This window comes from Sphingobacteriales bacterium (genome assembly GCA_016719635.1).
Taxonomy (GTDB): Bacteria; Bacteroidota; Bacteroidia; order Chitinophagales; family JADIYW01; genus JADJSS01.
This window is the reverse complement of record JADJYT010000007.1, coordinates 57,672-115,342: the sequence shown is the minus strand read 5'-3', so window position 1 is coordinate 115,342 and position 57,671 is coordinate 57,672. Positions and strand designations below refer to the sequence as shown.

At 41.2% G+C, this 57,671-nt stretch carries 54 protein-coding genes, 1 tRNA gene and 2 pseudogenes (2 of these 57 cut by a window edge); 33 read left to right on the top strand and 24 right to left on the bottom strand.

Going from position 1 to position 57,671, the window contains the following annotated elements:
* Both IPM95_11640 and IPM95_11635 read right to left on the bottom strand, forming a co-directional pair.
* Positions 1 to 766, bottom strand: partial view of an amidase gene (locus IPM95_11640; protein MBK9329926.1) — the 5' portion only. The gene continues 725 nt to the left of window position 1, outside the view; the window shows 766 of its 1,491 coding nt (coding positions 1–766); the start codon lies at positions 764 to 766; its stop codon lies beyond the left edge, outside the window.
* A gap of 287 nt (positions 767 to 1,053) precedes the next feature.
* Positions 1,054 to 2,709 carry an AMP-binding protein gene (locus IPM95_11635; protein ID MBK9329925.1) on the bottom strand — a complete coding sequence of 552 codons (1,656 nt, stop codon included), beginning with the start codon at positions 2,707 to 2,709 and terminating at the stop codon, positions 1,054 to 1,056.
* Between the two features lie 402 nt (positions 2,710 to 3,111).
* On the opposite strand from IPM95_11635, the gene IPM95_11630 reads away from it, so the two are divergent.
* Positions 3,112 to 3,684 (top strand): hypothetical protein, encoded by a 573-nt coding sequence (locus tag IPM95_11630; GenBank protein MBK9329924.1) that lies wholly within the window; start codon positions 3,112 to 3,114, stop codon positions 3,682 to 3,684.
* A gap of 53 nt (positions 3,685 to 3,737) precedes the next feature.
* Here IPM95_11630 and IPM95_11625 read toward each other — a convergent pair whose 3' ends face one another.
* From IPM95_11625 to IPM95_11605, 5 genes are all read right to left on the bottom strand, one after another.
* Positions 3,738 to 4,268, bottom strand: coding sequence for a hypothetical protein (locus IPM95_11625; protein MBK9329923.1), 531 nt, complete (start codon positions 4,266 to 4,268; stop codon positions 3,738 to 3,740).
* 9 nt (positions 4,269 to 4,277) lie between these two features.
* Positions 4,278 to 5,927 (bottom strand): AMP-binding protein, encoded by a 1,650-nt coding sequence (locus IPM95_11620; protein MBK9329922.1) that lies wholly within the window; start codon positions 5,925 to 5,927, stop codon positions 4,278 to 4,280.
* Between the two features lie 247 nt (positions 5,928 to 6,174).
* Positions 6,175 to 6,636: an Hsp20/alpha crystallin family protein gene (locus IPM95_11615; GenBank protein ID MBK9329921.1), complete on the bottom strand. Its 462-nt coding sequence runs from the start codon at positions 6,634 to 6,636 to the stop codon at positions 6,175 to 6,177.
* Between the two features lie 138 nt (positions 6,637 to 6,774).
* Positions 6,775 to 7,410, bottom strand: a complete 636-nt coding sequence (locus IPM95_11610; protein ID MBK9329920.1) for an SRPBCC family protein — start codon at positions 7,408 to 7,410, stop codon at positions 6,775 to 6,777.
* Between the two features lie 31 nt (positions 7,411 to 7,441).
* The gene (locus tag IPM95_11605; GenBank protein ID MBK9329919.1) at positions 7,442 to 7,768 is read right to left on the bottom strand and encodes a nucleotide pyrophosphohydrolase; all 327 of its coding nucleotides are present in this window, start codon (positions 7,766 to 7,768) and stop codon (positions 7,442 to 7,444) included.
* A gap of 51 nt (positions 7,769 to 7,819) precedes the next feature.
* Here IPM95_11605 and IPM95_11600 point away from each other — a divergent pair, with 51 nt between their 5' ends.
* From IPM95_11600 to IPM95_11550, 11 genes and pseudogenes are all read left to right on the top strand, one after another.
* Complete coding sequence (locus IPM95_11600) at positions 7,820 to 8,578, top strand: SDR family NAD(P)-dependent oxidoreductase (GenBank protein ID MBK9329918.1); 759 nt, start codon at positions 7,820 to 7,822, stop codon at positions 8,576 to 8,578.
* Positions 8,579 to 8,699: 121 nt separating this feature from the next.
* Positions 8,700 to 9,292: pseudogene (locus IPM95_11595) on the top strand (NifU family protein).
* An 83-nt stretch (positions 9,293 to 9,375) separates the two neighbouring features.
* The gene (locus IPM95_11590; protein MBK9329917.1) at positions 9,376 to 11,193 is read left to right on the top strand and encodes a T9SS type A sorting domain-containing protein; all 1,818 of its coding nucleotides are present in this window, start codon (positions 9,376 to 9,378) and stop codon (positions 11,191 to 11,193) included.
* Positions 11,194 to 11,461: 268 nt separating this feature from the next.
* Positions 11,462 to 13,585: a nitrite/sulfite reductase gene (locus IPM95_11585; protein ID MBK9329916.1), complete on the top strand. Its 2,124-nt coding sequence runs from the start codon at positions 11,462 to 11,464 to the stop codon at positions 13,583 to 13,585.
* Positions 13,586 to 13,641: 56 nt separating this feature from the next.
* Positions 13,642 to 14,559, top strand: coding sequence for a DUF3883 domain-containing protein (locus tag IPM95_11580; GenBank protein MBK9329915.1), 918 nt, complete (start codon positions 13,642 to 13,644; stop codon positions 14,557 to 14,559).
* A complete protein-coding gene (locus IPM95_11575; GenBank protein ID MBK9329914.1) occupies positions 14,556 to 14,726 on the top strand; it encodes a hypothetical protein in 171 nt (56 codons plus the stop codon). The genes IPM95_11580 and IPM95_11575 overlap by 4 nt, the downstream gene beginning before the upstream one ends.
* 868 nt (positions 14,727 to 15,594) lie before the next feature.
* Positions 15,595 to 15,993: a DUF3883 domain-containing protein gene (locus IPM95_11570; protein ID MBK9329913.1), complete on the top strand. Its 399-nt coding sequence runs from the start codon at positions 15,595 to 15,597 to the stop codon at positions 15,991 to 15,993.
* Positions 15,994 to 16,013: 20 nt separating this feature from the next.
* On the top strand, positions 16,014 to 16,220 hold the full coding sequence (locus IPM95_11565; GenBank protein ID MBK9329912.1) for a hypothetical protein: 207 nt from the start codon (positions 16,014 to 16,016) through the stop codon (positions 16,218 to 16,220).
* A gap of 65 nt (positions 16,221 to 16,285) precedes the next feature.
* Complete coding sequence (locus IPM95_11560) at positions 16,286 to 17,059, top strand: hypothetical protein (GenBank protein ID MBK9329911.1); 774 nt, start codon at positions 16,286 to 16,288, stop codon at positions 17,057 to 17,059.
* Between the two features lie 2 nt (positions 17,060 to 17,061).
* Positions 17,062 to 17,790 (top strand): uroporphyrinogen-III C-methyltransferase, encoded by a 729-nt coding sequence (gene cobA, locus IPM95_11555; GenBank protein ID MBK9329910.1) that lies wholly within the window; start codon positions 17,062 to 17,064, stop codon positions 17,788 to 17,790.
* Between the two features lie 35 nt (positions 17,791 to 17,825).
* Positions 17,826 to 18,425 carry a bifunctional precorrin-2 dehydrogenase/sirohydrochlorin ferrochelatase gene (locus tag IPM95_11550; protein MBK9329909.1) on the top strand — a complete coding sequence of 200 codons (600 nt, stop codon included), beginning with the start codon at positions 17,826 to 17,828 and terminating at the stop codon, positions 18,423 to 18,425.
* Here IPM95_11550 and IPM95_11545 read toward each other — a convergent pair.
* Complete coding sequence (locus tag IPM95_11545) at positions 18,422 to 19,798, bottom strand: glycosyltransferase family 39 protein (protein ID MBK9329908.1); 1,377 nt, start codon at positions 19,796 to 19,798, stop codon at positions 18,422 to 18,424. The two genes, IPM95_11550 and IPM95_11545, sit on opposite strands and share 4 nt — an antisense overlap.
* A gap of 69 nt (positions 19,799 to 19,867) precedes the next feature.
* Here IPM95_11545 and IPM95_11540 point away from each other — a divergent pair, with 69 nt between their 5' ends.
* Positions 19,868 to 20,554 (top strand): dienelactone hydrolase family protein, encoded by a 687-nt coding sequence (locus IPM95_11540; GenBank protein MBK9329907.1) that lies wholly within the window; start codon positions 19,868 to 19,870, stop codon positions 20,552 to 20,554.
* Between the two features lie 122 nt (positions 20,555 to 20,676).
* Positions 20,677 to 21,444 (top strand): hypothetical protein, encoded by a 768-nt coding sequence (locus tag IPM95_11535; GenBank protein MBK9329906.1) that lies wholly within the window; start codon positions 20,677 to 20,679, stop codon positions 21,442 to 21,444.
* 55 nt (positions 21,445 to 21,499) lie between these two features.
* Here the strand turns inward: IPM95_11535 and IPM95_11530 are convergent, their stop codons facing one another.
* A complete protein-coding gene (locus IPM95_11530) occupies positions 21,500 to 22,522 on the bottom strand; it encodes a glutamine synthetase beta-grasp domain-containing protein (GenBank protein MBK9329905.1) in 1,023 nt (340 codons plus the stop codon).
* A gap of 211 nt (positions 22,523 to 22,733) precedes the next feature.
* On the opposite strand from IPM95_11530, the gene IPM95_11525 reads away from it, so the two are divergent.
* The 10 genes from IPM95_11525 to IPM95_11480 all read left to right on the top strand — a co-directional run bounded on the left by IPM95_11525 (position 22,734) and on the right by IPM95_11480 (position 31,575).
* Positions 22,734 to 23,516, top strand: a complete 783-nt coding sequence (locus tag IPM95_11525) for a UDP-2,3-diacylglucosamine diphosphatase (GenBank protein MBK9329904.1) — start codon at positions 22,734 to 22,736, stop codon at positions 23,514 to 23,516.
* A gap of 391 nt (positions 23,517 to 23,907) precedes the next feature.
* Positions 23,908 to 24,648 (top strand): TerC family protein, encoded by a 741-nt coding sequence (locus IPM95_11520; protein ID MBK9329903.1) that lies wholly within the window; start codon positions 23,908 to 23,910, stop codon positions 24,646 to 24,648.
* Between the two features lie 48 nt (positions 24,649 to 24,696).
* Positions 24,697 to 25,347 (top strand): PDZ domain-containing protein, encoded by a 651-nt coding sequence (locus tag IPM95_11515; protein MBK9329902.1) that lies wholly within the window; start codon positions 24,697 to 24,699, stop codon positions 25,345 to 25,347.
* Positions 25,344 to 26,366, top strand: a complete 1,023-nt coding sequence (locus IPM95_11510) for a hypothetical protein (protein ID MBK9329901.1) — start codon at positions 25,344 to 25,346, stop codon at positions 26,364 to 26,366. The genes IPM95_11515 and IPM95_11510 overlap by 4 nt, the downstream gene beginning before the upstream one ends.
* Complete coding sequence (locus IPM95_11505; GenBank protein ID MBK9329900.1) at positions 26,363 to 27,616, top strand: DUF1015 domain-containing protein; 1,254 nt, start codon at positions 26,363 to 26,365, stop codon at positions 27,614 to 27,616. The genes IPM95_11510 and IPM95_11505 overlap by 4 nt, the downstream gene beginning before the upstream one ends.
* A gap of 188 nt (positions 27,617 to 27,804) precedes the next feature.
* A complete protein-coding gene (locus IPM95_11500) occupies positions 27,805 to 28,944 on the top strand; it encodes a cystathionine gamma-synthase (protein ID MBK9329899.1) in 1,140 nt (379 codons plus the stop codon).
* Positions 28,945 to 29,018: 74 nt separating this feature from the next.
* Complete coding sequence (locus IPM95_11495; GenBank protein MBK9329898.1) at positions 29,019 to 29,696, top strand: PrsW family intramembrane metalloprotease; 678 nt, start codon at positions 29,019 to 29,021, stop codon at positions 29,694 to 29,696.
* Positions 29,697 to 29,709: 13 nt separating this feature from the next.
* Positions 29,710 to 30,465, top strand: a complete 756-nt coding sequence (locus IPM95_11490; protein MBK9329897.1) for a TIGR02757 family protein — start codon at positions 29,710 to 29,712, stop codon at positions 30,463 to 30,465.
* A 52-nt stretch (positions 30,466 to 30,517) separates the two neighbouring features.
* Complete coding sequence (locus tag IPM95_11485; protein MBK9329896.1) at positions 30,518 to 30,847, top strand: hypothetical protein; 330 nt, start codon at positions 30,518 to 30,520, stop codon at positions 30,845 to 30,847.
* Positions 30,841 to 31,575 carry a hypothetical protein gene (locus IPM95_11480; protein ID MBK9329895.1) on the top strand — a complete coding sequence of 245 codons (735 nt, stop codon included), beginning with the start codon at positions 30,841 to 30,843 and terminating at the stop codon, positions 31,573 to 31,575. The genes IPM95_11485 and IPM95_11480 overlap by 7 nt, the downstream gene beginning before the upstream one ends.
* Before the next feature lie 9 nt (positions 31,576 to 31,584).
* Here the strand turns inward: IPM95_11480 and IPM95_11475 are convergent, their stop codons facing one another.
* Positions 31,585 to 32,613 carry a phytanoyl-CoA dioxygenase family protein gene (locus IPM95_11475; protein MBK9329894.1) on the bottom strand — a complete coding sequence of 343 codons (1,029 nt, stop codon included), beginning with the start codon at positions 32,611 to 32,613 and terminating at the stop codon, positions 31,585 to 31,587.
* Positions 32,614 to 32,646: 33 nt separating this feature from the next.
* Between IPM95_11475 and IPM95_11470 the strand changes: the two genes are divergently transcribed.
* The 4 genes from IPM95_11470 (at position 32,647) to IPM95_11455 (ending at position 36,853) form a co-directional block, all read left to right on the top strand.
* Positions 32,647 to 32,838 (top strand): hypothetical protein, encoded by a 192-nt coding sequence (locus IPM95_11470; GenBank protein ID MBK9329893.1) that lies wholly within the window; start codon positions 32,647 to 32,649, stop codon positions 32,836 to 32,838.
* 29 nt (positions 32,839 to 32,867) lie between these two features.
* Complete coding sequence (locus tag IPM95_11465) at positions 32,868 to 34,928, top strand: tetratricopeptide repeat protein (protein ID MBK9329892.1); 2,061 nt, start codon at positions 32,868 to 32,870, stop codon at positions 34,926 to 34,928.
* A gap of 11 nt (positions 34,929 to 34,939) precedes the next feature.
* Positions 34,940 to 35,902 (top strand): glycosyl hydrolase family 43, encoded by a 963-nt coding sequence (locus IPM95_11460; GenBank protein MBK9329891.1) that lies wholly within the window; start codon positions 34,940 to 34,942, stop codon positions 35,900 to 35,902.
* A 117-nt stretch (positions 35,903 to 36,019) separates the two neighbouring features.
* Positions 36,020 to 36,853: a hypothetical protein gene (locus IPM95_11455; GenBank protein ID MBK9329890.1), complete on the top strand. Its 834-nt coding sequence runs from the start codon at positions 36,020 to 36,022 to the stop codon at positions 36,851 to 36,853.
* Positions 36,854 to 37,136: 283 nt separating this feature from the next.
* Here the strand turns inward: IPM95_11455 and IPM95_11450 are convergent, their stop codons facing one another.
* The 9 genes and pseudogenes from IPM95_11450 to IPM95_11410 form a co-directional block, all read right to left on the bottom strand.
* A complete protein-coding gene (locus tag IPM95_11450) occupies positions 37,137 to 37,769 on the bottom strand; it encodes an SOS response-associated peptidase (GenBank protein MBK9329889.1) in 633 nt (210 codons plus the stop codon).
* Between the two features lie 29 nt (positions 37,770 to 37,798).
* Positions 37,799 to 38,506, bottom strand: a complete 708-nt coding sequence (locus IPM95_11445; protein MBK9329888.1) for a hypothetical protein — start codon at positions 38,504 to 38,506, stop codon at positions 37,799 to 37,801.
* A 35-nt stretch (positions 38,507 to 38,541) separates the two neighbouring features.
* Positions 38,542 to 39,801, bottom strand: a complete 1,260-nt coding sequence (locus IPM95_11440) for a Y-family DNA polymerase (GenBank protein MBK9329887.1) — start codon at positions 39,799 to 39,801, stop codon at positions 38,542 to 38,544.
* Between the two features lies 1 nt (position 39,802).
* Positions 39,803 to 40,228: a translesion error-prone DNA polymerase V autoproteolytic subunit gene (gene umuD / locus IPM95_11435; GenBank protein MBK9329886.1), complete on the bottom strand. Its 426-nt coding sequence runs from the start codon at positions 40,226 to 40,228 to the stop codon at positions 39,803 to 39,805.
* Positions 40,229 to 40,289: 61 nt separating this feature from the next.
* Complete coding sequence (locus IPM95_11430; GenBank protein ID MBK9329885.1) at positions 40,290 to 40,685, bottom strand: hypothetical protein; 396 nt, start codon at positions 40,683 to 40,685, stop codon at positions 40,290 to 40,292.
* Positions 40,686 to 40,697: 12 nt separating this feature from the next.
* Complete coding sequence (locus IPM95_11425; GenBank protein ID MBK9329884.1) at positions 40,698 to 41,477, bottom strand: hypothetical protein; 780 nt, start codon at positions 41,475 to 41,477, stop codon at positions 40,698 to 40,700.
* A gap of 536 nt (positions 41,478 to 42,013) precedes the next feature.
* Positions 42,014 to 43,802 (bottom strand): annotated as a pseudogene (locus IPM95_11420) (N-6 DNA methylase).
* 202 nt (positions 43,803 to 44,004) lie between these two features.
* Entirely contained in the window at positions 44,005 to 44,265 is a 261-nt protein-coding gene (locus tag IPM95_11415; protein ID MBK9329883.1) for a hypothetical protein, read from the bottom strand.
* 685 nt (positions 44,266 to 44,950) lie between these two features.
* Positions 44,951 to 45,024, bottom strand: a tRNA-Asn gene (locus IPM95_11410).
* Positions 45,025 to 45,095: 71 nt separating this feature from the next.
* Here IPM95_11410 and IPM95_11405 point away from each other — a divergent pair.
* Complete coding sequence (locus IPM95_11405; protein MBK9329882.1) at positions 45,096 to 46,019, top strand: sugar kinase; 924 nt, start codon at positions 45,096 to 45,098, stop codon at positions 46,017 to 46,019.
* Between the two features lie 13 nt (positions 46,020 to 46,032).
* On the top strand, positions 46,033 to 47,382 hold the full coding sequence (locus IPM95_11400) for a vanadium-dependent haloperoxidase (GenBank protein MBK9329881.1): 1,350 nt from the start codon (positions 46,033 to 46,035) through the stop codon (positions 47,380 to 47,382).
* 9 nt (positions 47,383 to 47,391) lie between these two features.
* Here the strand turns inward: IPM95_11400 and IPM95_11395 are convergent, their stop codons facing one another.
* The 4 genes from IPM95_11395 to IPM95_11380 form a co-directional block, all read right to left on the bottom strand.
* Positions 47,392 to 48,438 carry a saccharopine dehydrogenase NADP-binding domain-containing protein gene (locus IPM95_11395; GenBank protein ID MBK9329880.1) on the bottom strand — a complete coding sequence of 349 codons (1,047 nt, stop codon included), beginning with the start codon at positions 48,436 to 48,438 and terminating at the stop codon, positions 47,392 to 47,394.
* Positions 48,439 to 48,449: 11 nt separating this feature from the next.
* Positions 48,450 to 50,012 (bottom strand): peptidase C1, encoded by a 1,563-nt coding sequence (locus IPM95_11390; protein MBK9329879.1) that lies wholly within the window; start codon positions 50,010 to 50,012, stop codon positions 48,450 to 48,452.
* A gap of 93 nt (positions 50,013 to 50,105) precedes the next feature.
* The gene (locus IPM95_11385; protein ID MBK9329878.1) at positions 50,106 to 51,203 is read right to left on the bottom strand and encodes a collagen-like protein; all 1,098 of its coding nucleotides are present in this window, start codon (positions 51,201 to 51,203) and stop codon (positions 50,106 to 50,108) included.
* Between the two features lie 4 nt (positions 51,204 to 51,207).
* Entirely contained in the window at positions 51,208 to 51,696 is a 489-nt protein-coding gene (locus IPM95_11380; GenBank protein MBK9329877.1) for a T9SS type A sorting domain-containing protein, read from the bottom strand.
* Between the two features lie 311 nt (positions 51,697 to 52,007).
* Between IPM95_11380 and IPM95_11375 the strand changes: the two genes are divergently transcribed.
* Positions 52,008 to 52,256 (top strand): hypothetical protein, encoded by a 249-nt coding sequence (locus IPM95_11375; GenBank protein ID MBK9329876.1) that lies wholly within the window; start codon positions 52,008 to 52,010, stop codon positions 52,254 to 52,256.
* A 51-nt stretch (positions 52,257 to 52,307) separates the two neighbouring features.
* Here the strand turns inward: IPM95_11375 and IPM95_11370 are convergent, their stop codons facing one another.
* Positions 52,308 to 53,672 carry a tetratricopeptide repeat protein gene (locus tag IPM95_11370; GenBank protein ID MBK9329875.1) on the bottom strand — a complete coding sequence of 455 codons (1,365 nt, stop codon included), beginning with the start codon at positions 53,670 to 53,672 and terminating at the stop codon, positions 52,308 to 52,310.
* Positions 53,673 to 53,739: 67 nt separating this feature from the next.
* On the opposite strand from IPM95_11370, the gene IPM95_11365 reads away from it, so the two are divergent.
* Together IPM95_11365 and IPM95_11360 are read left to right on the top strand one after the other, a co-directional pair.
* Positions 53,740 to 55,902 carry a caspase family protein gene (locus IPM95_11365; protein MBK9329874.1) on the top strand — a complete coding sequence of 721 codons (2,163 nt, stop codon included), beginning with the start codon at positions 53,740 to 53,742 and terminating at the stop codon, positions 55,900 to 55,902.
* Positions 55,903 to 55,917: 15 nt separating this feature from the next.
* On the top strand, positions 55,918 to 57,671 hold the 5' portion of the coding sequence (locus tag IPM95_11360) for a caspase family protein (protein ID MBK9329873.1). 322 nt of this gene lie beyond the right edge of the window; the window shows 1,754 of its 2,076 coding nt (coding positions 1–1,754); its start codon is at positions 55,918 to 55,920; its stop codon lies off the right edge, out of view.

Below are 57,671 nucleotides of genomic sequence, written 5' to 3'. Positions count from 1 at the left end.
CCGGCTGTTTGATTTCTTCCGCATACGGTCGGTCGGGTGCCTGCAATATAAACGGATCACCCGGTGAATTACCCATTACCAGATCCAGATAATGCGCCGTATCCCGCACGCTGCGAGACACACATAATTCGTGGTTTGCCGCACCGCTCCACTGCTCCCCAAAGATGGGACCGAATGACACCCGTCCGCGGGTAGGTTTTAACCCCAATAATCCGTTGCAGCTGGCCGGAATCCGTATCGAACCGCCGCCGTCATTGGCGGTAGCCATCGGCACAATTCCGGCAGCAACGGCTGCCGCACTGCCGCCGCTGGAGCCACCCGGTGTATAATCCAGGTTCCAGGGATTGTGCGTATTGCCAAACAGGTCGTTTTCTACAAACGGATTCAATCCAAACTCCGACGTGTTTGTTTTTCCAAAAATCAGGAACCTGCCATCCATCACTTTCTGCACCACATCGCTGGTTTGGGTAGAGACATACTCTTTCTGCAAACGGGACGCATTGGTATAACGCGTTCCTTTGAGCTGCATGCCCAAATCTTTTACCAGAAAAGGCACGCCGGCAAAAGGCGTTCGGTAATCCGTATTTTCCGCAGCCTTCCTGCCGAAGTCGTACAATTCTGTCACCACCGCATTTATTTTGGGGTTGACTTCTTCCGTTCGTTTGATGGCGATATCCAAAAGCTCCTGTGGTTTCACCTGTTTGTTGCGGACCAAATCAGCCAGTCCGACTGCGTCTTGTTTTCGGTATTCTTCAAAAGTCATGATAGTATTTTAATCTACAAAATACGTAATTTTTTTCCTTTGCAGGTGTGATATTCCTTGCTTTCGAAAGGCTAGCTTATTGCGCTCTTCCCGATAGCTATCGGATTCTGAATTGTTCGTCGCTAAACAAGAAAAAGACACACACCCCTTGATCCCCTCTCAAGTGGGGAGATTCGGACCATGCTGTAAAAAGAGTGATTACCAATACACTAAGTAACGAATTCAGAAAATCCGAGGAACGGAAAACAGTGCACTTGCGTTTTCCCCTCCAGGGAGGGGTCAGGGGTGGGTTACACCCAGATAATTTTCTTCTCTTTCTGCGCCTGCCACTTCAAGAAGTCGTCTGCATATCGTTTTTCCAGTTCATTCCGTTTCACTTTCATGGTCGGGGTGATGAGATCATTCTCCACCGTCCAAGGCTCTTTCATGATGACATACCTGGCGATTCGTTCATGATTGTCCAGGGTGGCATTCACCTCTTCCAGGGTCTGCAGCAAATCTGTTTCAATCTCTTCTTTGCTAAGTTGTATGTCCTCTTCCAAGACGACCAGCGCCATCGGTTGTTTCAGGTTGGCTCCCACCACACAAATCTGCGCAATGTGCTGGTTCTTGACAAGCTCCAGTTCAATCGGTGCCGGTGCGACGTATTTTCCTTTGTCTGTTTTAAATAATTCCTTGATACGTCCTGTAATCTTCAGATAACCTTCTGCATCTATCTCACCCATATCCCCCGTCCGGAGATAGCCGTCCGGCGTAATCGTCTCTGCTGTCTTTTCGGGTTCCTTGTAATAGCCCACCATGGTGCAGTCATTCTTCACCAAAATCTCGCCTTCTGCTGAAATCCGGCATTCCGAATTGGGCATCGAGATGCCGACGGTACCGACCTTGCGGACGCCGGGGCGGTTGCCATGGGAATAGGCACAATTCTCGCTCATTCCATAAGCTTCATAGATATCAATGCCTAATTTTTCATACCAGTTAATCAGCGCAACCGGAATAGGGGCGGCACCACTGATGATAAATTTAGCGGAAGCCAGTCCTGCGTTTTCCTGTATCTTCTTTTTAATCAGATCCGAAAGGAAAGGAATCTGCAGCAGGGTGTCTAATCGCTTTTGCGGCAGGCGGTGCAGGATTTTACTCTGCATGCGCGTCCAGATTAAGGGCACTGCTAAAAAAACCGTCGGTTGTGTATCACGGAGATTTTCCGGCATTTTCTCTATCGACTCCGCGATGGAAATCGGAGCACCCGCATACAGGCCGCCCATCTCCACCAGCATTCTTTCCGCAATATGCGACAAGGGCAGAAAGGACAGGAAGCGTTCCTGTTCCGTCAGCAATCCCAGCCGTTTGATTTCTTCCAGCAAATAGGTCGGCGCGGAAGAAATGGCCATAAAATTATGCATCACCCCTTTGGGCAAGCCTGTGGTTCCGGAAGTATAGATGATGGTCACCAAATCAGTCAGCTTGGGTATATAGTTCTTGGTAACCGGATCTTTATCCTGTATGATTTCATCCCAGTTTTCACAGTCGTCCATTTCCCAAAAAGGGAAATGAATCTTGAGCACAGATTCCGGAACACTATCTTTCTGATTTTTCCACTTCGGCGCTTTTCCGACGAATAGGATTTTACTTTCACTGTGTTCGAGGCAATACTTTACCAGATCGCCGGAGATGCTTGGATATAAGGGCACAGAGACATGTCCGCTCATCATAATAGCCAGATCCGCCATAATCCAATGGGCGCAGTTTTCAGAAAGAATGGCAATCTTGCTTTGCGGGGGCAGTTTCAGCGACCGGATATAAGCCGTCATCCTGCGCACTTCATTTCCGACACGTTTCCAGCTGTAATGAAACCACTGGCTGTTGTGCGCCTGGCGCAGAAATGTATGATGGGCTTTTGATTCTTCGTACTGATAGAATTTCTCTACCGGTGTAATTAATCGCATAGGCATTATCTTGAAAATGAAGTTAGCAGAATTAATTAAAATAGAAAAACGTATGCGCTGATTTTATAAATCACGAAGAAATGCAGCCTGTCAATGATTGTACCAAATGGCCGGAAATATTGATTTCTTTTCATTTGTTAATCCGTAACACTTTCACGCTTATGAGTTGATACTGACACCGTTAACGGCCGCGTTTGACCTGCATCAAACAATTACACCTCAAAACTTAAACTTTCAGTAATAATTGAAAGTATTGAATAATACTATCCAAACATTTTAGTAAGCATTCTTCCAGTTATTCATAACCGCAGGCTAACATGGTTGTTAGATTAAACTTTCAATTTTGTTTGAAAGTTTTGAATCAAAGAAAACATTTTTATAAACCAATTTAAATAAACAAACATGAAAAAATTATTTTTAGCGACATTTGCCTTCCTTACACTGGCTTCATTTGCCAATGAAGGTGAAACGATTATCAGCAATACGCCTGCGGAAAACACTATCACAGAAGAATCTGATCAGGAAGATGTACCCGTTGGTTATGAAAGACGATTCTCTACCATCACAGAGGCAGGGACGTCCTTTGTGTACAACAAGCCGTATTTTAATGTCTACCAGGCCATTGGTATACGCGTGAATCCATATCTTTTTATAGGCCAGGGTGTGGGATTACAGGTATCTGATAATAAAATGCTGCAAATACAGGCAACGGCTGATGTACGGGCGTATGTATTGGACAAGAGAATTACCCCTTTGTTTATGCTGCAGGCGGGTTTAAACAAAGTAAGCAAGGCACCCGAAACAACAGAACAGAAAAGGCCGGGCGACACACAGTTCCTGATGAATATCGGTAGCGGCGTACTGTTTAAGGCCAGAGAGAATGCTTCTTTCACGCTGAACGGCGGCTACTCCCTCTTTACGGATTTCAAAAACAACATGCACGGCGGGTTTATCAAGATCGGGTATGTGTTCTAATCAACCCTGATATAAATTAAAGAATACAGGCGGTACCGGCTGGTACCGTTTTTTTATTTCTCCAGATAAAATAACAGCTTGGGACGAATGGAAAAGTGAAAACTGCGAACGGTCGATAAGATAAAGGCCTTGGAAAGTCTTTCTGAAAAATAGTGATTGACATCAAGTGTCATGCCTTCTCCGCTGCCAAAAAGCAGCAGGACATAATGCTGATCATCCTTGTCGTATTTCCAGATGTTGAAAAATGCGGGACGAACGGTGTTGGTGATTCCTTCATCATACACATAGACATCCAGTGGCGCTCCGAATTTTCCGGTGATTATTTCTGTAGCTTTTGAAAAACAGGCACTTTCATCACCGTAATAGCAGGAATATTCTTCCAGCCCTTTGTCGGTGGCGAATGTATAAGAATAAGCGCTTATTTTTACTTCACTAAAAATGGCATTGTCGGACAATTCCTGCACCTTGCAATTGCTTATTTCCGGATGCGGTTCAGAAACATTGACACCCCACAAATCAAACTTTTCGGCTTTGGTCAGGATGGCCAGAAGGAGTGAAAGGCAGAACAGGAAATATTTTTTCATGCACTATTTTTAGGATTCCCAAACAACCGTATTGGCATCTTTATACCATTTCTCGTAATGTGGTGTCTTATGTCTTTCCAGCACATTACGTTTTACTTTCAATGTAGGCGTCAAGAGATTGTTATCTACCGTCCACTCTTCATTCATCACAACAATCTTTTTGAGTTTTTCATGTTTATCCAGGAGCTGGTTCACTTCCTGCATGGTATCCTCCAGGCTCTTTATCAGGGTATCATTATCCTCTTTTTTGCCGTCCAGTGACAATACGACCAGCGCCATTGTTTGGGGCAGATTCGCACCCACCACACAAACCTGTTCTATAAATGTATTCTTGGATAGCTCCAGTTCTATCGGTGCCGGCGCCACATATTTCCCTTTATCCGTTTTGAAAATATCCTTGATACGCCCCGTTATTTTCAGAAAGCCCTGTTCATCAATTTCACCCTGATCACCGGTACACAGGAAACCGTCTTCGGTAATCGTCTCTTTCGTTTTCTCGTCTTCCTTATAATACCCCAACATGGTTGCATCACTTTTTACCTGTATTTCCCCTTCCTCCGATAAACGGACTAAACAATTCGGCAGAGGCGTACCAACATAACCCGGTCTTCTGTTATCTTTTCTGGTTAAATGAGAATAGGCGCAATTTTCTGTCATGGCATACGCCTCACAGATAATGAAATCCAGCTTCTCAAACCAATTCATGGTTACGACGGGCATCGGAGCCGCACCGGTCAGTAAATATTTGGCATGTTCCAGGCCAAGCCCTTCTTTAATTTTCTTCTTGATAATGCCATTCAGTATCGGAATTTTCAACAGTATATTTAACCTGGACTGAGGCATTTTTGACAATATTCCCATTTGGAATTTTGTCCAGATTCGCGGTACGGCAAGAAATACCGTAGGTTTCGTGTCTTTTAAATTGGCAGGAAAAGAATCCAGTGATTCGGCGAATGAAATGGTCGCACCACAATACAATCCCCCCATTTCCACCAAAGCACGTTCTGCAATATGAGACAATGGAAGGTAGGAGAAAAAGCGCTCCTCTCCGTTCAGGTCCTTCAAAACAGTGAGCGCCCAACTGGCTGCATAGGAAATAGCATGCACACTGTGTACCACCCCTTTGGGTAACCCTGTGGTACCGGAAGTGTAAATGATGGTCATAATGTCGGATGGTGCCTGCAGGAAGTTCTCTTTAAACGGTTCCGTATTTGCCATGATATCATCCCAGTTTTCATATCCTTCTTCTGTCCAGAGCGGATAGGAAATTCCTTTCACGTTATCCGGTAATCCGGATCGTTGTTTGCTCCAGTCATCCAGTTTCCCGATAAATGCGACTTTGGCTTCACAGTGCTCCAAACAGTATCGTATCAAATCGCCCGGGATGGTCGGGTATAATGGCACGGATACATGGCCGGCCATCATGATAGCCAGGTCGCTCATGATCCAGTGTGCGCAGTTCTTGGATATGATGGCAATCTTGCTTTGAGGAGGCAGATTCAGGCTGCGCAAATAAGCCGCCATCCTGCGTATTTCATCATCCGCTTTTTTCCAGCTGTAATGAATCCATTCACCGTTATACGGCTGACGTAAAAAAGTTTTTTCCGGTTTCTGCTCAGTCCACTGATACAGCATTTCTAAAGGCGACTTGATAACCATGGTATAAAAAATGTGTTAAGGTAAATAACGGATAAATATAAAGAATTTATCCAAAATAAATGGACAAAGTTCTGACTTAAACGGGTAATTTTTTCAGAATGCCGTTTGTGAGAAACGGAACAGTGTTATTCTGGATAATTTCCTAATGACTTGAGATGGTCTACAGTCGGAAGTCGGAACCATAATAATAAACACCTTGAATGGTGCTAGCCATTCAAGGTGTGCATTAATTGATTGAACTACGTCTTTACGAAATAGATATTGTCTTGGCTTTTTTCTCTACCGCTTCCACCGTCTTTTTAGGAACGTGGACATTTAAGATCCCATCCTCGTATTTCGCTTCAATCTTTTCCGTGTCAACGGTATCTTCATCCACCGTGAAACTTCTTTTGAAAGCGCTGAAACTGAATTCTCTTCGGGTATATCTGCCCTCTTTGTCTTTCTCTTCCGTTTCTTTCCTTACTTCTGAAGAGATGGTTAATAAATCATTTTCCAGTTCCACGTTGATGTCTTCTTTCTTCAATCCCGGTGCGGCTACTTCAATTTTGTACTCTTTTTCCGTTTCCAGGATGTTTACTGCCGGAACACTTTTTGCCATTGTACTGAACGATTTGGACGGTACAAAGTCAAACAGGTCTTTAGCAAAAAAATCATCGAACAATGCTGGAAAACTGTTGTGAACGCCTGAATTTCTTTTAATAAGTGTCATGGTATCCTCCTTTTTTTAAGTTTATTAATTTTTTACCTCATTAATTCAAATAAAATACCAAACCAATTTGTGTTCCTTTTTTAAACAAAAAACGGACATAAAGTCCGTTTTTATACTATTTATATGACATAATTTCCGTTATTTATTTATAACAACGCAATCTTGTGCAATTTTTGCAGAAACAGAGTCAATAACTTTTGTGGAAACAGAATCAATGGTTTTGCCGGTACTGCCAGCATCCGGATTTGCTTTAAGATACGCATTCATTTTTTCATCCGTTGCCTTAAATGCTTTTAACATCATTGGTTTCATCAGCAACCGAGCCATTAGTTTTTCAACTATTCCTACCGTTTTAGTATTCAGGGCACTCGTTAATTCAGTTCCTTCATCTGTCGACCGGATAATGTATTCAGAAAACCCATCATTCTGACCTACAAATTTCAGCCGGGACTGAACATACTCGTTCAATACCGTTCGCTCAATGGTAAAGGAGCCGTTTCCCACCTCTTTTTTATCGCTTTTCCAGGAATAACTGGCACCCACACCGGAAGGAATATCATTGTATGTAATGACCATCTTATCATCCAACCCCCTCCAGTATGACCAGTTCTCCCAGTTTTTCAGCGTCACTAACTGCTCATACACCACCTCCGGCGAAGCATCGATTGTATGTTTATAAGAGACTCTGAAATTTTCATCCATAAAGAACGTGCTGCCAACGGCTACCAGCAAAAGTGCGACAACCGACATAAAAATCCCTCTTACTATTTTCATACTGACTGATTTTATAATCCAAGATACTTATTTATTTTAATTTTTCATTATTCCGATGACGGTCAGCATCTCTTTTAGTTTTCTTATCCATGTTTTTTTCCAATGCTTTTGTCAAATCCACCCCCGTTTGATTAGCAATACAAATCAATACAAACAAAACATCTGCAAGTTCATCCGCCAAATCTTTATCCATGTCGGAAGATTTAAAGGATTGCTCTCCATATTGCCGCGCGATTATTCTAGCCACTTCACCAACTTCCTCCGTCAGAACAGCCATATTGGTCAGTTCACTGAAATAGCGTATTCCTGTTGTGTTTATCCATTTATCAACGGTCTGTTGTGCTTCCTGTATGGTCATGTTTTGTTCTTTGAACTAAAAATAAGAAGTTAATGCTTACTTTTGCAAACAATGAACAAGATTATCCTTATTACAGGTGCGACTTCCGGTTTTGGGGAAGCGTCTGCACATAAATTTGCTCAAAACGGGTGGGACGTAATCATTACCGGACGACGTAAAGAACGATTGGCAACCTTAGAAACGGCACTAAGGTCTTCTTATAGAACAGACGTACTGAGTTTATGTTTTGATGTCAGAAACTTAAACGAAGTACAGCAATCCATTTCATCCCTAACGGGTAAATGGATAAACCTAGATGTGCTTTTGAACAATGCCGGACTGGCAGCCGGCCGCGGCCCCATCCAGGAAGGTGTCTATGAAGACTGGGAGCAAATGATTGATACGAACATTAAAGGGTTGTTGTACATGACACGTGAGGTTGTCCCACTGATGATTGCCCGCTCCAGAGGGCATATTATCAATGTGTCATCACTTGCAGGATGGGAAGCCTATGGCGGCGGCAATGTCTATTGCGGCACCAAACATGCCGTGCGTGCCATCACCCGTAGCGCACGCATCGACCTCGTTCAGCACAATATAAAAGTATCGGTTATCAGTCCGGGTGCTGCAGAAACAGAGTTTTCGCTGGTGCGATTCAAAGGTGATGAACAAAAGGCAAATTCGGTTTATGAAGGTTATCAGCCATTAAAAGCGGAAGACGTAGCGGAAAGCATTTATTTTATGGCTTCACAGCCTCCACATGTGAATATCGAAGAAATTTTCATTCTGCCCACCGCACAGGCCACCGCCACCATTACACATAAAAGCTAACCGTTATTGCATATTTTACTCGTCATTGCGAGGTACGAAGCAATCTCCTGAACATAAAGAACCAAAAAAGCGTTATTAAAAGAAATCTAAACACTCATAACTAATTACCAAATACAATAAAATGGAACCTGCCACTAAAATACCGGTGATGATTTATACAGAATCTACCCCAAACCCAAATACGCTCAAATTCGTTACGAATAAAGCCCTTCTGTTGAATGACTCTGTAGAATTTCAATCGGCGGAGGAAACCGATGAGGCTCCCCTTGCCAAAGCCTTGTTCGGGTTTGACAACGTGACGAATGTGTTCATTACAAACAATTTTGTAACCATCACCAAGACCGAAGACGCCCTTTGGGCGAAATTATGATTTCCATTAAAGACTTCCTGAAAAAATACATTGACGAAGGCGGTGTTATCTTAACGGAAAACTTCGTGAAACCCACCAAAACGGCGACCAATGAAGTAAGCGATAACGACAGTGATGTGGAAATCCGCATTAAAGGCGCATTGGATAAATACGTAAAACCGGCCGTAGAAATGGATGGCGGTAATATTTCTTTCGTGAAATTTGAAGAAGGCAAACTGACGCTTCAATTGCAAGGTTCGTGCAGTGGTTGCCCTTCTTCCACCGTTACCTTGAAACAAGGCATTGAAAACTTACTGAAACGTTTTGTTCCCGAGGTGCAGGAAGTAGTGGCAGAGAATGAGTAAGTGCTGATTTTGTTTATTTTATAGTGAATAAATAACATTAACTTTAGAGTGCCTATTCACACAAAAACATCAAACCGCTCTACATGTTAATACGTTGCAGGAATAAATTAAAAAGGAATCTGTTTTCCGGATTTTTAACAGTTTGTAGTTTCTATCTTTATAATAATCTCTTTGCCGGCACCATTCCGGATAGTCTGATTACCGACTGGTCCAAAGCAGGCGTACAAGGCGCAATAGAATATCCGTACCGTATTATTTCTATCATGGATGTTGGCGGACAAAATGATTCTTCCGGCAATAACAGTACCGCTTTTCAAAATGCATTAACGGCATTGAACGGAAATCCGGGAATTATTTGTTTCCCGTCCGGCAGGTTTTTGTTTACAAACCCGATAAACATACCTGCAAATATCATATTTAAAGGAAACAGCAGTGACAGCACCACCTTATATTTTAATCTTTCCGGAAACAATAACTGTATTAATGTAAATGGCAGTGTAACCGGCACAAAGACACCGGTCTTAACAGGAATGTCAAAAGGAAACAAGACACTAGGCGTAACCAATTCAGCCGGTTTTATGGTTGGTGATTATATTCAAATTAAACAGGACGGAAACACGCTGACGACATCCCCCTGGGCTTATAATTCATTTTATCAGATGGCAAAGATTGCCGCCATCTCAGGAAATGACATCACGATCGAATCACCGCTTCGTTTAACATTCAGTGCCAGCCTGAATCCGATGATAATAAAAGTAAATCCGGTTCAAAAGACAGGTATAGAGAGTTTAAAATTAAAAAGACTGGATGCGACCACTCAACAGACAAGCAATATCAGTTTTACAAATGCAGCAAATTGCTGGATTAGAGGCGTGGAATCCATTAACTCAAACTATGCACATATTTTATTAGAAAGTTCGATACATTGCTCATTAGAAGGAAATTATCTGCACGATGCTTTCGCATACGGCGGCGGCGGACAGGGATATGGATTTGTTTTGCAGTTTGGAACCAGCGAAAATCTTATTTATAATAATATTGCCAAACATCTGCGTCATGCTGTTTTAATGCAGGCTGCCACAAACGGAAATGTTATAGCCTATAACTATACCTTAGATCCATTTTGGACGGAAGGCATCTTTCCAGCTAATTCCGCAGGAGATATTGTGTTGCATGGAAATTATAATTTTACCAATTTAATTGAAGGCAACATCTGCCAGAATATTATTATTGATAATTCTCACGGCAATAATGGTCCTTATAATACCTTTTTCAGGAACAGGGCCGAACTGTATGGCATTATTATGAATACAGGCGCAGGTGATAAGATGAACTTTGCCGGAAATGAGGTGACCAATACCGGTTTTTTATTGGGAAATTATTCATTAACAGGATCCAATTTCCAGTTTGGCAATAACATAAAAGGTACCATAACGCCTTTCGGAACAAACAGCCTTCCGGAAACGACACTGTTCAAAGCGCCTTTCAGTTCTGCTATAGGAATACCCAACGCATTGAATTCTGGCACCAACATGGCTAAAACAAGATGGTTAAGCGCCGGTCCAAAAACAGTAAATGCTGGTATCTTTTATTGCCGAACTGATACGAATGCCGTAAGTACCGGAATACGAAAAGACCAGGTAATTGCATCTTTAAGTGTTTATCCCAATCCGGCAAACGGAAAATGTACCGTTTTCTTCGAGGTAAAGGACGGCCAGACAACACAACTGCAGCTGAACGACATAACAGGACATGTTATTAGTAGAAAAGAACTGAAAACAGGCAATGTTCATATTGTAGAATGGGAACAAAAAAGCAGCGGAGGAATCTATATTTTGCAGATTATTCAGAATAACGTGCTCATTGCCGCTTCAAAAATAAATTTAACAGCCCCTGATTAACATCTTTATAATTTAACAAGGTTTAAAAAATCATTAACACAACCCATCTTTCCATATTTATTTATACTTTTACTTAAATGAAAGTATCAGTCAGCCTATTTAATTGTTGTTGTGTTTGTCTGCAGTAATCGGATAGGTTGATATTTACATAAAAAATTATAAGCCTGTCCGTATACGACAGGTTTTTTTATACCTCGTCATTGCGAGGCACGAAGCAATCTATTCAACAGATTCCTCGCTGCACTCGGAATGACGGTAAATCGAAAATATGAGCATCATTATTACCAAAAACATTTCACCGGAAGCAGCCAGAGATATCTTTGAGTTGCAGCAGAAAATCAACGCCTTTCAGAACGGAGAAATGCCGGAAGACAAATTCAAGGCATTCCGCCTGACACGAGGCGTTTACGGGCAGCGGCAGCTGGGTGTTCAAATGTTCCGGACCAAATTTCCCTTTGGAAAGATTACCCCAAAGCAACTCGTACGGGTAGCGGAACTATCCGAGCAATATGCCAGCAGCAACCTGCATTTGACTACACGTCAGAATATACAGCTGCACTACGTAAAAGTAACCGATGCACCGGCCATCTGGGCAGGGCTGGAAGATGTAGGCGCCACCGGCCGCGAAGCCTGCGGCAATACCGTACGGAATATCACGGCTTCCTCCAGGGCCGGTATCGATCCGGATGAACCGTTTGATGTCGCTCCCTATGCACAAGCCGCCTTTGAGTTTTTCCTCCGCAATCCGATTTGTCAGGAAATGGGCAGAAAAGTGAAAATCGCTTTTTCCTCTTCCGACAAAGATTCCGCCTATACCTTCCTCCACGATTTCGGGTTTATCCCGCGGATTGCTGACGATGAACGCGGCTTTAAAGTGGTCGTGGGCGGCGGACTGGGCGCACAGGCTATCCTGGCTCAAACCGCTTACGAGTTCTTACACGAAGACCATGTGATTCCGTTTATGGAAGCGGCCTTACGTGTCTTCGACCGCTACGGGGAACGTACCCGCCGCCACAAAGCCCGTATGAAATACCTGATTAAAGACCTGGGCCTGGATAAATTTATGGAGCTGGTGGAAAAGGAACGCACGGCGAATAAAGCAAAAGAATACCGGGTAGATACAGCCGCTGTCGCTGACGGAGCACCTGCACATCAGAATATTGCCCCACCGGTTGAAATTAAGAACCGGAAACGTTATGAGGACTGGTTAAAGACCAATATTTTTGAACAGAAACAACCCGGCTATTTTGCCGTCGCACTCAAAGTAACCAAAGGAGATATCAAACCGGACCAGGCGCGAAAAATAGCCGAGATAGCCGAATGGTATGCCTCTGAAGACATGCGTATCACCATGAATCAGGGATTGCTGCTAAAATTTGTGCGGGAGGGATCTTTGCCTTATCTCTTTTACGAATTAGACAGGATGGGATTTGCGAATCCCGGGTTTGATAGCATCGCCGATGTCACCACCTGTCCGGGCACAGACACCTGCAACCTGGGCGTCACCAACAGCATGACCTTAGGCAAAGTGCTGGAAGATGTGATTCAGGATGAATTCTACCACCTGATCTTTGATTCTGAAATTAAAATAAAAATAAGCGGCTGCATGAACTCCTGCGGCCAGCACATGGCGGCGAATATCGGCTTGCACGGCAGCTCCATCAAGGTGGGCGAACTGGTAGCACCTGCCATGCAGGTCGTACTGGGCGGAGGGGTGGATATCAATGGTGTTGGGTCTGTTGGGGATAAGATCGTAAAGCTTCCGACCAAACGAACTCCTGAAATGCTGCGCATCCTTTTGAATGATTATGAAACCAACAGCAGTGAAGGCGAGTACTTCAATGACTATTATCGCCGCCAGGGCAAAAATTATTTTTACACCCTGCTGAAGCCATTGGCAAATGCCGATTTGTATACCGACGATGATTTCATCGACTATGACGGTGTCGAACATTTCACCCCTGAAATAGGCGTGGGAGAATGCGCCGGTGTGATGTATGATATGGTAGGGCACATCATCCGAGATGCGGAAACCAAACAACTCGACGCGGCAGAGCAGTTGAAAGTAAACAGGTATCCCGAAGCCATTTATTATGCGTACACGGGTTTTGTAATTGCAGCCAAGGCCTTGCTGCTGAGCAAAGATGTGGAGTGCAATACACAAATAAAGATCTTGCAGGATTTTGATAAAACATTTGTCACAGACGGCACTTTCCGGATAGAAAACGGATTTGAAAACATGGTTCTTCAAATCAACCGATATGAGCCGGAAAAAGAATTTGCCGAGAGTTATGTCGCGCAGTTTCATCAGTTTCTGAAAGCGGTGATTGCCTACAGGGAACAGAAGATGAGCGGCGACAAGCTGGTGGTGGAGAGTAATTATAAGGCATAATACCATTAAGGATTGAATTCATTGTATATTTATTGTATTTTCATTTAAGAGAATACATGAAGAAGGCATTCTATTCTATATTATTTACATCCTCCATAATATTAGCTTGTATCCTCTTTTATTTTGTTAATAAATACGACATAACTCACTTAAATAACCTCTACACATTTTTTCTGTTTGTTTTAATTTCGATTATTTATTCAACTGCAATAATCGGATTCTGGCAAAACAATATTGCAAGATCTAAAAACAAAACAATTGAAAGAGATTCAATTACAATATTTGATAAGAAGAGTGTACCCATTAACAATTATCCAACAACTGAAGTATTGATACCAAGTGTCAGCACTCATGAAGATATTAATCTACTTACAAATGAAGAGGAACCTTATACACAGCCACCAGAGACTCGTTTAGAGATCAATTCAGACACAAATAAAAAAAATGAAGAAGCTTTTTCCAATGATACAACAACAACTTTTTCTGAGGATGAAACTAGTCAAACAAACTCACCTGATATTTTAAATATAGAAGATAGTAAGGTTCTAGAGAGTAACAATAAAAAGTTTAATGCAAAAAAAATAGATTGGGAAAGAATCAATCTTTTGCGGGCTGATATTGGAAAGGTCGGAGAAGAGATAGCAGTCCAGTATTTTAAAACAATTTATAAAGAAGTTAACCACGCTTCATTAAATTGGGATGGATTAGGTTATGATCTGGTATTGATAGATAATGAAAATCAGGTCTTTTACGCTGAAGTAAAAACCACTACTAAAGAATTTGGACAAAATATTTTTATGAGCCAGAATGAAGTTGATTTTATGAATAACCATCCTGAAAAATTCATATTATGCATTGTATATCGATTGGATTTATCAAATAATGATGCAGAAATTAAACTATTAAATGGCAAAGAAGAAATAAATAACTTTTTTGATTTTGAAGCCCAAAGTTTTTCAATTTCATTCAAATGAAACCTGTAACAAAAGAACAATTTGAGTTTATCCAGACGAACTATGTAAATCCTGAAAAATATGAATTGGATTTGGAGATTATTAATAATCAGATTTTGTTTGAAAACAAAATAACAATTGGATTTAAAATTCAATTGTTGGATTTCTTTTCCCTTTCTTATATTTAGTCTCAATTTTTGGGACTTTATAAATGCATATCTGTAAACTATAAATTCTGAAAATGATTTTGCTTTGGTTGGATTTCATTTTGTTGGAACAATATTTTACTGGTTGTAATTTTGGATAAAATCAATACAGATAACATTAAAAATTTCAACAAGTTCTTTCTTTATTAGATCAAAAAAAAACAATATAAAGAAATAAATCTTCCTTTGATGGATTTTGAATGAATTAAGATTAAAAGTTGAGACAAAATCAGATAATCAAAATAATTTAATAAATGGATTAGGTGGAGAATGATAAATCCTTTCTTCATGCAAGAACTACAAATCAGGATTAAAAATTTGAAAAGAATTTCATCACGATAAAAGGGATAAATAACTCACTTCAACTTGGCCTTTCCGATGATGAAAAATTAATACTAATTCTAGAAGAACAAAAATCGATGGTGTAAATGGAAGAAATACAAGAAGCTAAGGACTCTTAAAAGATGAAATTATAAATAATGAAGGACAAGAAGCTATAATAAAAGAAAAAGAATTAGAAGAACAAGTAAAAAGGAATGAAAGACTTGCAGAATATGAAAAGAAACAAGAAGAACAAAATAGAATATATGAAGAGAATAGACAACAAAGATTAAAAGAAGCTGAAGAAAGAAGGAAAGAAAGAGAAATAATCTTAAGAATTGAACAAGAAAATAGAAAACAGCAAAAAGAAGAAGAGAAATTTCAGAGGTTTTTTAAAAAACAAATTGAAAAGACAAATAATGTACTCAAACCGAAAATTAAGGTTAATAAACCCAGAATTAAAGTAAATAAGGTAATTACACCTGATAAATTAAAACAAATAGTAGAGCGAAAACTAACAATAGGTACTTTGGGCGAACAATTAATATTTGAAGAATTAAAATTAAGACTAATTAGCACTATCTATCAGCCTTTAATTGAAGAGTTTAAACATGTTTCAATTGAACACGGCGACGGTTTAGGTTATGATATTTTAGCGTATAATGAAAGTGCCGAAAAGATTTATGTAGAAGTAAAAACCACAACAGCAAAATATCCGGCAGCTTCATTTTCAAAAAACGAAATATCATTTGCTAATCAATTTGATGAAAATTATGTATTGTTTTTGGTTCACAATCTTAATACTGATTACAATAGTTTCGAATATATTGAGATACATGGATTTTCAAATGTTAAAGAACAACTTAGTTTTCAACCAACGAATTATAAATTGAGATTAAAACCCGATAATTCTGAGAACAATCAATAAAATATTTAGTATCTTTAAATATGCAAATAAAGCAGAATAGCGAACAAATAATTATTTCTATTCCAAATAATGCAGATGCTTTTGGCAAACAAAAGTTAATAGAATATGCAAAATACTTAGAACTTACAGACAACAAAAAAGTATTTAAAAAAGAAGCAGACAAGTTTGCAGAAGAAACAACTACCGTCTGGTGGAAAAAGAATAAGAAACATTTTGTTAAAACATGAATGTTATTGTAAAGAAAACTTTTTAAGTAACTAAAGAAGTGGCGGAAAGTAGCAGTAGAACGTAAATGAAAGAAGACAATAAAATAAATGAACTCGTAAAAACTGCAGTAAATGATATATTCCAGCTTGCAAGAAATAATGCTAAAGACAATGATTTTATTTTATTTCTAAGTCAGTGTTCTTATCGTAAATTAAGTATCACAGCAAAAAATAAATCATACTTACTTTCAGATCAAATAGATTTTCTATACAATAGGGATAAAATTGATTTGAGACATACTTATCTTCAAAATTTTGAATTAGTAAACACTGAAGAAGAAAATAATATAAAAAAAGTTTTGATTGATATTGAACTTATGATATACACGCACCTTTGGGAATCTGATTTTCATATAAAATTTTTAAAACAATTAACAAATCTTATTCGTAAAAAAGAATTTGATTGGATTAATAAAGTTGGGTACAACAGACAAAAATATTGTAGAGATGAAATTATTGATCGCCTTAAAAAAGAATCAAATAACATAAAAGAGGTTTTTGATATTATTTATAACAGTCAATTTAGAGATGCTTTTGCACATAGTCAATATAGGATTTTAAATGAAGAAATTGAGTTTTTAAACTATGAAGGAAAATCATATCAAAAAGAAACAATATTGATTTCTGATTGGAAATTGATATTTCTAACTACTAACGTTTTTTTTGATATGATTCTTGAAAGATTTGAATACAATCAAGAGCAGACACTAGGCAATGAATTTCAAATTTGTTATCCTGATGGTATCAAACAAACAATAAAATATTGTGAATTAACAGGTAGGTTTAGACCTATAAATTAATAATGCTCAAAAAACTCATACTTGTTGGTGCCGGTCCCGGCGACCCGGAACTGATTTCCCTGAAAGGGGTGAAAGCTTTGCAGCAGGCAAATGTGGTCATGTATGATGCATTGGTCAGTGAAGAATTATTGAAACAGGCACCGAATGCCATCCAAATCTTTTGCGGCAAACGCGCCGGTACGCACTACATGAAACAGGACGAAATCAACCGGCAGATTGTAGAGCAGGCCAACCGGCATGGTATGGTGGTTCGCCTGAAAGGCGGTGATCCGTTTATCTTCGGGCGCGGACAGGAAGAAATAGAATATGCCGAAAAGCATGGCATCCCGGCGGAAATCATTCCCGGCATTTCCAGCGCCACGGCATTGGCCACCTTGCGACAGATTCCACTGACGAAACGGGGCATCACGGAAAGCGTCTGGATAACCACCGGCACCACTTCCTGCGGCGAATTGTCGGAAGATATAGAACTGGCGGCACAATCTACGGCAACAGTGGTCATCTTAATGGGCATCGGCAAACTGGCGGAGATTGTACGTTTGTTCAGCAGATACAAATCCGGGCACTACCCGATTGCCATCATACAAAACGGAACACTTCCCGATGAAAAAGTGGTGTGCGGACACCTGTCCACCATTCAGCAGAAAGTGGAGGAAGAAAATATCACATCGCCGGCGGTCATCATCGTTGGCAACGTCTTGGACTGTTCACAGATAACAACTCACAGATAACAGATTTGTTGTATTTTTACCTGAACAGATATTCGATAACGGTGAACACGCTCTACCCTATATTTTTAAAAACCGAAAACTTCCAAATTATCATAGTGGGAGGAGGAATGGTAGGAACAGAGAAATTATCTTTCATTCTTAAAAACTCACCGAACGCAAATATTACTGTTGTTGCAAAAGAAATCAGTGAAGAGATTCGGATGATGGTCGACGGTCGACGGTCAACCGTTTTGATAGAGAAAGCATTTGAATCCTCCGATTTAGAAAATAAGCGACTCGTCATCGCAGCTACTGCAGATAAATGTCTGAATGAAGCCATTTATCTCGCAGCGAAACAAAAAGGCATTTTGATAAATGTTGCCGACACACCTGAATTATGTGATTTTTATTTGGGCAGCATCGTTACGAAAGGCGCCCTGAAGATTGCCATTTCCACCAATGGAAAATCTCCAACGCTGTCTAAACGAATACGCGAGTTTTTTGAAGATATCCTGCCGGACAATATCAATGATCTGATTCTCCATCTTCATCAATACAGAAATAAGCTCAAAGGCACTTTTGAAGAAAAAGTCCAGAAACTGAATGACCTAACCTCGTCATTTCTGACAGATGAGGACACCCGGAAGAAGGATTAATCTTTCCGGAACCTGGAAAGGATGGATACATACCCGACCCCAGACAATACCATGTAGAAAGGCAGGAACGGCAGGCGGAACCTCGGCGTATAGAAAATGCCGGATAATCCTGCAAAATAACCGATAATCAGCAGGATGAACAGACATACCATCCATTGCCGCTGCAGGAACGTCAGTTCGATAACGCCCAACAGTGCCGTAACATATACCACTCCAAGAAACAACAATACAAACAGTCCAATTACAATTTCTCCGGAAGTCTTGGTGCTGAAATATTTTTTGGCCAACTGAAAAATACCGCCGGAATATTTTTCGGTATCCGTCCATTGCTTCACGGGCAAATGCAGCCGTTTCATAATCACCTCACTGCCCATGTTTAGATGGAGTTTGATGCTGCCGGATAAATGTGCTTTAACGGCTGCGAAGAAATGCTGCTTTAAATATTTTTTCGCCACTTCATTATAGACATCTGATTTCTCAAACGTCAGTCCATGCAGACGTTCTTCCATCGAATGGGGCATGTCCGGTTTCAGTTTCTCCGGTGCGGCGTCTTTGGATAGCCGCACAAATTCGTCACAAACCTGCTCATACGTTTTTTGGGTATGATTGACTTCTGTGAATGCCGCATTATAAAACAGCAGATTATATCCGTTGATGGAACTTAGTTCAAAGTGACCATAAAGCTTATAATTCCGGTACATCCACGGCACAATCGTCAGATATGCCAACAGCACCAACACCACTGTATATTTCAGCCGTTGTACAAGATCCGTTTTTGTCCAGATGAATACAAAAAACCCCAGTACCGCAGGCAGATAAACAGCGATGGGCCTGGTCAGTATCAGTGTGCCCGATAAAATTCCACACGCAACAAACAGGCTGATTTTATTTTCCTGTAACCCTCTAATCAACAACAGCACGCACAACAATAATATGAACACAAACAAGATATCCGTATACAGATATGTCGAGAAAATGATCTGCTGCGGGTCGAAGGCAAACAGGAACAGCGCTGCATATCCAACTGCACTGTTAGAAAACAACCGCTGACAAATCCGGAACAATAAATATCCGCTGGCGGTGTTTAAAACAACCTGAACCAATAAGACAATCCAGGGCTTTGCTCCAAACAGGGCATAAAAGAAAGCGGCAAAAGCAGGATAGACAGGGGTCCTGAAGGTGTCCCCGCAGAAAGAAAAATCAAATGCCATACATTTTGCGAGAATATTATATCCGATGGCATCATAAATAAATACATCCTTTTGCAGCACCCCCTCTCTCCACGGCTGAAAAATCAAGAAAACAACCAACCGAAGAAGGAATGTCAGCAGCAACAAGCCGGCTATTTTTCTATCCTTAAAGAATGCAACCATAAAATATCGGATAAAGATAAACTTTTTGCAAACGGATTTTATTTATTATCTTTCTTTAAAATTATACACTTGCAAACGGTACAACTCCCATTACTAAACAGAACGCTGGACGCCTACTTTTACGAAGCGCAAAGCGATGAGAAGCGCCCGGGCATCCTGTTTCTGCCTGACTTAGCAGGTGTGCAGAAGACGACCCACCGAAGCGCTGAAATCTTATGTGAGGAAGGCGATTACAATGTCCTGATTCCGGATCTTTACAGCGGGGGCACCACGCTCCGCAAGTATTGTGTGCAGTTTCTGATGAATGAAATGGTTCGAAACAATGAACCGACAGGCAATGCTCCGCTGGCAGAATTTCTGGAGATATTAGACCAGTTTAAAGAATTTGAAAGGGTGGACGAAAACAACATCGGTGTTGTAGGACAATGCCTGACAGGTGGATTTGTTTTACACGCCGCTATCCGTCCGGAAGTAAAAGCGCCGGTAGTGTTTCACCATTCGTTTGGATTAAAAGGAAGCGGCATACCAAAGAGCTGCTCTTCACTCATTCATCATAAAATACAGGGACATTTCTCCTATGTTGACCCGATGTGTCCGGTATGGCGCGTAAAAGAACTGGAATCCGAATTGCATGGAAATTTAGAAACGCACTGGTATGCATTGCCGCACGGCATTCCGCATTTATTTTTTAACAACAATCAGGGCAAGCATGCTTTTGAGCGTATGAGCAACTTCTTTCAGGAGCAGCTGCAATAAATCCGTCAGGCAATCAATTGAAGTTGAACAAGAATCTGTTGAGAAAATTTATCCTTACAACTATGCGTTATTTTTTGATATTCATAGTATTAAACCTTGCCATCTCTTGCAAAAAATCAGATGTGCATTCATACATCAATCAGGGAGATATTCCATTGGCAGAATATAATGAGCTGATTGCATTATGTGATACTGTAACCCTGAGTACTTATGAAGATTTTGACAGCCGTCTTAGCCGCATACAGGAAATCTTTTCATCCCATCAGGATAAACGCGGCGCTTTCCCGACCATCTACAAAGCCATCACACATGCAGCGGTTATTTCCATTGCAAATCGTGACTACCATGACAATACATACACATTGTCTTTCTCGATGGAGTTCAGCAAACGCTATCTGTATTACCTAAAACATCATTTACTGAACGAACCGCTGGAGCAGCATTGGGATTTGTATTATACACATGCGATGGGCGGAACAAGTGTTACCCGGCTGGTATTAGAAGGAATCAATGCGCATGTTACCATTGACATGACTCGTTCGCTGGCAGCAACCGGTGTTTATAAAGAATATGTCAGTGACTGGCTGCTTTTTGGCAATAAAACGGTATCCTCGGTGCCCGGGTTTTTAACAGAGTTACAGGACGAATACGATACGGATGCTTCCAGGGTTTTTCAGGTATTCTTTGCAGGAGATTTATTAGACCCGATTTTCGGACAGGGCGCTACGATTACTTTTGGATTTAATGTGCTGCGTATGGATGCATTTAATAACGCCATCCGGATGATTCAATCTGCCAATGACCAACCTATAGAAACGGGACTCCGACAATCGTTCAACGACAGAGAAGCTATCTTTGACCTTTTAGACAAACTGAAATTACTGCCATAAAAGAAGCCTTCCCGACTGGAAAGGCTTCATCACTTATCTATTTCAATGGTTGTTGTTATACATTTGCCGTTTTAACCGTTTTCACAATGCGTGCCGCAACTTTATACGGATCGGCTGCAGAATTTGGACGTCGGTCTTCCAACCAGCCTTTCCACCCTTTGTCTACCGTTGCAATCGGAATACGGATTGATGCACCTCTGTCAGAAACACCAAACGAAAATTTATCGATGGATTGAGTTTCGTGTTTACCGGTTAAGCGCATATGGTTATCAGCACCGTAAACATCAATATGTTCTTTTACGTAAGGCGCAAACGCGTTGCAAATGGTTTCATACGTTTCTTTGCTTCCGCAGGTTCTGAGTACCGTGTTAGAAAAGTTAGCATGCATACCGGAACCGTTCCAGTCTGTTGCGCCTAGTGGTTTGCAGTGCCAGTTGATTGCATAGCCGTATTTCTCCGCCACTCTTTCCATCAGGTAACGCGCAATCCATGTTTGGTCGCCTGCGGCTTTAGCACCTTTGGAAAACACCTGAAACTCCCATTGTCCAATTGCCACTTCGGCGTTGATACCTTCCACATTCAATCCAGCCTCTAAGCATAAATCCAGATGTTCTTCCACGATATAACGGCCAACCGCTTTACCACCGCCAACGGAGCAATAATAGGGTCCCTGAGGGCCAGGTTCGCCGCTTGGTGTATAGTCAGACCAGCCAATAGGCTTGTCTTTTTTCAAATCCCAGATAAAATATTCCTGCTCGAAACCGAACCAGAAATCGTTGTCATCATCTTCGATGGTAGCACGTCCATTGGATTCATGCGGTGTTCCGTCCGGTGATAAAACTTCACACATGACCAGATATCCGAACTTTCTGGCCGGATCCGGACAAATAAAAACCGGTTTTAACAGACAGTCCGAGGAGCCCCCGGGTGCCTGTTCTGTAGAAGAACCATCAAAACACCAGGTTGGGCAATCTTCCAGTTTACCGGTGAAGCCTCTTTCCACTCTTGTTTTGCTTCTAAGACTTTGTGTTGGTTTGTAACCGTCTAACCAAATGTACTCTAATTTAGCGTATGACATCTTATAATTTTTAAAATGTGAATAATTTATTCTCTATATTGTACAAATATGACAAAAAGTGCAAAATTTACATCTTTTATTTTGGTTAAATTAATTTTAAGAATAAGCCTGTTCAAATTCAGATTATTTAACAATCCGCCTCTCCGGTTGTTATCTTATATCAAAGAAGTAAAAATATTGGTATATTTCAGCTATATTCAAAGGAATTATAATGACGGAGGAAAAGCGCAGAATAGAAATTTGCATCATTTCTGATATCCATTTGGGTACAAGGGCTTGCCATGCCGCTGAACTCAACCGCTATCTAAAGAGTATAGACCCAACCATCTTAATCATCAATGGCGACTGGCTGGATATCTGGAATTTCAGTTCTGGCTATTTTCCTCAGGAACATATTGAAAATATTTTTTTAATCCTGGATTTTGCCCGTCAGGGCACACCGGTCTATTACGTTACCGGGAATCACGATGACCACATGCGTAATTTCTCAGGCTATAAGTTTGATACCCTTCAGTTGAGAGACGAGATTATCCTGGAAATTGACGGAAAGAAGCATTGGATATTTCACGGAGATAAATATGACCTGTCAGTGGGTGGCAGTGCGCGCTGGCTGGCAAAACTGGGCGGAAAAACCTATGACACCATCTGGCAGGTCAACCGTTTTATCAATAATATCCGGATACGGTATGGAAAGGATAAGATCTTCATCTCCAAATACATCAAGGATAAGGTAAAGTCATTGGTAAAAAGCAACGTGCAGGATTTTGAAGATGTGGCGATAGAAATAGGTATCGAACAGGGCTATGACTATATCATCTGCGGCCACATACACAAACCACAAATCCGTGAAGTGACGATGGCGGGGGGGGGTGCCGTTTATCTCAACAGCGGCGACTGGGTGGAAAATCTTACGGCATTGGAATATAATGATGGTAAATGGGATTTATTTTATTATCAGCACGACTTACAATATAAAGATATTGACCGAAGATAATTCTTCCTTCCGTTTTCCGCCCCCCTGTTGTCTGTTTCAACTATTATCCACATTTCAACAGTGTACGATTTCTGATTTAGTTGAATCAAATGATTGACAATTTGTTTGGATTGGACTAAATTGAATAGAAAACCAAACCAAACGAATATGAAAGAAGATATACATATCATTAAAGAAGTACGGGCATTCCAGTATTTTCTGATTTTGCTGATGATCTTGTTATTAGGGATTATCTCCAAGTAAATACGGACGCTTATACATGCAGATTTTGCCTCCTTGCCTCAATTAAATTAAGGAAACTGTTGATTTACGGAACTTTTCCAGCAGATTTATTATTATTTTTACCGCGCTTAAAGCAAAAACACTTTCAGTTTCACATTTATCTGCATATATGGACTTCAGTATTTTCTCAGAACCCGCAACTTGGCTCAGTATTTTAACGCTTACCTTCATGGAGGTGGTATTGGGTATTGATAATATCATATTTATCAGCATCACCGCAGGAAAGCTGCCGGCCCATCAGCAGGCACGTGCACGAAGAATCGGATTAATTGGCGCACTGGTGTTCAGGATTCTCCTGTTATTGAGCATTAAATGGATTATCGGACTAAAGGAGCCTTTATTTCATATCCTGGGGTATGGTGTTTCGGGGCGAAACCTGATACTCTTATTCGGCGGACTTTTCTTATTAGCAAAGAGCACTTCGGAGATTCACCATAAGATTGAAAAACCGATAGTAGAGGAACATGCCGGAAAGAGTCTGGCGAAGAGTACATTTAATATGGTGGTGCTGCAAATCATGTTATTGGATATCGTATTTTCATTTGATTCCATCCTGACAGCAGTCGGCCTCACCCAACATGTCATTATCATGATTATCGCCGTCATACTCTCCATGTTTATCATGATGGCATTTGCAGGACAGGTCAGCCATTTCATCAACAAACATCCCACTCTTCAAATACTGGCACTATCCTTCCTGATTCTAATCGGTGTAACGCTGATACTGGAAGGCATGCCGGAAGGACTGGGCGTTCATGTGTCAAAAGGCTACATATATTTTGCCATATTCTTCTCCCTGACGGTTGAATTCCTGAATATCCGGCTCAGAGCAAAAAATAAGCAAGATTAACAGTAACAGTTCATCTAAAATGCTACTTTTATCGTTCTATTAACGGATATGAGAAAACTCTTTTTGTTATTTGTTTTATTGACCGGAAGTTTCATCCGGCATACGAATGCTCAGATGTATCAGCAAAAAATGGGTACCTTCCTAAACCTGCTGGATAATTACTATGTAGAAAAAGCCAACCTGGATTCTTTGGTTGAAATCGGCATCAAGGAAATTTTAAAAAAGCTGGACCCTCATTCCGTATATATGAATGCGGAAGAAATCAAAAAAGCCAATGAGCCCTTGGAAGGAAACTTTGAAGGAGTGGGTATCCAGTTCCAGATCTATCAGGATACGATCATTGTCGTACATGTTATTACCGGTGGCCCTTCCCAAAAAGTAGGGGTGCAGGATGGCGACAAGATTATTTTTGTAGATACGGCTAAAGTAGCCGGTGCAGGTATCAATAACGACGGTGTGTTTAAGAAATTACGCGGCAGAAAAGGCACCAGGGTTACCATCAAGGTAAAACGGGTGGGTGAACCCGAATTATTAGAGTTTGAAATCATCCGTGATAAAATACCTATTTATGCCATCGAAGCTCAGTACATGGCGACTCCTGAAATCGGCTATATCAAACTGGCACGTTTTTCCAATACCGCAACCGAAGAGACCAAAGCAGCCATAGATTCTCTGGTTAGGCTGGGTGCAAAAAACTGATTCTCGACCTTACGGGCAACGGTGGCGGCTATCTGAATCAGGCTCACAGTCTGTCAGACCTATTTATAGGGGAGGGTAACCTCGTAGTTTATTCTGAAGGCCGCTCCCAGCCCCGCATAGATTTAAATGCTACTAAAGCCGGTAACTTTGAAAAAGGGGATTTGGTCATTATGGTAGACCAGACAACCGCCTCTGCCAGCGAAATTGTGTCCGGTGCCATTCAGGATTGGGACAGAGGGTTAATTATAGGAAGAAGAACCTATGGTAAAGGCTTGGTCCAAAAAGGGTATCCGCTTCCGGATATGTCCGTGGTTCGTTTAACCATGGCTCACTATTATACTCCGAGTGGCAGAAACATACAGAAACCTTATGAGAAAGGGCTGGAAAACTATAACGAAGACCTGGAGCAACGGTTTGAGAGCGGAGAATTGTTTGACTCTGCCAAAGTGAAGATAAATGACACCACCCGATATTACACCAACAAAAAGAGAATCGTATATGGAGGCGGAGGAATTACCCCGGATATATTTGTCGGAATAGATACCTCCTGGAGTTCCAAATTCTATGGCAAACTGATTCGCTCCGGCTCTTTCAATCAGTTCGCACTCGACTATGTCAATAACAACCGATCCATGTTTGAAAAGACATACCCTACACAAGAGACTTTCCTTAAGGAATTTACAATCGACTCTGTCCTGTTGGATAAATTATATGCATTCGCAAAAGCCAAGAAGGTAGAACCGGACTCGGCAGAAAATTTCAGCAGAAGCATCCCTACGATAAAAAACCAACTCAAGGGAATGATTGGACAAAACATCTGGAGCGGCGGGATTTTCTATCAAATCGCCAATGAACAAAATCCTGTTTACCTGAGAGCGCTAAGCGCCTTTAAGGATGGTTCTTTCGAAAAATTTGGCATTGAGACGACCGATATCAAAAAGAAAGAGCAACCCGTATTAGAAAAAATGAGAAAGATGAAGGCATTAAGAAAAAACAACAAGAACCTCCGTAAAAAATGATAACCATACGACCGCTTAAGGGCCTTCGCCCGCGAAAAGATATTGCTGATAAGGTTGCGGCCAAGCCCTATGATGTTCTAAACTCGGCGGAAGCTAAAGAAGAGGCCAAAGACAATCCATATTCCTTTCTGCATATCTCCAAACCTGAAATCAATTTCGATCAGCCGATAGATCAGTATGAAGATGCTGTCTATGAAAAGGGAAAAGAAATCTTTGAACGGTTTATCCGTGACGGAATTTTAGTGCGTGATGAGAATCCTTGTTTGTATATCTATGCACAGACGATGGATGGCAGAATACAAACCGGATTGGTGGCAGGCAGTTCGATTGACGATTATTTTAACAACCATATCAAAAGACACGAACTTACCCTGGTGGCAAAAGAGAACGACCGTATCCGCCATATGAAGACCAAGATGGCTCAGCCGGGTATGGTCTTTCTGACATACAAAAGCGTTCAGGAAATTGATGCGATTATCGAACATTACTGCGAACATCATACTGCTGAAAATGATTTCACAGACTCTCAGGATGTGCGCCACCAGTTGTGGAAGATTGACAATGAAAACATTATCAATAAACTGGCCGGCTTATTCCACGAAACGGTAGCAGCCAGTTATATTGCTGACGGACACCACCGTTCAGCGGCATCCGCAAAGGTTGGAAAACAATTACGGGATGAAAACCCGAATCATACCGGCAATGAACCCTATAATTATTTTTTGTCGTGTTTGTTCCCGTCCAATCAATTGCAGATTCAGGATTACAACCGCCTGGTGAAAGATTTAAACGGACTCTCAGAAGAGGAACTGCTGAATCGGATTGGAGAAAAATTTGAAGTTGAAAAAATGGGGGCTGCCTTTTATAAACCGGTGCGACTACATGAGTTTTCGATGTATGTAAACGGCAGCTGGTACAAATTGACCGCCAGGAAGGGCACCTACGACGAAACCGACCCGATTGGTATATTGGATGTAACCATTTTAAGCAATAATATCCTGGATCCTGTTTTAGGCATCAAAGACCAACGCACCGACAAAAGGATTGACTTTGTAGGAGGTATCCGAGGCTTAGGGGAATTACAGAAACGGGTGGACAGCGGCGAGATGAAAATTGCAGTTGCATTCTTTCCGGTTTCCTTAGACCAACTCATCGCCATTGCTGATTCCGGGAACATTATGCCTCCAAAGTCCACCTGGTTTGAACCCAAGCTGAAATCCGGGCTGGTGATTAATTTGCTGAATGAATAATTTTTTTTAACTTTATGCTATGAAGAGTAAGAAAAATATGAACTGTTGCTGCTTTTATCTCATAAGCGGTGAATAGTATTTCAATATTATACGATTTAAAACCGCTTGTATTTATTTGCAGGCGGTTTTTTATTTGGTATTTTTGAAAATAAATAATTACTCCGTACACATTACAAAATATACAAAAAATGAAATTTGCAACCAAAGTCATTCATGCAGGCATAGAGCCGGACGCCACATCAGGTGCCATCATGACGCCTATTTTCCAAACATCCACCTATGTCCAGGATGCACCGGGCGAACATAAGGGGTTTGAATACGCCCGCACACAAAACCCCACCCGAAATGTGCTGCAAAATCAATTGGCCGCACTGGAAAACGGCAATCACGGCATTTGTTTCGCCAGCGGACTGGCTGCAACCGATGCCATCGCGAAGCTGTTCAGCAGCGGCGACCATATCATTTCCTGCAATGACCTTTACGGCGGCACCTATCGTATCTTCACCAAAGTATTCGGGCGGTTCGGCATGGACTTCACGTTTGTGGACATGACGGATATTTCCAATATTGAAAACGCCATTACGGCCAGCACAAAATTGATCTGGATTGAAACACCCACCAATCCGATGCTGAATATCGTGGATATTGCAGCGGTTTGCGCACTCGCTAAAAAACACCATTTACTCGTCTGCGTGGACAATACCTTTGCTTCTCCATATTTGCAAACACCCCTGGATGCAGGTGCAGACATTGTCATCCATTCCGCTACCAAATACTTAGGCGGCCATAGTGACGTTATACATGGCGCAATTGTCGTAAAAGATAAAGCACTGGCAGAGCAATTGTATTTCTTACAAAATGCGTGTGGTGCGGTACCCGGCCCGCAGGATTGCTTCTTAATCCTGCGTGGTATCAAAACCCTTCATATCCGCGTAGAAAGAGCGTGTGAGAATGCAGAAAAAATAGCAGCCTTCTTAAAATCACACCCAAAAGTGGAAAAAGTGAACTATCCGGGATTTACGGGACACAAAGGTCATGAAATCGCGAAAAGACAGATGAAAAGATTCGGGGCAATGGTGTCTTTCTCTTTGAAAGATGACAGTCTCGATGCTGCCAATAAAGTATTATCTTCGACACAATTGTTTTCTTTGGCGGAATCACTGGGGGGCGTGGAAAGCCTGATTGGACATCCGGCAACCATGACACACGGAAGCATCCCACTGGAAGAACGCCAGAAGACGGGCGTGGTGGATTCACTAATCCGTTTGAGTGTAGGAATTGAAGATGCCGACGACTTAATAGAAGATTTGAAGAGGGCATTGGGATAAACAGCCATACAGATTTGCAGGAATATCAACCCCATTTAATCGGAATGCTTACTGCATGACAATAACAATTTAAAATGACCTGGACATTACTCATACTGGCCATCGCACCGGCATTAGCCATTTGCGGTTATATCATTCACAAAGACCGGTTTGAGAAGGAACCTATCTGGCTGATGATAGCAGCATTCTGCTTTGGCGTATTCAGTGTGTTTCCAGCCAGCATCTCCAGCCTGATGGGAGCAAACTTTGTTACGAATAACGGCAACCTCATTAATTCCGCACTGTACGCATTCTGGGTAGTTGCCCTGAGTGAAGAATTTGCGAAATTCTTTTTTCTCCGGTACATTCTTTTTAAGCGCAGGGAATTCAACGAACCACTCGACGGTATTGTGTATGCCGTCATGATAGGGATGGGATTCGCTTCGTTTGAAAACGTACTGTATGTTGCGCAGCACGGACTAGGGGTTGCACTCTTCAGGATGGTAACCGCCATCCCGGCACATGCCGTATTTGCCGTAACGATGGGCTATCATGTCGGGCTGGCCAAATTTGACACTACCCATACCAACGAACTGATGCGCAAAGGACTGATATACCCCATCCTGTTGCACGGAGCCTATGATTTTCTGTTAATTCAGCAAAGCATTCCTTTGTTGTCCGTATTAGCATTTGTCGGACTTTGGTTTTCTGTGCGATATGTATGGACAATTTTACAGGAACACCATGGCGAACAACCTCCGCTCAATACCTAATAAACATGATATGATGACACAAGAGACCGTGGATATTCTGGAGTTTTATTACGAAAAATACAACCGCCCTGATTTTATTGTCCATGACCCGATTTCCATTCCGCATCGGTTCAGCAAAAAACAAGATATAGAAATTGCAGGACTGTTTGCCGCCACGCTCGCATGGGGCAATCGCACCTCCATCATCAACAGCTGTACTAAACTGATGGCACTGATGGATAACCGTCCGCATGAATTTATCCTTCATCATTCTGCAAGGGAGTTAAACCCATTCACCCAATTTGTACACCGCACTTTCAATGCCACCGATGTATTGTATTTTATTGAATTCCTGAAACAGCATTATTCCAGCCAGGAATCTCTGGAAAGTTTATTCTTAGCGGGTGATGCAGCACAAGGACTGATTCAGTTTAACCATCATTTCTTTTCACTGGCGTATCATCCCGAACGGACCAGAAAGCATGTGGCCACACCGGAAAGGAAATCAACGTGCAAACGGTTGAACATGTACCTGAGGTGGATGGTTCGGAAAGACAGCAACGGAGTGGACTTTGGAATTTGGAAAAAGATAAAACCCGAGAATTTATTAATGCCGCTGGATGTTCATGTAGACAATTATGCACGCCGGTTAAACTTAATAGAAAGAAAACAACGCGACTGGTTGACAGTTTGCGAATTAACTGCTAACTTAAAAAAGATTGACGAGAAAGATCCTGTGCGTTTTGATTTTGCATTGTTCGGTATGGGTGTTGAGAAAATAGTTTTGTAATGTCTTTCGATAAATAGTGTCCCTTTTATACCGGTATCTTTAAATGCTCCTCATGGAAAACGAACAAACAATTCAAGAGTACACCCTGCAGTTGCTGGAAGAGAACAGTGTCTCTTTCAATTCATTCAGCGAATTCAGAAGACACATCATCCGACGAATCAACGACTGGATCAACAACGACTTTGAGCATCTCCTCTATCTCTTATACAGAATTGACGTGCATGAAGATAAAGTGCGTAAGCTGATGAAGGCACACCAGGGGGAGAATGCCGCAGAAATAATCGCTGACCTGATCATCGACCGGCAAAGACAAAAGATAGAAACCCGTAAACTTTTCAAAACACAAAAGCCAGCTGACATAAGCGATGATGAATTATGGTAAGATCCTCCTCTATAACTCCTGTTGAATACTCCTGTAAAATATTACCCTTTGGCAACTGGGCATCCATTGCCATTGCCACATATATTTCCTTGGGGATTTTATTCATAGGTATTTTTGCCAAACTGCCCGTTTGGCTGCTCGTTTTGTTTATCGTCGGGCTTATGTATTATATTGTTACCCTCATATCCTGCATCGCTACATTCAGATTATCCGAATCCACCTTGCAGCGAACCCTGGAAAACCCCGGGTTTCTGTTAAAGAAACATGCCTTTATGTCTCACCGCTGGAGTGATGTGAAAGGCTATAAGAATGGAACGGACAGGGGCCGCTACAGGGGAGAGTACGAATACCTGGAGGTTAAATTTAAGAATGGGGATGAGTGGGTGCTGAATGATATGTATGGCGCAAAAAAAGACGAGTTCGGTTCATTTTTAACCTGCTTCTTATCTCAGGTAGAGGACTATAATCAATCACTTCCAACCACCGCTCCTGCAACAACATATGCCAATACTAAACCTGTTGCCGATTTAACGCCTATCGTGCGCAAGAAAACCATCTATGAATCCATTTGGGGGAAATTGTTCACCGTATTGCTCGGCATATTCATACTGGCCGCCATTGGGTTCGGATTACCGTACATGGGAGCAACTTCATTTTTCAAACTGGGTGTAGTGATTATTCCCGGCTTCCTGTATATGGCATACCGCGTCTTTATCCGGAAAGGATAGCCGCCACCATCACACATCAAAAAAATGCGTCTGGCCTTTATAGAAATCCTCCTTCACTTCACCCACCAGCTCCGTATCAAAAATGGCGGGCCGTTCGCTGATTTCATGATAACAAATCACGCCTTCGGCAAAGTAATGTGCCACTACGCTCTTTCGGGTTAAAGCCGGATTCAGCATAGGCTCTCCTGCATGAATCAGGTTGCCGTGCCAAATGAATACATCTCCTTTTTTTGCAGTAAAAATTTTCTTCTGCAGCAGATTGGTATCAATCAACTGCTGCACCTTTGCTTCGTATTTTTTATTGGCGTTTCCGTCCAGCAAAAATCTAGAACTGCTGTTGTCATAGTCATCGTTTGTAAGATAGGGCAGCTGATGCGACTGCTCATAATAGGACAATGGCCCCTGCTCGAACGAGATGTCTTCTAAGGCAAGCCAGACTGCTATCAGGTATCCCTGCGGAAAAGTGCTCATGTGAATGTAATCGGAATGCGGTTCCTGCTCACTGCCTTTTAAAAAATTAATTGTTTGAAATGGAAGCACCTTTTTCCCTAAAAGAAATGACAACAGCTCCAGCAGCCTCTTATCCTTAATCACTTTCCGCAGCGTATAGGATTGCCGGTAAGCATTGAAAATCTTTCTGCCGGTATAATTAAAATCCACCGCTTTCTTATTCAGCAACTCATCTATATCGTCATTGATATCGTCTGCCGTTTCACTGCTTAAAAAATTATTCCAGATGATATAGCCGTTCTCCTGCCAGTTTAACACCTGTCCGGAAATCTCTTCCGGGAAGAACGGAAACAGGGGATGATTTTCAATATCTTTTTTACTTATGATTCCGTCCAGCCACGGAGTTTTTGCCCGCATACCGTTAAAATCGTTATGCGAAATGGATGCATACAATGATTTTTTTATGCCGTAATAAGGATATAAATGTTCATTATGCTTCAATCCTTTCCGGTGCAGCCAGTTATACAAATAATGAAAGAATCGTATATTCCGGATAAAGCCGGTATAGTGCTGAATAAAGTTTTTCATTCTGTTTATAAAGATAAATGTTTAATTTTAAGTATGGTTAAGAAGAAAAAACATTTCATGAAAGAGATTGCATCTGCCACTAAAGGAAAGAAAGCCGTTCAAACGAATACAGAGAATCAAACGGAATCTACTCAAGGTTATGAATTCATGAAAGATGCATTAATGCCTGAACTGGAAGAACTGGTCAAAAAGAACCCTAACCGCCTCATTGGCTGCGGAGGATAATATTTTATAAATTAAGCGCTGATACATCTATGTCAAAAAGTAGTCAAAAAGGGAAACCGCATCCAAAAATCCCGGCAAAAAAAGAATTAACGCGCACACCAAAAACTAAAAATGGCAAATCAGTCACAGGCCCTGATTATACAAATTGGGTGGCAGCGGCTGTTATCTTACTGATTACGGCTATCGTTTTTCTGCCCAGTTTATCACTGAAATTCGTCAATTGGGATGACCCTCAAAACATACTGGAAAACGAAACGCTGAAAATATTCGCCTATCAGTGGGACTGGAAGGCCGTAAAAGCCATTTTCAGCACAGACGTAATAGGTAACTATAATCCGCTGCCCATATTTACGTTTGCCATCGAAAAATATTTCTTTGCACCAGACCCGGTTTTAAATCCATTTATCTTTCACTTCAATAATCTCTGGATGCACCTGATTTGCACCCTGCTGGTGTATATCATTTTCATTCAGCTGGAAATCGGCCTGATTCCATCTGCTATCGCGGCATTGCTCTTTGGTATCCACCCGATGCGCGTGGAGTCAGTTGCATGGATAACAGAACGCAAGGATGTGCTGTACAGTATGTTTTTCTTAGGTGCGCTTTCTTCGTACATTTCATTTCTCAAAACTACCGCAGGCAAAACCAAATGGTATCTGCTTACAATTGCATTATCTATCCTTGCCTTGTTTTCAAAGGTGCAGGCAGTAACCCTGCCGCTAACGATGGTAGCCGTTGATTTTTATATGAACCGACGTTGGTTGTCTATAAAAATATTGGTGATGGAGAAGCTCCCGTGGTGGATCTTATCGCTCCTGTTCGGTTTGATTAATATCTATTTTCTGAAAGGGGAAAAATCATTGAATTTTGAAAACGCCACCATCAATTATACCTTTATTGACCGGCTGGCGGTCGGCGCATATTCTTATGCCGTCTATATTATTAAGTGGCTGATTCCGTTTCAGCTTTCCCCGCTCTATCCATATCCCCCCAAGCTGCCGGTAATGGCGTATGTTTGTCTAGGCATCGTACCGATTCTACTAATCCTGTTTTTGGTCTGGGCTTTTAAGAAAAAACAAACCACCCTATTGTTCGGTTGGGCATTCTTTACCTTCAATGTCATGTTCCTGCTGCAGATTGTTGGCGCCGGACAAGGATTTCTGGCCGACCGTTTTACCTATATCGCGTATATCGGGTTGTTCTTTATTTCCGTGAAAGGATATGATTGGTTCATTTCTCAGAAACCTGCTTTCAAATTTTATACACAGGGCGCAATAGTATTGTATTTTATTGCCTTAGCCTTCCTTTCTTTCAGGCAAATCCCCGTCTGGCAAAACGGCGGTACGCTGTGGGAACATGTCAAGAAAATCTATCCCAACAGTCCACTGGCGTGGAAACAGGCTGCCGTGTATTATCGGGATGAAGAAAAAGACTTCAACAAGGCTGTTCTCAATTTCAACGAAGCCATCCGTTTGCAACCGACAGATGCCTATGTGTACAACGGATTAGCCAAAGTATACCTGGACAAGGTAAATGCGACTCCGGCACAGGACGCCGCTCTGAGTAATCAGCGTAATGAACTGCTGCAATTAGCCCTGCAAAGTTATCTGACCGCCATAAAAAATGATTCCATAGCAGGGCAGTCAGACAAGAAGGTAACCGGTGAAATGATTGTAAACCTGGGTGTTGCCTATGCGATGGCCGGAAATCTGGAAAAGGCGATGTATTATCTCACCCGAGGGCTGGAGGCATATCCCGACAATGCAAACGGCTATCTCAACAGAGGTTTGATTTATTACATGACCGGTCAGTACGAATCCTGCCTGAAAGAACATATTTCTTATTTCAGGCTGAATCCGTACAATGCAGATGTCTATCATGAAGAAGGATTATGTAATATTGCACTTGGCCATTACAAGGAAGCGTTAGCAGCCTTTGACAAAGCCATTTCCTTAAAGAACACCCAGCCGATGTATTATATTGGAAGATCCACAGCTTACCGCAATCTCGGAAACAAAGAAGCGGCCATCCGCGATGCCCGGCAGGCGCAGCAATTGGGGGCACAGGTACCACCTGAATATTTACAATAAACGACGTTCGTATGCTGAAAATAGCTGATTTCAAGCAACTGAATTTCAAACTGTACAGCGATACGCCGCTGATATACCCTCCAAGGCTCACCCCTTTGGTCGCAGACCCTACCGTTCTGACACCCGATGAATCTCCCGATAAGAGATGGCATCTGTTCGCGCACACCATTTATGGTATCTTTCAATACGAATGCGATGATGGTGTACAGTGGATACGGCATAAAAAGAGAATAGTCCGGGCCGCATTGCGTCCTTTCATTTTTAAAGAAAACAACACCTATTATTTATTCTATGAAAAATATACCGGATTAAAACTGCTCTTTTCTTTTTTGCCTAAACAACGCTGGTTCTCCAGAATTGAAATGGTTTCTTCCAAAGATTTGGTACATTGGTCTGCTCCTGTCAACATCATTCGTCCGTCACAAGCTTTTCATGAAGATGTACAATTGGGAAGAGCGGTCGGTAACCCCTGTTTAATAAAAATCAACGATACCTATCGTTTATATTTCTCCTGTTCGCTGGTGCGGGTTCCGGATTGCGGATTCAATGAACCGCTGCATATCACGTATGCCGAAAGCAAAAGCATCGACAAAGAATTTGACAGTGCCAACCAGCCTGTTCTTTCTCCGAACCCGGAAATGCGGTGGAGCAATTTAGGTGCAGGATCGATGAAAGTCATTCCCTGTGAAGACGGCTATCTAGCCTTTCAGAACGGCATTTACGAACACAACGGCGTATCCGGTTCTGCCATTTGCATCCTGCATTCCACAGATGGCATACATTGGGATTATTTGCGGGAAGAACCCATTTTGCAACCACGGGCAGATATCCCCTGGATGGCCAGCCATATCTATGCCTGTGATGTAAAAATCTTGAACGATAAGGTTTATCTGTATTTCAATGCCCGCAACCATGCCCACTGGAGCAAAGGCAGTGAAAAGATTGGCTTGGCGGTGGCAGATATTGGACACTAATGATTTCTGCACAACAACGCCTTCCGGCAGCGAATCAAGAATTTTGGTCCATCTATTGTGAAATTTATTTTTTATTATTATATTTATGGATATTAATAACCATTAAAACTTAAGATTATGAAAAGACAACCAATTTTATTGCTAACAGTTATTGTGCTTACGATGTTAGCAGCTTCCTGTAAGAAAGTAGCATCCCTAATAGATCCTGCTGACGCAAATGCACTGACCTCCGTCCTGGTTATTCCAGGTTCCAGCAAAACATCCGGGAATCCACCGGCACCCACCGGAACTCCATCATCTCCGGCATTAGTATTGAATCAGAGTACTCTGTCAACAAATGCAGGTGCGCAATTCATAGTACCGTTCACCTACACATCGAACTCAGGTTATAGCACTTGCTATGTTCAGGTAGACGGCGCTACCAATGGTTTCTTTACCGTACCTAACTCGGGTGCTGCCGGTTCTCCCAACAGCGGAACAATTGCAGTACCGATAACGATTCCTTCAAATGTTTTAAATGGATCTTTCTGTATTACTTACTGTATTGCGGACAGAGATGGTAATATCAGCAATGTCATGACGACATGTGTCACCATCAAGGAACAACTGGATTGTTCTACCGCCACTGCTTCCGGCTCAGAGGGCCTGACCTTCACGAATGTGAATATGGGTAATACTGCCGGCGACGTAGATATCAATTATGACACTTATTCCGTCCCTGATAGAATAGATGTATACCAAGGCACTACCTGGCTAACCGGAACAGGAGCTAATCCGGGAAGTCCGATACCGCCTCTTAGCGATTGCAGTTCACCTTTACCTGGCTTTATCGGAGCTTCCGGAACATTGAGTGTTAGTTATAATCCATCCAATGGGAAAGTTCTCACCGTTGTTGTGAGCGGATGTATGGGTGGTGGAACCGCATGGGATTGGAGCATGACATGTCCATAGATTCTGTAATTTACAACCGAATCCATTTATTAAATAAAAGAGGCAGACGTAAAGTTTGCCTCTTTTATTATACATGGACCTATCGATTTTAGTATAGTCTTAATGAAAAAAAGCATATCAATTATGATATGCCTTTTTTCATTTTGCGCTCCCTCCTGAAAGGAATCCGTATTCTTTCTAACAACCAATAAAATAAGGATTTCTGCCTATTATTATCGGTTTCATTTTGACTAATTGTAGCGTAAATGTAGCGGTTTTCTCTTTAATTTTACAAAATAGCGAATCAAAAAAAGAGTAAAGGTTGGGGTGTTTCGGGTATTGCCACTAATTCAATATCCTGTTCTGCTTCTACGTTTACCCCTCTTAGCCATGCAGGCTCCTGTTCCGGTTTTAAAATAAATGGCATTCTTTTTCCGTGGTTATGTATTTCAGACATGAAAGGGTTTGCTTCCGTAGTAATGATGGTATAAGTTTGCAGGATTTCTCCTGTCTGCTTATTTGTCCAGTTGGAATACAACCCTGCAAATGCAATAAGTCCGTTATCCGGCAAGGTAATAAGGTATTTTTGTTTTCTGCTACCACTGGCTGTCAACCACTGCCATTCATAAAACCCGTCCGCAATTACCAAACATCTGTTATGCACTACATCTCTGAAAGAGGGTTTTTCCGTTAAGGTTTCTATTCGGGCATTGAGTGTATTTTGTCGGAAGCTTTCATCTTTTGCCCAGGATGGAATTAACCCCCAGTTCAAGTGCTGAATGATTTCCGGTTTTGAATTGGTTATTACTGGTGTTTTTGGATAAGTAAAACCATTATAGTAGTCAGTTGTTCTAAAAACTGCCATATCATCCACCTTTGCCCGGAATCGGTTCTCTAATTCAGTAGCCTGTTTGGTTTGTTTGGTATAGAAACACATTACTTTTAATATATACATAGATACAACAATCAGTTATTGCTCCAAAATGTTGAGTAGTATTCAAAGTTTCCTCCATACTTATTGATGAATTTTTCCTTTGAAATGTAAGTTCCTCTAATTTGTGGTGTGCCCATTCCTTCAAGAACTCTGAAAAGTGACTCTTTACCAAAGTCTATAAATAAAGGTCTCTGAACATTTATCCAACTTTTAGGAGGATGCTCCCATTTAAAAAACTCGTCATTTATCCCTTTTGTTAACTCTGGTCTACTTCTTATCCAACGTATTGGTGGGCGAGGAAGACTCTTTAATTCAATATAATCTTTATCCTCCCATTTGTCTTTAGTAGTAAGATTTGTTTTGAATCTTTCCCCGTTAATCAACCAAATCATCCGTTCACCGTAGAAAATTTCTCTTTCTCTGATTTTAGGTTTTGATATAATGGAATTTTGCAATTCAATTACTGCTTTTTCATTAGTTAAAATGTCCGCTCTATGAAATTTTCCATCTTTTACAATTCTAATCTCGGCATTCTCCTTTCCAAATGTCATTTTCCAGTGTTTATGCCAAAATGATTCCGGTTCATACCATGTATCACATTCTTTGCTCTTGAAGTGTGCCCAGTGCCAAACATTTACTTCTCCACACTTTGAATGAACTTTGTTATAACAAATAGGACATTTTCCTTTTGTATTAGGAATTGCTTCTATTTTTTCATTCTCAACTATTGCCCAAATCATAAGTGCTTTCTTAATATTACTGCCAATATTGAAATTCAGCCTATTTGAATAATATCATTTATGTTCGTGGTATATCGTGGACTTAATTTTTCCTGTTTCATTTTCCACGTTCGTTTTAAATCCTGACCTGCTAATTTTACCGTACCCCCTCCGTATGAGGTGTTTATTTTGTCTATGGTCTTCATTAGGCTCTTATGTTTCGGATTGCTGTTTTCAAACAGGGTAATTTGTACCGGAGTATCGGGAACTATGTCTAAGGCTATCACTCCGGCTTTTTTGTAATTATAGCCTTTTTTGAATATTTTCCCTAATCCAGTTAAGGCATACTTTCCAATTTCAATACTGGAATTGGTAGGGAACGGTAATTGTACCACTATATTCCGTGCGTATTGTGGTAAGTCTTTGCGGAATCCGTTCGTATGAACGAAAACCATTATTGCATTACTGAATGAATTTTGCCGTCTTAATTTTTCCGCACACGTTACGGCAAAGGTCAGCACCCGTTCGTTTAGTTGCTCTAATTCGGTGTACATCTTATCAAAGGAACGAGTAGTGGCAATATTTTTTTTCGGTTTTGGTTTGTCCAGTTCTAAACTATTCTGTCCGTTTAATTCCCGGTACAAGCGCAACCCTACTACTGACATATTTTTCAAAACCCAAACTTCAGGTAATTGTGTAAACTCATAAGCGGACTTTACATTTATTGCATCCAGTTTTTTGGTAAGCTGTCTGCCAATTCCCCACACATCACCCACCGGCAACCACTTTAACGCCTTTATCCGTTGTGTTTCACTTACCATCTCATATACACCCCCGGTACGGTCTGCAAACTTTTTAGAAATCTTGTTAGCAATCTTTGCGAGTGCCTTAGTGGGTGCAAATCCTACTGAAATAGGAATACCCGTACCTTTTAAAACTTTCTTTCTGATTTCCTTTCCTAAAGCGGTTAAATCAAAATGATTTTCAAACCCGTCAAACAGCAAAAAGGCTTCATCTATACTGTAAATTTCTATTTCCGGTGCGTATTCCGATAAGATACTCATTACCCGGCTACTCATATCACCGTACAAAGCATAATTGGAGGAAAAGACTTTTATATTATGTTCTTTGAATATTTTCTCATATTCAAAAGCAGGTGCGCCCATTGGAATACCTAACGCCTTTGCCTCATTACTGCGAGATATTACGCACCCGTCGTTATTGGATAGCACCACTACCGGGATGCCGTTTAGATCAGGGCGGAACACCCGTTCACAGCTTACATAAAAGTTGTTACAGTCTATAAGTGCTACCATTTCAGAAATCCTTAATTACTTTTGTTACTATTCCCCAAATGATGAAATCATTATCAGCGGTTACTTTGATAGGCTTGTAATTTTCATTAGCAGGCAACAACCAAATACAGTCCTTTTCAATCTTTATCCTTTTGGCGGTAAATTCCCCGTCTAAATAACAAACGGCGATTTTACCGTTTTTGGGTTCTAAGCTCTTATCAATGACAAGTAAGTCACCCTTTACGATATGCAAATCTCTAAGTGAATCGCTTTTTACCCTCCCTACAAAAGTAGAGGCAGGGTGTTTAATCAGTTCTTTGTTTAAGTCAATGCCAGTTTCCAAAAAATCATCGGCAGGGGATGGAAACCCGGCGCTAATACCCCCTACAAACGGCAAAGTGGTTTCTGTACCTGTGGAGGGTTTAAGTATCTCTATATCCTTTGGCATAAACCAAATATATACAGATTTTGGAATGTTAAATATTAAGTTTAAACGATGTGTATAAATTTTAAAGAAACGGACTTTCAAAAGTACCTGTATCAATTTCATCAAATCTATTCATAAGGTTAAAAACATCATATTCAGTTGTTATCCATTTTCCATTTTTAAAGACAAAACAATGTGTTATTCTTTCCTCTATGGGTTTTTGATTGTTAAAAACTACCTCAAATTTGTCTTTCTCTTTAAATTGTAAAGGTTTATCAAATGCATCAATTTCATTCAGTCTATTGCAAAGAATGGTATCATTTGATTCATAGTAGGAGAGTTCTTTGTAATAATCACCTATAGGCTCTCCAATTAGCATTTCTTTTTTGCCGTTATTTTTTCTATGTAAAATCCAATAATGGTTTAATTCGGTTACGTCACCACCGGGACAAGTACAAAACTTTATTTTATCAGACACGGTACACATAAATTAATTATTTTCTACAATAGCTATTTCCTCCGGTGTCAACTCATACAGCTTATAAACCATTTGGTCTATTTCCTTATCGGTTTGGGTAATGGTTTGCTGTATGCTGTTGGCTTTGGTTTGTTCCTGTTCAAAGTAGTGCATCAATTCCGCTTGTTCTGATATGGATAGTTTTATTTTTTGCTTTTCCAGTTCCTTGCAGAAATCTTTATAAGTAAGTTCGTTCCAGTTGTTGAGTTTGGTGTTGATGTTGATCCCGGCATAACGGCTCTGCAACAATTTCACAAAATTGGTTTTTATCGTTTGCAATTCCATGTTCTTTTGCAGCATGATTTCTGCTTTTTCTATAAAGGGTTGTTGGTCGGAAAGTGAGATTTGCTTAATTGGTAGCTTAGAAATATATTGCGTTTTATATTCTAAATATCCGCCACGTCTTGAAATTGCATACAATTCCATAAGAAAGGAGATTAATTTTGAATTCAAAATACTCAACAAATATTTTGAATTTGAAGGAATTATAAAACCTGTCATATCAATAACATTTCCTTTTGAAAGTGTAAAGTTATTTCCTAATGAAACATTAGGATAGACAATATATTCATTGTCAAAATTTAGTTTCTTATTTATTTGCTGAAATTCAAACCATTTTTTTGTGCCATTTGAAATTCCATCTTTAATTATAGCTCTGTTTTCTAATTTATCTCTTTGAGTTAAATGGTTTATTTCATTACTATTTTCAGAAATAAGTTCGTATTTATCGTTTAGGAATCTTTCTGGAAAAATATTTTAATACATAATTTAAAATTCCATACTTTTTATTTCCCTTCCAAAATATAATTTCTTGAATTTAGAGTCTGTTTGAAATAGAAATCAGTCATTAAATGTTTTATCTATATTGGCATTTGTTAATTTTCATAGTTTGTAGAATTATTTTCAATTTTTGAAACCAAATCAGAAATTGAATTATCCATGAAATTAAAATCATTGTTTATGAAGTCATTAATATCAATTTTTCAAATTTGATATTTTGTACAATCTGATTTAAATTGTGTACTTTAGTTTAGAGTTTCTTTGTAGTTAAAAAGTAATCTTTAAAGACACCTTTTTTTAAGTAACCTTTACTGGATATGCTTTAAAAGATAATTCTATTTTACACCAACATTTAAGTCTAAAATTTATAATTTCAACTAAACGAGAATTTCATATAAGTTAATTTTTAATTATTTAACCAATAACTTTCTACTAAATTACTTTACCTATGGTATCAGGTATAATCATTGAAAGAGTGCCATTCCTTTTTATAATTGCCATTCCTTTTTCTATAAAGGAAAATGACAAATCTGCATTTTGTGTAGTAGCATTATATTTTTCTCAATAAAATTACGCCCTAAAATATCTTCATTATCTCTTGCTTTTACATAAGGAGGATTTCCAATAACCACGTCAAAACCTCCACGCTCAAATATTTTAGGAAATTCATTTTGCCAGTTAAACGCCTTGTCGCCGGCTACGCTTGCATCGTCTATCAAACTATTTCCGCATTTTATATTGTTGTTCAGGCTGTTCAGTTTGCGTCCTTTCCGGGCAGTTCGTAAGCCATAAACTTAATCGTGCAATTTCTACGCTTTCCTCATTCAAATCCACGCCAAAAATATTGTTTTCCAAAATGGAAATTTCGTGGTCTGATAGTACAAAACTATGTCCTAACAGCTGCGCTCTCAGTTCATCAATGCTTTTGTGTTCCTGTATCAGAAAATCCAATGCCTGATTCAAAAACGCACCACTGCCACACGCCGGATCAACAACGGTAATTTCTAACAGCCAGTTTTGGTAGGCATCTAAACTCTGTAAAAGTTCTTTCTTTTTGGCTTTGCGCTTGTCCGGTGTATAGTTATCCTCCACAATTCCGTATTCATTTCGCTTTTCGGTACATAAAGCACCAACTGTATTTTCTACTATGTATTTGGTAATGTATTTTGGTGTATAGAAAACCCCGTCTTTTTTGCGTTTGGTTTTGGTTTTATCAATTTCCTTTCCCTCCAGTTCCGCCTGTATCTCCTCAATATCATTTAAGGAATGTTCAAAAATATGTCCTAATATATTGACATCTACTTCTGTATCGTAATCATACCGGGAAAGAGTAGGAATGTGATTTTGTAATATATTGTCTGAAATGGTAATGGTATCTAAAATGTCATCCGGTGCAAACAAACCGCCATTATAGCCAAACACCTCGTATTTGTCGTTTTTAAAACCCTCATTCAGATAGGTGAAATGTTTTTTAAAACGGCTGTATAAGGGTTGATAAGCATCTAACTTTTTGAGGTTGTCAAATTCATCTAAAATAGTGTGTATCGTGTTGGCTTGTAATAAACCTCTGTCTTCTGCAAACAGGATAAACAGGATTCTATCTAACAGCTTTTGAGATTTTTTGAATAATACAAGTTTATCAAATTGAGGATTCAGGTGAACGGTATCTGCAAAGAGTTTGCGTTTAAATTCGGAATAATCCTTATAGAGCTGTTTGGTGACATTTTCCTCTTTGACAGTAGATGCTTGTTTTATCTTGTCCGGTACATCGGTTAAAAGGTTGTTGGCCTGTAAGCACAAATACAGCAACTCAAACCGTTCGGCAGTGAGTGTAAACAAATCAAATTCCTCAAAGTCAATAGCATTGTCAATGTAGAACCGAAGTTTCTCAAAGTTGGAAATCAGGACATACTTACAGTTCTTCTGGTTGTTCTTATATCCAAATGCCTGCCCGGTGACGGTGTTCAAGTCGGTGGTGTTGGTTCCTTTTAGTTCTATCACTGCGAGAACTTCACCATTTTTCAAAATAGCTCCGTCCGCTTTTTTGCTGTTTACCTCGTTCTTTTGTTCTGTTATCAGGTTGTAGTTAGGTTGAGGATTGAGCGTAAAACCCAATACCTCTACAAACAAATCCCTGAAAAATCCCTCCTGATACTGTTCTTCCTTACTCTCCCGGATTTGCTGCTGTATTGTGGCATTGTGGAAATGAGATTTAAAAACAGCATAAGCAGTTGCAACCTGATTTTTATCCAGTTGCTTTATGTATTGATGGAGAACCGATTTTTGAAACAATGCCATAGAGGGCTAAAATACGATTTTTTGTAATAAGAGATATAAATAACAGCAACTAAACATACTGTCAAATTACGTCATGTTTTAATGAATATAAAACAGAAGTAAAACACTCTTATAATTCGCATATTCTAAAATCTGCAAATAAAATCTAACCCTATTTTGGCTTTCCAACCAATAAGTTTAAAAGTAAAATACTATAACGAAATCAATTTTTAAATTCAAAACGAATTGAATCTTTGAAATCGTTACAGCAAAAGTTCTTTTCTACTGTTGGAACTGTTCCTTTTACTGCCGTTATTAAAATGTGTTGATTTGCATCTGGATGCTCTTTACATTTTAAATCTTGAAATTCCATTCTAACAATTTCAGCATATTGTTCAGCAACATTATTGCCTGAATCAATAAGCAACCTTTCACCAAAATCTATAGAATTAGTGCTTAATTTTTGTACTGTTACATTTATCATACTTTCATATTTAAATTATAAAACATCTCATGTATGCCAAATTTAGATAACCGATTTGTATAAGTTTTATGATTTTTCCGGTTTCGTTTGAAACAATTATCCATACCTTTTCTATTTATAGGGCAAAATATAAAAACAAACAGCAACCAAAGGGGTTGCTGTCCGAACTCTATCAAATCCAATTTATGCGTTATTGCTGTATAAGTTCATCAACTTCTTTAGAATCAATTATCTCATATCCAAAAAATCCAGATTCAATAACATTGGATTGAATGTCATTTACTTCACGTTCTCTCAAGGCCAGTGTTATGATGTTTTCATAAAAGCTATCGGAAAAGTTCATTCCTGTTGGAAAATACTTTATGATTCCGGCTTTTACGGCTTTTACTTCAATGGAGCTTTCTCCGGTGCTGTTTTTACGGCGGTCAAAAACAATGCTGTAATTAATAGTTTGGATACTGATTTTATGACAATTTTTATTTCGTAAAGACCAGTTCGATCTAAAAACTTATTAAGCTGAAAAACTGTGTTTTTCGTCAATACTGTCAAAAAGAGAAAGAATATGAGTAGCGGAAATGTAGCGATTTTTTGTTTACACTAATAAACATCTAAAAACAAAAAAGTCCGTAAACACTTGATTTACGGACTCTTGTAAACATCAGTGAACAACAATGTACACCGTTTGCGCTCCCTCCTGGGCTCGAACCAGGGACCTACTGATTAACAGTCAGTTGCTCTAACCTGCTGAGCTAAGGAAGCATTCTGTTAATTTAGGAGTGCAAATGTAGGGTATTAAAAATAATTATGCAATATTTGCAAAAATTTTTTACATGAGTCTTTTAGTTGTAGGTACGGTTGCTTTTGATGCCATAGAAACGCCCTTCGGCAAGGTAGACAGGATAACAGGTGGTTCCGGTAATTATATTTGTCAATCGGCAGGGCATTTTACACATGATATGCAGCTGGTAAGCGTCATAGGGGATGACTTTGACAAGGACGAACTGGCTTATCTTCAATCCATTGGAACAGATATCGAAGGCATTCAGGTGAAGGAAGGCGAAAAGTCCTTCTTCTGGAGCGGGAGATACCATATGGACCTGAACCGCAGAGACACCTTAGTAACCGACCTGAATGTTCTGGCAAGCTTTGACCCCATCTTACCCGATAAATACAAAAAATCCGAATTCCTGATTTTAGGAAATATAGACCCGTCTTTACAGGCAAAAGTCATCAGTCAGATGCAGGAACGCCCAAAGCTGATTGCCATGGACACCATGAACTTCTGGATGGATATCGCGTTGGAGCCCCTGATGACCGTTTTAAAGATGGTGGATTTGCTGATTGTCAACGAAGAAGAGGCTCGGCAGTTGAGCAAAGAACACTCGCTGGTAAAAGCGGCGGAAACCATTCGCGGCATGGGTCCTAAATTCCTGATCATCAAGAAAGGGGAACACGGAGCACTGTTATTTCATGGAAATCGTGTATTCTTTGCGCCTGCGTTGCCATTAGAAGATGTATTTGACCCAACCGGTGCAGGCGATACCTTTGCCGGCGGCTTTATGGGGTATTTATCGAATACCAAGGACCTTTCTTTTGAAAACATGAAACGCGGGGTTATTTACGGCTCTGCCATGGCTAGTTTTTGCGTGGAAAAGTTCGGCCCGCAACGACTGAAAGAATTATCCCGTCAGGAAATCGAAGAAAGGGTGCAGATTTTCATTGATTTAGTCGATTTTGATATTATCTTGCAATAACAAAAACCATACTATGAAGAACACACTCCGTCTTCCCGCAGCCTTTCTGCTGGGCTGTTTGTTGTTATTGAACAGTTGTAAGAAAGAAATGACGGACATTACTCCGAAACATGAACTTTCCGATGCGTCGACATATGATGCCAAAAATGCCATTGACTGGGTTAACCTTTTCAGAAAAATTGTAACCACACAAAACATCAACCCGCCACGAGCGGCCAGGGTGTATGCGTATACCGGCATAACACTGTATGAGAGTGTGGTAGACGGTATCAATAACAACAAGTCCTTACAAGGTCAGTTAAAGGGGTTTAACCTAAGTTCCATTCCTGTCAATACGGATTCCATAGATTATGATATTGTATTGAATGAGGCATTGATGTTGATTGCACAATGCGATACCATCATTCCATCTCTAACGGCGGGGAACAGAGATTCCGTTAATGCCATACACGACAGGATCCTTTCAGCCAAGAGTGGTCTTGTTGTAGATTCTATTATTACCAAATCCAAGGCGAGAGGTATGTTGGTGGCAAATGCCATCAAGCAATATGCCGCGTCTGATAATTTTCTGACGGTAAAAACACTGAATTATTCTGTCCCACCGCGAGATGCAAGTCATCTTTGGTACTGGGAACCGACGGATGGTGCACATCTTAATCCCGCTGAGCCATATTGGGGACAAATGCGCCCTTTTGTGATGGATTCATCCGCACAGTTTGAGATTCCGCAGATGGTGGCATTCTCGACAGATACCAGCTCTGCCTTCGGCAGGCAAGCCTGGGAGGTTTTAACAAGTGTCGGCAATAAGACAACGGAACAAAACAATACGGTGCTGTGGTGGCGCGACCAAAGTGGTACACAAACTCCGGCAGGACACTGGATGGGCATTCTCCAGTATATCATCCATCTGAAGAATTACAAGCTTGATAAAGCGGCTGAACTATACGCTTTGGTTGGCATAACCACCGCTGACGCTTTTATTTCCTGCTGGGATGCTAAATACAAATACAATCTGCTGAGGCCTGAAACGTATATCAAAGCCTATATGAATCCCGGATGGACTACGGGACAGGGAAGCGATATTACACCACCGTTTCCGGAATATCCATCCGGGCACAGCGTTTGTTCGGGTGCAGCTTCAAAAGTGCTGACGGATGCATTAGGTACCTTTTCTTTTAAAGACAGCATCAATGTCATTTTGGGATATGCACCAAGAAGTTTTACGTCTTTTTTTGCTGCTGCTGATGAGGCAGCCTTATCCCGGCTATATGGCGGGATTCATTTTAGGGAAGCCATAGAGAATGGTATTCAACAGGGACGAAATGTCGGTCAGAAAGTTACGAACAGACTACATTTCAGATAATAAAAACAATTAATAATAAGCCGAGCCGGGCATTTCCAGCACTAACCGATGGCCGAATAATTCTGCCGGTGTATGATAGCCCGGTTTCAGAGACTTATCTTCCATTATTTTTTGCGCAATAATCACAGACATTTCTGCCGTCAGTTTGTATCCTTCCGCGGTTCTTAAACGGGCCTCCGCCGTATCGCCTTTTGCATTGGTCACTTTTCCATATACCATGGATTTTCCCTTTTCCCGCTGTTCCGCTGTCGGCCCGGTAATATTCCTGTCTACATATTCCTGAATTTTCTTTTTCACAAAGCCTATCCGTACAAGAGGGTTAAACAGAAACTGCAGTTTCATTACATTGTAGCTGCTTTTCGGGACGCCCGTAAATACCTTGATATTCGGGATGCCTGTCGTGTGATATGCTGTAGATACATCTCCCCAGGGAATGGTCATCACAAAATGCTGCTTACCTTCAAAATCAACCGTCTTTCCTTCCATCCCGGTAGGCTGTGCCACTATCTTTCCATTCTCCCGGATGGCACCGGATCTTCCGAGTCCTTCCACCATTGTAGTCATGGTGCCATGGGAAATACTGCCACCCAAACCTACCCAAACCAATTCCAGGTGTGTGGCATCCGGCATTTTTTCATGCAGGTATTTCGCCATACAATCAGTTGGCACCACATCAAATCCAACCCCTGACATCAGAATGACATTTTTTTCCACTGCTTTACGATGAAAGGATTTGACCCGTTCAAAAACTTCAATTTCGCCGGTGATATCCAGATAGTGTGTACCTGCCTGCAGGCAGGCCTTCACCATTGGGTTGGCCGTTCTGCTGAATGGGCCGGCGCAGTTTAATACAACCGGAAATCTGGAAAGATGTCTGGCAACGGTATCTATGTCATCCAATCCAAAGATTTCATACTCCAATCCGAATTCTTCCGCAACAGGTTTTATCTTACTTTCCGTCCTGCCTGCAAGGGTAGGTTTTAGGCCTTTCTTTACAGCCTGTTCCACCGTAATCCTGCCTGTATATCCGCTGGCACCGTAAATTAAAAATGACATATCTTATTGATTTAATTTTTATCCATCTCTATAATGCTTGCAACAGCCTGATTGTTTCCACTGGTTGACAGAAAGCCGATGGTTCCGTTGACAGAATTATAGCGCACATTTGATACAGCTGCATCACCTAATGCGTCCATCACTTTCGTTCTGTAATCTCCCTGCGCTGAGTTTATGGCTTCGTTCAGTTTATTATAATCCAATGGGTCTTTGCTTACCACTATGGCTATCCTGTCTCTGCTGCCTACATTATCCGCTTCCAGACTTTGATTTTTTGGAAAAAGGCGATAACCTGTAATGCCGCAGAAAGCAGTATGTTTAGGGGTGTACGGAAACAATACATAACTGCTTCCGTCCGTTTCTTCACCAAAAATATAGATGTAACATTCTACGGAGTTTTGAATTTCCACCTTAAACCTCGTGCCCTTTGCGATAGGCTGTATCGTTGAGAACAGGTTGCCGTTATTCTTCAGTTTTATATATTGCTTATTGGAATTATCCACCAATCCGATGGTACATTCCAGTTTCCGGACAGCCATATCGCCCCTTTTTGGTAAAGGCTGCAAGGCGTATGCTTCTTTATTAAAGTGCATAAAGTCTTTATACCGGATCCAGGCGATACCATTCTCTCCCCACTGCGAACCCCAGCTGTTCATAATCTGAAATGCACCGCCTTCCAGCCTGTCATCATAACCGATAATGCACATGCAGTGACCGCCAAAGCCTTCCATGCTGTAATCATCCTGAGTTGGATGCCATACCTTCTGACTGTACATATCCTGCATAAAACCACCCCCCACCATCATCCCGCAAATGACAGGTGCTCCTTTTGCGAGGTATTGTTTGATGGCAAAGAAATCCGTTGTGTAATCATCGCCATCTTTGGAAAGGCGTTCATATCCCCTGATTTTAAAATCTTCTGCAAACCGGAATAACTGATCATCCGGTTTACGCTGACAGCTTTGGTCGGTGTATTCAAAATTCTTCTTCGGTACACACCCTACCTGCTGCATCACCTTACAGGCATTGAGGATATAGGCACCCTGACAGTTTTCAAATCCGATTTGATTGTACACAAAAGAGGGGCTCATGGCAATCTCATCCGGATTCTGTCCGGTGGACGAAGACTCCAGAATAGTGCGTGCGGCATAGCTGCTTCCCCATCCGACACAAGAACCCTGCTCACCCTGATCTAAGCGTTGCGGTGCAAATTTTTCCAGACTGACAAACTCCGGCAATGGATTTTTCTCATATTCGGAAAGAGCAGCTGCCACTTCGGCTTTATCATACACTGCTTCTTTCAGGCTTGCACCTGTTTGTAATGAAGAAGCATTTTTTTCCGTATCCAGATTACCCAGTAACCCGCTGTTAAAGACAAAATATCCTGCAATAAGTAATAATGGAATTCCGATAAGCGGGCGTTTAAATATCAGATTGAGCAAGACAGGCAAGATAGACGTTAAACAACCGCCACCCGGCAAACCACCGCTACCACGATTGCCTCCTCCACCTCCGTCATTATTGGGAACATAATCCTGGTGCTGGTCCTGGTCATCGGTCATTCGTATAGGCATGGCTATTATTTTAAAACTAAATTATACATAATAAACGACAAATAATAAACCCCTGCTAATTGCAGGGGTCAAAATTTTAATTGTGTGGTTGAATTAGAAAGACCGGATGGCACGAACACCTCCTAACTCTGCCTTGCGGGTATTATGACGGCTATCCCACGGCCAGATAAACACTTCATCTAAAGCATCCATATTATCATATTCACTGGAAGAATAATAATGCCTTTCTCCATTATAAAACCCTCCAACATGATCTTGATTTAAATATAATAAGTGCAACTCTACAGCACTTGGTAAATACCAGTCATCATATCCATTCAGTACCAGATTGGCACAGATATCAGCAGCCGTTCCGGCTGTGGTGCAAACTGTTTCTATCGCAATGGTATTTTGTGCCCCTGTTCCATAGCCTCGTTGTGTGCCTACCAATGTACCCTCACATCCCCAGGGTGCAGTACCCTGATCAATCGGTGCAGCAATTAAACCATGCTCCCCGGTAGAATCGATATAAAATACTATTCCTCCCTGATAAAACTGTCCGATGTAAAACGGAGAGCATATGCCATGCCGTGTCCATTTTGGCTTCCCGCCGCAAAATGTCAAGATATCACCATCCATGCCATTGGGAACATTTACCCATTTTACTCCATCCCAGAACAACATATTGCCAATCTCGTCACCGGGAGTTAAATTGCCAATTGGTCCTTGTGCACCGGAATCTCCTTTCGGGCCCGGGATTCCCTGAATACCTTGTTCCCCCTGATCGCCTTTATCCCCTTTAGGGCCAGGCGTAGAATTGGCGGCATACAATGCATAAGGTACACTTGCCAACTCACTTGTTCCTGTGATGGTATAATTAGTACCACCTGTCGGGTCGGTTTCTGTTTTGATAAAATAAGGACCCGCCGCCCAATTCACGGCAGCAAAAGTCCCGCTAACAGGTGTTCCCGTACCGATTTGTAATGTTGCCAATCCATTGACATTGGTCGTTACGCTGTGCGTTTCTGTGTATACAGCCGTTCCGCTTTCAGAGTCTTGTAAAATGCTAATCCTGATGCTGACACCTGTATTGGTTACCAATGTACTTCCCGCATTCCGGATGACACACTGATAGCTCATTTTATTTGGAGCCTGGGCAAACGAACTCATATACAGAAGTACGCCTGCCAAAATGGTAATTAGTTTGTTCATATTTCTAGTGTTTAATTATTTTAAAGATTTGCAATACCTCACTCTTACTGTTGGTGACACTTAACAGATAATTTGCTGCCGCCAGATCAGACATGGGTATTTCCGTAATCTTGTCGACAATATTTTTCTTCTGTAACAACATTCCTTTGACGTCAAACAACAGATAGGTTAACCCCTGCAGGCTTTCCCTATTTTCTATTCTCAGATTTACAATAGCGTGCGCTGGGTTAGGATATACGACCATCTCCAGCACGAAGTTTTTATTATCCTTAATTCCAGTCAGAAAAAACTCGTAGGGTTGCTGTACCCCCTGATTTACGCTTCCATTCGTTCCGCTCATGTTTGAATAAGCTACCTGTCCTACGGAATAACTGACAGAACCTCCGCTGCCGCCGGCATTTCCACCTGCACTTACCACCGCCTGCTGAGAAAAGACACTTGCCCGAAACACGACCAATATCATTAATAATCCTAAAATTGATTTAACTTTCATGATTTCCAATATTTATATTTTTCTATCATCTCAAATTTGTTACTTATACCAAACAAAAACCATGATATTTCTCATGGTATCTGTTGATTTTTAACAGTAACCTTCTGTTAAAACAGATGGCATTACTACACATTATGCATAATACAGTCTGTAGTCACGACAGCCTCCTTGTTTTATTTATTAGCTGATTGTCTGATTAATAGCAGGATATCTAAAATAATTGTTGTAGATTTAGTTTATTAACAGATGTACTAAGATAAAAGTCAGTATATCCTATCGTTAATTTTATTAACCATTAAAAATCAGTATTTATGAGAACCAATCCGAAATCATTGTTACGGCAAGGCACTTTGCTATTGTTGTTTTGTTCATTGTTCCTTCTGCCTTCGTGCAAGCAAAAGGCAGAAGAAGCTGCAGCCGATACGGCTACTGAAGTTACAGAAGCAGTTACAGAAACGGTTGCAGCATCTCCAGGTGGTGACTCGACAGCAACTGCTGAGGCAACGGAAGAAACAGAGGAAGGCGGTAAAACAATCGTTCCTGTTCCTGATAAAAAATAAACAGATGCCTCTTGTAATAAAGAAGACCTTCCTTCCGGAAGGTCTTCTTTATTACTGGATCCGAAAATTGATGACAGATATTTTTTCTTTCAGGGTGAGTTTCTTAAGCAGCCATTTTTCTATCCTGTGGTGAGCAGGTGTCAGCACAGATGCAATCAGCGCAAAAATCATCAGCTGATAAATGGGCTCATGGTTGGTCACCGTTACAATGAGCGGGTGTAACAGCAGCATGATGTATTCAAAAGACAACAGCAAAGATACCACCCCTAAGAATTCAATGATTTTCGGTTTAATCTTCTTATTACTCAGATACAGTGTTAAAAAAAACAAGATGGGAAGCAGAATACCGATGGTCAGGTATTGCAGTTTCACCTTTCTTTCATGTTCCTCTTCGAGTTTCTTCTCAGCCATTTCTTTCTGACGCAAATCCTCTTCCAGGGATATCGCCTGTGCTTTGGCGATTCTTTCCTTACTGAAAATGGAATCTTTCAATACCAGGATTTCTTCCTGATAAACGAAGGCATTTTTTACATCTCCATTATTTTTATAATAGTCTTTCAAGAAGATACTTGCTGTTAGTTGTCTGCTTAAAAATCCGTTCTTCCTGCAGATTTCATAGGATTGCATACCATAATATGCGGCGGAATCGCTGATTGATAATAGCAGGTATTGTTTTGCCAGCCCCAGTGTGGTTTCCGCCATGACATCTTCGTTCTGCGTTTGTTCCAGATAGGGAAGTGCCGCTTTGTATTGTCTAACGGCCAGCAAGGTATCATCCAGTTTGGCATAAATATTTCCGAGATTGTTGAGTATGCTTCCTATTAAACCTACGTTATTCTCTTTCAGCGCGAGCGTATAGGCTTTTTCCGTAGATTGAAGTGCAGCCTTCAGTTTTCCCGATTTCTCGTACATATCGCCGAGATTCAGCAAGCTGTAGATTTTAAGATAATCAATCTTTGCGGCATCAATAATAGAATCCGCTTTCGTCTGATATTCCAGTGCTTTTTCTTCTTCCTGCTGCATGTGATAGACACCGGCAATATTCATAAGCACAACCGCCAGCTTATCAGGGTTATTTCTCATTTCTTCAATCTTCAGTTTTTGGATGAAATATTCCAGCGCTTTCGGATAGTTACCAATCAGCATATATACATTCCCAATTCCGTTGGCAGCCCTCGAGATGCCATCCGCGTACTTTAATTTAGCCGACATCTTGTAGGCCTGCTGGGCATAGAGCATGGCCGTATCCGGGCGATATTGTTCATATTCCTGACCCAACAGACACAAGATATCCACCCGTACGGTATCTGTCTTTTCGGTTTCCAAAGCTGTCTTCAAACTGTCTATCATTTTATTCTGAGCCAACACGGCAGTTTGAATCAGGAACAGGCAGGCATATACTACTATGTTTTTCATTGGCGCCATGGTGTTTGTAATGAACTTATATACGGTTAAATATCAGTAGATTTCTTTATATTTAACTATGTTACGAAGGTATTTTTTATGCAGTCTAATTCAGTTCTGTTTATATCCGGTCAGTTTTACACAAACCAAAAGAGCACTGATCATAGGCATCAATGACTACTATACCATGGACGGGTTCACAAAAACCATTTTGCCAGATACGCGCAATTCCCTGCATGGCTGTGTGAACGATGCCAAATCCATCAAGGAATTAATCAGCTCGCGGTTTCGGTTCAGAGAATCGTTCATTAAAGAATTATACAATAAACAAGCAAACAAACAAAACATACTGGATGAACTGGATAAATTGCTGGCAGTTAGCAAGGCCGGCGACCAGGTGTTCTTTTATTATTCCGGTCATGGCCTGCAGCTTAAAAATGCGGTGACCAAGTCCACCGATGAGGCGATTGCACCATCCGATGCTTTATACAATACAAACGGGTTTATCAGAACGCTTCAACTGGCGGCCATCTTTAATCAATTTGTAGATAAGAAAGTCATTCTGACTACCGTTTTCGACTGCTGTTACAGCTGGGGTACCCATACCATGATTGGCAAAGAGGAGCCGCAAACTGATTTTGGCATTACCATTTCTGCCAATATTCCGGGCATAGAGGAATCTTTTAGTGCAGATGGGGAAGATAAATTTGTACCGGTTGCTTCCGGCACTTTCTCAGAAAGAGAAACCAGGGGTCTGGATTATAATGAATTTATGAATCTCTCCGATTTCACTCCTGATTCACTCTATCTGTTGAATAAGACAGACTCCTCATTCAGCCTGTTCTCCTTTCTTACCGTTAATCCATTCTCATCCGACACCTTACCTGTGCTATATAAGAAAGATAGCCGCTCCGGACGATTTATCCCTGCCAATGTTTTACAGGACAATGAACGGGAATTTAAAATGCAGGGAAATCTTATTGGAGATATTTTTTCGGGCACCACGGCTCCTTCTAACAGGATGCAGTCCAATTATCTGTTCTTATCCGCTACCAATGATGTACAGAAGGCCGTGGAAAAACCGGATGAGAACGGCAACAGGCATGGTGTCTTTACAAAAGCGCTGATAGAGGTGTTTAAGAGGAATTCCGCCAACATTTCAGGGGCTCAGTTATTCGAAAAGATATCCGCCGAATTGAAAAAGCGATTTTACGGGCAAACCCCCACGCTCAAATGTGACCCGCATCGATTGAAAAAGAATCTGATCAGCACTTCACCTGCCTCTGTATCGGATTTGGTTCTGACCAAATGTATTCAATCTTCCGGGAAAACCATCCTGCTCAACAAAGGCGCACTGGCCGGTTTGTCTGCAGGAAATATCCTGGATGATATTTCCCATTCTGAGACACAAGCGGAAGTCAAGGAACTGAAAGGAGACAACACCTGCATTGCCATACTCAAAAAAGGAAGCGGCAATATGAAAGGGCATACATTTAAAGTGAGCAGCTGGTATACCAAAACAGCACCGTTGATTAGAGTATATATTCCGCATGACAAAACCACCGGCTCACAATTGAATACGCTGGTTCAGAATCAGATTAAACCGCTGATTAAAGAACAGGACATGAACGGCCCTAATAAAGGGTATGGTTATTATGTCCCGTTTGAGGAGAATTTCTCTTGCTCCAAGATTTTCATGAAGGGAAACCAATTTCCCTATATTGGATTAGTAGCCAATACCAATGCGCTCTTACCGGATTTAACGAAAGGCGCCTTACAAAAAGTGAATCAGAATCAACCTTATATCGTCTATCTGCCGGTACCGGAAGAAATAGCTAAAGCAACGGAATTTTTATGCAGGAAAAACCAGAATATTGAATTGGTAAGTGATCCTGAAAAAGCAGATATTTCCATCAGCTGTTTCTATAGCCGCAATATCAATAAAAACAAAGACTACCTGCCCGGTACAAAAAAGATAAATAACAGTTCTCCGTACTACCGGAGCGGGCTGGCTCCCGCCCTTCAGGAACAGGATGACCCTGATGTCAATATCCTGCTGGCACTGACCCATGAAACGGTTGGAGACAATATACCCAAACGATGGCATTCCGCGCAAAGCCCGTTCCTGGTCATCCATCACCCCATCAAAGAGGTACAGTCAATTGCTGAAAAAATATATCACTGGTTCATTGTCCGCTCCGTTGATAAAGGAGTGTGGCTGAACGATTGGCAGAGGAAATAGCTATTAATCAAAACCATGAAAAATAATTCTTGCCTTACATTCTTAGTGCTACTGCTACTGTCTGTTGTATGTTATTCACAAAATAAAAGAGCATTAATCGTCGGCATCAACGATTATTTCTACCGCGACACTACAACAAAGCAAATTTTGCGCGACCCGAAGAATTCTTTACAGGGTTGTGTCAACGACGCAAAATCCATTAAGGAGCTGATTATCTCCAGATTCGGTTATAAGGCTGAAAACATCCGTGAACTGTACAGCGCACAGGCCACCAAAAAGCAGATCCTGACATCCCTCGATAAACTGTTAGCCAACAGCAAGCCGGGTGACCAGGCTTTTTTTTATTATTCCGGGCATGGCCTGCAGATGCCCGATAATACAGGCTATAACACCGACGAAGCCATCGCACCCTGCGACATACTCTACCAAAAGAACGGCTATATCCAGAGCCTGCAGCTGGCCGCTATATACAATAAATTTGTCGACAAGAAAGTGACGCTCACCACGATTTTTGACTGCTGCCACAGTTGGGGAACCAAAACCGTGGAGATACAAAAAGACGGTATCACCTATTACCGGAAAATGGCACCTACCGGAGGAGGGCCTAAAATTTCCAGTTTCGGGGGCAACGGTGAAACCCAGGAAATCTTCGCCACTCTGGAAATAGAACCCCTGGCAGGCGGCGCAGAAGCAGAAGGCACCGACATCAGGGAACTGAACGGTTGGCTGGTAAGTTCGTTGGTAAAAAACGCGGATGAAGCATATGTTGCCAGTGCTGCAGAAGACAAAGCCCTTGCCGCAGTGAAAAAAGACAACGGTGCTGCGGTATCTGCAAAAATACTGGATGGGGTAATTCCAATGCCTGGTTCGCCGGCAATACGAATCAACTCTAACTTTCTGTTTATGTCGGCCACCAACGACGACCAGAAGGCAAAGGAGAAAAAAGATGAGACAGGAAATAATCACGGTGTGTTCACCAAGGCATTGTTGGAAGTGTATAAAAAATATCCCGCGACCATGACGGCGCAGCAGGCATTTGACCGAATCAAGGAGGAACTTATAAAACGCAATCTTCCCCAAACGCCCACGCTGCGCTGCGCCCCTGAGCGCAAGTCAAAGAATCTGTTAAGTGTGGTTCCAGCGACAATCCGAAACAGTGTGCAGGCAACATGTATCGTCGCAGGAAACGGAACCATTACGTTGGATAAGGGTGCGATGTCCGGAATCCTGAAAGGCAATATCCTGCAGGATATCACGAACCCTGCCGTGAAGGTGGAAGTGGTTTCGCTGAGCGGTGAAAACAACGCAATTGCGACTGCCACAAACGGCAGCACACTGGTTGGACATACATTCAAAGTGCTCAGCTGGTATGTGAAATCAGATCCGCTGCTGAAGGTGTATCTGCCCAAAGACAGTTTTCCGTTCAGCCGATTGAAACAGTTTGTCAACACCACGTTGAAGCCGCTGCTGAAAGCAAATACAGCAAGCGGCGGTTCAGGGAAATGTGTTCCATTTGAAAAATCATCCGGCGGTTCTAAATTGTATGTGTCCGCAGATAAAATAACATTCATAGACGGCAATACCCATGAGTCTGCGGTACTGAACAATCTTTCCCCAAACACCTTGCTGTCCGTGAACCAGAACCGTCCGTATTTTATCTACCTGCCGATTCCGTATGAGGTCAGCAAGGTGCTTACAGCCCTGTGTAAAAAAGACCAGAACCTACAGCTCGTGGAAGACCCTGCACAGGCGGATGTCTCTTTTTACTG

Excerpts from the sequence above, each read along its gene's own strand:
- IPM95_11400 (MBK9329881.1), top strand. The coding sequence starts at position 46,033 with ATGAAGAACACACTCCGTCTTCCCGCAGCCTTTCTGCTGGGCTGTTTG.
- IPM95_11385 (MBK9329878.1), bottom strand. The coding sequence starts at position 51,203 with ATGAACAAACTAATTACCATTTTGGCAGGCGTACTTCTGTATATGAGT.
- IPM95_11470 (MBK9329893.1), top strand. The coding sequence starts at position 32,647 with ATGGTTAAGAAGAAAAAACATTTCATGAAAGAGATTGCATCTGCCACT.
- IPM95_11600 (MBK9329918.1), top strand. The coding sequence starts at position 7,820 with ATGAACAAGATTATCCTTATTACAGGTGCGACTTCCGGTTTTGGGGAA.
- IPM95_11445 (MBK9329888.1), bottom strand. The coding sequence starts at position 38,506 with ATGATTTGGGCAATAGTTGAGAATGAAAAAATAGAAGCAATTCCTAAT.
- IPM95_11490 (MBK9329897.1), top strand. The coding sequence starts at position 29,710 with ATGACACAAGAGACCGTGGATATTCTGGAGTTTTATTACGAAAAATAC.
- IPM95_11515 (MBK9329902.1), top strand. The coding sequence starts at position 24,697 with ATGAGAAAACTCTTTTTGTTATTTGTTTTATTGACCGGAAGTTTCATC.
- IPM95_11450 (MBK9329889.1), bottom strand. The coding sequence starts at position 37,769 with ATGTGTTTCTATACCAAACAAACCAAACAGGCTACTGAATTAGAGAAC.
- IPM95_11620 (MBK9329922.1), bottom strand. The coding sequence starts at position 5,927 with ATGGTTATCAAGTCGCCTTTAGAAATGCTGTATCAGTGGACTGAGCAG.
- IPM95_11565 (MBK9329912.1), top strand. The coding sequence starts at position 16,014 with ATGCAAATAAAGCAGAATAGCGAACAAATAATTATTTCTATTCCAAAT.
- cobA (MBK9329910.1), top strand. The coding sequence starts at position 17,062 with ATGCTCAAAAAACTCATACTTGTTGGTGCCGGTCCCGGCGACCCGGAA.
- IPM95_11390 (MBK9329879.1), bottom strand. The coding sequence starts at position 50,012 with ATGCCTATACGAATGACCGATGACCAGGACCAGCACCAGGATTATGTT.
- IPM95_11415 (MBK9329883.1), bottom strand. The coding sequence starts at position 44,265 with ATGATAAATGTAACAGTACAAAAATTAAGCACTAATTCTATAGATTTT.
- IPM95_11455 (MBK9329890.1), top strand. The coding sequence starts at position 36,020 with ATGAAAAGACAACCAATTTTATTGCTAACAGTTATTGTGCTTACGATG.
- IPM95_11370 (MBK9329875.1), bottom strand. The coding sequence starts at position 53,672 with ATGAAAAACATAGTAGTATATGCCTGCCTGTTCCTGATTCAAACTGCC.
- IPM95_11405 (MBK9329882.1), top strand. The coding sequence starts at position 45,096 with ATGAGTCTTTTAGTTGTAGGTACGGTTGCTTTTGATGCCATAGAAACG.
- IPM95_11500 (MBK9329899.1), top strand. The coding sequence starts at position 27,805 with ATGAAATTTGCAACCAAAGTCATTCATGCAGGCATAGAGCCGGACGCC.
- IPM95_11560 (MBK9329911.1), top strand. The coding sequence starts at position 16,286 with ATGAAAGAAGACAATAAAATAAATGAACTCGTAAAAACTGCAGTAAAT.
- IPM95_11380 (MBK9329877.1), bottom strand. The coding sequence starts at position 51,696 with ATGAAAGTTAAATCAATTTTAGGATTATTAATGATATTGGTCGTGTTT.
- IPM95_11585 (MBK9329916.1), top strand. The coding sequence starts at position 11,462 with ATGAGCATCATTATTACCAAAAACATTTCACCGGAAGCAGCCAGAGAT.
- IPM95_11590 (MBK9329917.1), top strand. The coding sequence starts at position 9,376 with ATGTTAATACGTTGCAGGAATAAATTAAAAAGGAATCTGTTTTCCGGA.
- IPM95_11465 (MBK9329892.1), top strand. The coding sequence starts at position 32,868 with ATGTCAAAAAGTAGTCAAAAAGGGAAACCGCATCCAAAAATCCCGGCA.
- IPM95_11375 (MBK9329876.1), top strand. The coding sequence starts at position 52,008 with ATGAGAACCAATCCGAAATCATTGTTACGGCAAGGCACTTTGCTATTG.
- IPM95_11485 (MBK9329896.1), top strand. The coding sequence starts at position 30,518 with ATGGAAAACGAACAAACAATTCAAGAGTACACCCTGCAGTTGCTGGAA.
- IPM95_11630 (MBK9329924.1), top strand. The coding sequence starts at position 3,112 with ATGAAAAAATTATTTTTAGCGACATTTGCCTTCCTTACACTGGCTTCA.
- IPM95_11525 (MBK9329904.1), top strand. The coding sequence starts at position 22,734 with ATGACGGAGGAAAAGCGCAGAATAGAAATTTGCATCATTTCTGATATC.
- IPM95_11520 (MBK9329903.1), top strand. The coding sequence starts at position 23,908 with ATGGACTTCAGTATTTTCTCAGAACCCGCAACTTGGCTCAGTATTTTA.
- IPM95_11395 (MBK9329880.1), bottom strand. The coding sequence starts at position 48,438 with ATGTCATTTTTAATTTACGGTGCCAGCGGATATACAGGCAGGATTACG.
- IPM95_11610 (MBK9329920.1), bottom strand. The coding sequence starts at position 7,410 with ATGAAAATAGTAAGAGGGATTTTTATGTCGGTTGTCGCACTTTTGCTG.
- IPM95_11460 (MBK9329891.1), top strand. The coding sequence starts at position 34,940 with ATGCTGAAAATAGCTGATTTCAAGCAACTGAATTTCAAACTGTACAGC.
- IPM95_11625 (MBK9329923.1), bottom strand. The coding sequence starts at position 4,268 with ATGAAAAAATATTTCCTGTTCTGCCTTTCACTCCTTCTGGCCATCCTG.
- IPM95_11505 (MBK9329900.1), top strand. The coding sequence starts at position 26,363 with ATGATAACCATACGACCGCTTAAGGGCCTTCGCCCGCGAAAAGATATT.
- IPM95_11495 (MBK9329898.1), top strand. The coding sequence starts at position 29,019 with ATGACCTGGACATTACTCATACTGGCCATCGCACCGGCATTAGCCATT.
- IPM95_11575 (MBK9329914.1), top strand. The coding sequence starts at position 14,556 with ATGAAACCTGTAACAAAAGAACAATTTGAGTTTATCCAGACGAACTAT.
- IPM95_11615 (MBK9329921.1), bottom strand. The coding sequence starts at position 6,636 with ATGACACTTATTAAAAGAAATTCAGGCGTTCACAACAGTTTTCCAGCA.
- IPM95_11480 (MBK9329895.1), top strand. The coding sequence starts at position 30,841 with ATGGTAAGATCCTCCTCTATAACTCCTGTTGAATACTCCTGTAAAATA.
- IPM95_11605 (MBK9329919.1), bottom strand. The coding sequence starts at position 7,768 with ATGACCATACAGGAAGCACAACAGACCGTTGATAAATGGATAAACACA.
- IPM95_11530 (MBK9329905.1), bottom strand. The coding sequence starts at position 22,522 with ATGTCATACGCTAAATTAGAGTACATTTGGTTAGACGGTTACAAACCA.
- IPM95_11580 (MBK9329915.1), top strand. The coding sequence starts at position 13,642 with ATGAAGAAGGCATTCTATTCTATATTATTTACATCCTCCATAATATTA.
- IPM95_11635 (MBK9329925.1), bottom strand. The coding sequence starts at position 2,709 with ATGCGATTAATTACACCGGTAGAGAAATTCTATCAGTACGAAGAATCA.
- IPM95_11365 (MBK9329874.1), top strand. The coding sequence starts at position 53,740 with ATGTTACGAAGGTATTTTTTATGCAGTCTAATTCAGTTCTGTTTATAT.
- IPM95_11545 (MBK9329908.1), bottom strand. The coding sequence starts at position 19,798 with ATGGTTGCATTCTTTAAGGATAGAAAAATAGCCGGCTTGTTGCTGCTG.
- IPM95_11475 (MBK9329894.1), bottom strand. The coding sequence starts at position 32,613 with ATGAAAAACTTTATTCAGCACTATACCGGCTTTATCCGGAATATACGA.
- umuD (MBK9329886.1), bottom strand. The coding sequence starts at position 40,228 with ATGCCAAAGGATATAGAGATACTTAAACCCTCCACAGGTACAGAAACC.
- IPM95_11440 (MBK9329887.1), bottom strand. The coding sequence starts at position 39,801 with ATGGTAGCACTTATAGACTGTAACAACTTTTATGTAAGCTGTGAACGG.